This is a genomic window from Streptomyces sp. DI166, from assembly GCF_900091315.1.
Taxonomy (GTDB): Bacteria; Actinomycetota; Actinomycetes; order Streptomycetales; family Streptomycetaceae; genus Streptomyces; species Streptomyces fuscus.
In genome coordinates this window covers 1-57671 of record NZ_FLSP01000042.1, presented here as the reverse complement: position 1 = coordinate 57671, position 57671 = coordinate 1, and the positions used below count along the sequence as shown (strand labels likewise).

The 57671-nt window shown below is 71.1% G+C and carries 43 protein-coding genes and 2 pseudogenes (1 of these 45 running past the window's edge); 28 read left to right on the top strand and 17 right to left on the bottom strand.

All coding sequences use genetic code 11. The features are described from left to right. The 5 genes from narI to GA0115233_RS21165 all read right to left on the bottom strand — a co-directional run. Positions 1-70: the start of a respiratory nitrate reductase subunit gamma gene (narI, locus tag GA0115233_RS21185; RefSeq protein WP_093721844.1), read on the bottom strand. The gene continues 656 nt to the left of window position 1, outside the view; 70 of the gene's 726 nt are visible here — the first part of the coding sequence; it begins with the start codon at positions 68-70; its stop codon lies beyond the left edge, outside the window. Next, positions 67-561, bottom strand: a complete 495-nt coding sequence (gene narJ / locus GA0115233_RS21180; protein WP_093721843.1) for a nitrate reductase molybdenum cofactor assembly chaperone — start codon at positions 559-561, stop codon at positions 67-69. Before narJ ends, narI begins: the two co-directional genes overlap by 4 nt. Continuing rightward, positions 561-2156 (bottom strand): nitrate reductase subunit beta, encoded by a 1596-nt coding sequence (gene narH / locus GA0115233_RS21175; RefSeq protein ID WP_093721842.1) that lies wholly within the window; start codon positions 2154-2156, stop codon positions 561-563. Before narH ends, narJ begins: the two co-directional genes overlap by 1 nt. Continuing rightward, positions 2156-5824 (bottom strand): nitrate reductase subunit alpha, encoded by a 3669-nt coding sequence (locus GA0115233_RS21170; RefSeq protein WP_093721841.1) that lies wholly within the window; start codon positions 5822-5824, stop codon positions 2156-2158. Before GA0115233_RS21170 ends, narH begins: the two co-directional genes overlap by 1 nt. Before the next feature lie 95 nt (positions 5825-5919). Further along, positions 5920-6783: a helix-turn-helix domain-containing protein gene (locus tag GA0115233_RS21165; protein ID WP_093721840.1), complete on the bottom strand. Its 864-nt coding sequence runs from the start codon at positions 6781-6783 to the stop codon at positions 5920-5922. A gap of 232 nt (positions 6784-7015) precedes the next feature. On the opposite strand from GA0115233_RS21165, the gene GA0115233_RS21160 reads away from it, so the two are divergent. Then, positions 7016-7441 carry a hypothetical protein gene (locus GA0115233_RS21160; protein WP_093721839.1) on the top strand — a complete coding sequence of 142 codons (426 nt, stop codon included), beginning with the start codon at positions 7016-7018 and terminating at the stop codon, positions 7439-7441. Here GA0115233_RS21160 and GA0115233_RS21155 read toward each other — a convergent pair. Beyond that, entirely contained in the window at positions 7423-8223 is an 801-nt protein-coding gene (locus tag GA0115233_RS21155; RefSeq protein WP_093721838.1) for a helix-turn-helix domain-containing protein, read from the bottom strand. The genes GA0115233_RS21160 and GA0115233_RS21155 overlap by 19 nt on opposite strands. A gap of 119 nt (positions 8224-8342) precedes the next feature. On the opposite strand from GA0115233_RS21155, the gene GA0115233_RS21150 reads away from it, so the two are divergent. The 4 genes from GA0115233_RS21150 (at position 8343) to GA0115233_RS21135 (ending at position 12145) form a co-directional block, all read left to right on the top strand. Continuing rightward, positions 8343-8648: a 4a-hydroxytetrahydrobiopterin dehydratase gene (locus GA0115233_RS21150; protein WP_093721837.1), complete on the top strand. Its 306-nt coding sequence runs from the start codon at positions 8343-8345 to the stop codon at positions 8646-8648. A gap of 7 nt (positions 8649-8655) precedes the next feature. Next, positions 8656-9393, top strand: a complete 738-nt coding sequence (locus tag GA0115233_RS21145) for a class I SAM-dependent methyltransferase (protein ID WP_093721836.1) — start codon at positions 8656-8658, stop codon at positions 9391-9393. Between the two features lie 129 nt (positions 9394-9522). Continuing rightward, positions 9523-11394, top strand: a complete 1872-nt coding sequence (locus GA0115233_RS21140) for a rhamnogalacturonan lyase (RefSeq protein ID WP_093721835.1) — start codon at positions 9523-9525, stop codon at positions 11392-11394. 82 nt (positions 11395-11476) lie between these two features. Beyond that, positions 11477-12145 carry a hypothetical protein gene (locus GA0115233_RS21135; RefSeq protein WP_093721834.1) on the top strand — a complete coding sequence of 223 codons (669 nt, stop codon included), beginning with the start codon at positions 11477-11479 and terminating at the stop codon, positions 12143-12145. A 42-nt stretch (positions 12146-12187) separates the two neighbouring features. On the opposite strand, the gene GA0115233_RS21130 is transcribed toward GA0115233_RS21135, so the two are convergent. Together GA0115233_RS21130 and GA0115233_RS21125 are read right to left on the bottom strand one after the other, a co-directional pair. Continuing rightward, complete coding sequence (locus GA0115233_RS21130; protein WP_093721833.1) at positions 12188-14854, bottom strand: cellulose binding domain-containing protein; 2667 nt, start codon at positions 14852-14854, stop codon at positions 12188-12190. A 207-nt stretch (positions 14855-15061) separates the two neighbouring features. Then, positions 15062-17980: a glycoside hydrolase family 48 protein gene (locus GA0115233_RS21125; protein WP_093721832.1), complete on the bottom strand. Its 2919-nt coding sequence runs from the start codon at positions 17978-17980 to the stop codon at positions 15062-15064. A 356-nt stretch (positions 17981-18336) separates the two neighbouring features. Here GA0115233_RS21125 and GA0115233_RS21120 point away from each other — a divergent pair, with 356 nt between their 5' ends. From GA0115233_RS21120 to GA0115233_RS21110, 3 genes are all read left to right on the top strand, one after another. Beyond that, positions 18337-20052: a glycoside hydrolase family 6 protein gene (locus tag GA0115233_RS21120; protein WP_093721831.1), complete on the top strand. Its 1716-nt coding sequence runs from the start codon at positions 18337-18339 to the stop codon at positions 20050-20052. Positions 20053-20198: 146 nt separating this feature from the next. Continuing rightward, entirely contained in the window at positions 20199-21086 is an 888-nt protein-coding gene (locus tag GA0115233_RS21115) for a class I SAM-dependent methyltransferase (RefSeq protein WP_093721830.1), read from the top strand. 134 nt (positions 21087-21220) lie between these two features. Further along, a complete protein-coding gene (locus GA0115233_RS21110; protein ID WP_093721829.1) occupies positions 21221-21922 on the top strand; it encodes an SDR family oxidoreductase in 702 nt (233 codons plus the stop codon). Between the two features lie 46 nt (positions 21923-21968). Here GA0115233_RS21110 and GA0115233_RS21105 read toward each other — a convergent pair whose 3' ends face one another. The 3 genes from GA0115233_RS21105 to GA0115233_RS21095 all read right to left on the bottom strand — a co-directional run bounded on the left by GA0115233_RS21105 (position 21969) and on the right by GA0115233_RS21095 (position 25852). Beyond that, positions 21969-22805: an aldo/keto reductase gene (locus GA0115233_RS21105; protein ID WP_093721828.1), complete on the bottom strand. Its 837-nt coding sequence runs from the start codon at positions 22803-22805 to the stop codon at positions 21969-21971. 130 nt (positions 22806-22935) lie between these two features. Beyond that, a complete protein-coding gene (locus GA0115233_RS21100; protein ID WP_093721827.1) occupies positions 22936-24762 on the bottom strand; it encodes an AMP-dependent synthetase/ligase in 1827 nt (608 codons plus the stop codon). Positions 24763-24988: 226 nt separating this feature from the next. Beyond that, the gene (locus GA0115233_RS21095) at positions 24989-25852 is read right to left on the bottom strand and encodes a LysR substrate-binding domain-containing protein (RefSeq protein WP_093721826.1); all 864 of its coding nucleotides are present in this window, start codon (positions 25850-25852) and stop codon (positions 24989-24991) included. Positions 25853-26011: 159 nt separating this feature from the next. Here GA0115233_RS21095 and GA0115233_RS21090 point away from each other — a divergent pair, with 159 nt between their 5' ends. Continuing rightward, a complete protein-coding gene (locus tag GA0115233_RS21090) occupies positions 26012-27019 on the top strand; it encodes a bile acid:sodium symporter family protein (protein WP_176711884.1) in 1008 nt (335 codons plus the stop codon). Here GA0115233_RS21090 and GA0115233_RS21085 read toward each other — a convergent pair. From GA0115233_RS21085 to GA0115233_RS21060, 6 genes are all read right to left on the bottom strand, one after another. Next, positions 26955-28172, bottom strand: a complete 1218-nt coding sequence (locus GA0115233_RS21085) for a DUF4185 domain-containing protein (protein ID WP_093721824.1) — start codon at positions 28170-28172, stop codon at positions 26955-26957. The genes GA0115233_RS21090 and GA0115233_RS21085 overlap by 65 nt on opposite strands. Before the next feature lie 229 nt (positions 28173-28401). Continuing rightward, a complete protein-coding gene (gene fdhD, locus GA0115233_RS21080; RefSeq protein ID WP_093721823.1) occupies positions 28402-29250 on the bottom strand; it encodes a formate dehydrogenase accessory sulfurtransferase FdhD in 849 nt (282 codons plus the stop codon). A 17-nt stretch (positions 29251-29267) separates the two neighbouring features. Beyond that, positions 29268-30128, bottom strand: coding sequence for a 2Fe-2S iron-sulfur cluster-binding protein (locus GA0115233_RS21075; RefSeq protein WP_093721822.1), 861 nt, complete (start codon positions 30126-30128; stop codon positions 29268-29270). Further along, positions 30125-31945, bottom strand: a complete 1821-nt coding sequence (locus GA0115233_RS21070; RefSeq protein ID WP_093721821.1) for an NADH-ubiquinone oxidoreductase-F iron-sulfur binding region domain-containing protein — start codon at positions 31943-31945, stop codon at positions 30125-30127. The genes GA0115233_RS21075 and GA0115233_RS21070 overlap by 4 nt, the downstream gene beginning before the upstream one ends. Before the next feature lie 5 nt (positions 31946-31950). Next, entirely contained in the window at positions 31951-33870 is a 1920-nt protein-coding gene (locus GA0115233_RS21065; protein ID WP_093721820.1) for a molybdopterin oxidoreductase family protein, read from the bottom strand. A gap of 19 nt (positions 33871-33889) precedes the next feature. Beyond that, positions 33890-34861 (bottom strand): 2-dehydropantoate 2-reductase, encoded by a 972-nt coding sequence (locus GA0115233_RS21060; RefSeq protein WP_093721819.1) that lies wholly within the window; start codon positions 34859-34861, stop codon positions 33890-33892. Positions 34862-35077: 216 nt separating this feature from the next. Between GA0115233_RS21060 and GA0115233_RS21055 the strand changes: the two genes are divergently transcribed. The 19 genes and pseudogenes from GA0115233_RS21055 to GA0115233_RS41825 form a co-directional block, all read left to right on the top strand. Then, complete coding sequence (locus tag GA0115233_RS21055) at positions 35078-36424, top strand: L-lactate MFS transporter (RefSeq protein WP_093721818.1); 1347 nt, start codon at positions 35078-35080, stop codon at positions 36422-36424. A 268-nt stretch (positions 36425-36692) separates the two neighbouring features. Continuing rightward, a complete protein-coding gene (locus GA0115233_RS21050; protein ID WP_093721817.1) occupies positions 36693-37631 on the top strand; it encodes a beta-ketoacyl-ACP synthase III in 939 nt (312 codons plus the stop codon). A 120-nt stretch (positions 37632-37751) separates the two neighbouring features. Next, positions 37752-38429 carry a GntR family transcriptional regulator gene (locus GA0115233_RS21045; protein WP_093721816.1) on the top strand — a complete coding sequence of 226 codons (678 nt, stop codon included), beginning with the start codon at positions 37752-37754 and terminating at the stop codon, positions 38427-38429. A gap of 198 nt (positions 38430-38627) precedes the next feature. Then, on the top strand, positions 38628-39809 hold the full coding sequence (locus GA0115233_RS21040) for an ROK family transcriptional regulator (RefSeq protein ID WP_093721815.1): 1182 nt from the start codon (positions 38628-38630) through the stop codon (positions 39807-39809). Between the two features lie 160 nt (positions 39810-39969). Beyond that, the gene (locus GA0115233_RS21035; protein ID WP_093721814.1) at positions 39970-41487 is read left to right on the top strand and encodes a sugar ABC transporter ATP-binding protein; all 1518 of its coding nucleotides are present in this window, start codon (positions 39970-39972) and stop codon (positions 41485-41487) included. After that, on the top strand, positions 41484-42503 hold the full coding sequence (locus tag GA0115233_RS21030; protein ID WP_093721813.1) for an ABC transporter permease: 1020 nt from the start codon (positions 41484-41486) through the stop codon (positions 42501-42503). Before GA0115233_RS21035 ends, GA0115233_RS21030 begins: the two co-directional genes overlap by 4 nt. Positions 42504-42520: 17 nt before the next feature. After that, positions 42521-43558: a substrate-binding domain-containing protein gene (locus tag GA0115233_RS21025; protein WP_093721812.1), complete on the top strand. Its 1038-nt coding sequence runs from the start codon at positions 42521-42523 to the stop codon at positions 43556-43558. Positions 43559-43641: 83 nt separating this feature from the next. Then, positions 43642-44853, top strand: coding sequence for a Gfo/Idh/MocA family protein (locus GA0115233_RS21020; RefSeq protein WP_093721811.1), 1212 nt, complete (start codon positions 43642-43644; stop codon positions 44851-44853). Positions 44854-44866: 13 nt separating this feature from the next. Continuing rightward, positions 44867-45864, top strand: a pseudogene (locus GA0115233_RS21015) (sugar phosphate isomerase/epimerase family protein). Positions 45865-46002: 138 nt separating this feature from the next. Next, positions 46003-48474 (top strand): PQQ-dependent sugar dehydrogenase, encoded by a 2472-nt coding sequence (locus tag GA0115233_RS21010; protein WP_093721851.1) that lies wholly within the window; start codon positions 46003-46005, stop codon positions 48472-48474. A gap of 14 nt (positions 48475-48488) precedes the next feature. Further along, positions 48489-49823, top strand: a complete 1335-nt coding sequence (locus tag GA0115233_RS21005; RefSeq protein WP_093721810.1) for a ThuA domain-containing protein — start codon at positions 48489-48491, stop codon at positions 49821-49823. 94 nt (positions 49824-49917) lie between these two features. Next, positions 49918-51057 carry an inositol-3-phosphate synthase gene (locus tag GA0115233_RS21000; protein ID WP_093721809.1) on the top strand — a complete coding sequence of 380 codons (1140 nt, stop codon included), beginning with the start codon at positions 49918-49920 and terminating at the stop codon, positions 51055-51057. Continuing rightward, positions 51054-52457, top strand: coding sequence for an SCO3242 family prenyltransferase (locus GA0115233_RS20995; protein ID WP_255310287.1), 1404 nt, complete (start codon positions 51054-51056; stop codon positions 52455-52457). Before GA0115233_RS21000 ends, GA0115233_RS20995 begins: the two co-directional genes overlap by 4 nt. Next, complete coding sequence (locus GA0115233_RS20990; RefSeq protein ID WP_093721807.1) at positions 52454-53329, top strand: sugar phosphate isomerase/epimerase family protein; 876 nt, start codon at positions 52454-52456, stop codon at positions 53327-53329. Before GA0115233_RS20995 ends, GA0115233_RS20990 begins: the two co-directional genes overlap by 4 nt. Continuing rightward, entirely contained in the window at positions 53326-54024 is a 699-nt protein-coding gene (locus GA0115233_RS20985; protein WP_093721806.1) for an EboA domain-containing protein, read from the top strand. The genes GA0115233_RS20990 and GA0115233_RS20985 overlap by 4 nt, the downstream gene beginning before the upstream one ends. Further along, the gene (locus tag GA0115233_RS20980) at positions 54024-54872 is read left to right on the top strand and encodes a TatD family hydrolase (RefSeq protein WP_093721805.1); all 849 of its coding nucleotides are present in this window, start codon (positions 54024-54026) and stop codon (positions 54870-54872) included. The genes GA0115233_RS20985 and GA0115233_RS20980 overlap by 1 nt, the downstream gene beginning before the upstream one ends. Positions 54873-54875: 3 nt before the next feature. Next, on the top strand, positions 54876-56033 hold the full coding sequence (gene eboE / locus GA0115233_RS20975; RefSeq protein WP_093721804.1) for a metabolite traffic protein EboE: 1158 nt from the start codon (positions 54876-54878) through the stop codon (positions 56031-56033). After that, positions 56030-57442: a nucleotide pyrophosphatase/phosphodiesterase family protein gene (locus GA0115233_RS20970; RefSeq protein WP_093721803.1), complete on the top strand. Its 1413-nt coding sequence runs from the start codon at positions 56030-56032 to the stop codon at positions 57440-57442. Before eboE ends, GA0115233_RS20970 begins: the two co-directional genes overlap by 4 nt. A gap of 86 nt (positions 57443-57528) precedes the next feature. Continuing rightward, positions 57529-57671 (top strand): annotated as a pseudogene (locus GA0115233_RS41825) (sugar phosphate isomerase/epimerase); the annotation flags it as partial.

The window sequence follows — 57671 nt, the reverse complement described above, 5'->3', positions numbered from 1 at the left end:
GCCAGATCAGCCCGGCGATGAGCAGGGTGAGGGCGACGTACGGCAGGACGCCCCAGAGGAGTGTGGTCATCGGCGTACTCCCGCGCGTGCGGTCGGCAGTGCCGCGCACACCGCGTCCAGGACGCAGGCGTACGGGGTGCCGAAGTCGGTGAGCCGGGAGCGCAGTTGCTCCAGGCCGTCACGGTGCTCGGTGAGCAGGTCGGTGTTGCCGGTGCGGGCGGCGAACTCCAGGACGGCGGGCAGGAAGTCGGGCAGTTCCTCGCCGCTGAACTCCAGTCCGTGCTCGCGGTAGACGTCCTTGAAGCGCACCAGCGACATCCCGCGCCGCCGGGTGTCCCCGTCGCGCCACCAGCTCAGGTACAGGCTGTGCCGGTTCTTGAAGTCGAAGACCTGCACATAGTGCGCGGCCAGCTCCTGCGGGGAGGTGACGGCCGCGTGATCGGTGAACGCCCGTAGCTGCGGGGCGGCTTCGCGCAACAACGGGAGCCGGGCGCGGAAGTCGTCGTCCGGGTAGGTCAGGCAGAGCGCCGCCGCCTGGTACAGCACCGCGTCCGAGGGCATCAGGTCTCCTCCGCGTCGTCCGTGGTCTGCCGTCTGCGCAGCAGATGGAAGTTCTCCACCGACACCAGCGGCAGCAGCTTGCGCCCCGAGTCCTGGCCGAACGGCCCGTCCCCGCCCATGCCGGGGCCGCCCTCGTAGTCCAGGGAGCAGTCCGCCGGGAGCGCCGACTCCTCCAGCCGGCGGGCGTCGCCCACGGCGGCGGTCGGGATCACGTACCGGTCCTCGTACTTGGCGATCGCCAGCAGCCGGTACATCCGCTCGATCTCCTCGGGCGTCATCCCCACGGCCGCCGGGACCGAGAGGTCCGGTTCCTCGCCGAGGTTGAGCGCCCGCATGTGGGAGCGCATCGCGGCGAGCCTCTCCAGCGAGGCCCGCACCGGCGCCACATCCCCGGCGGTGAAGACCTCCGCCAGGTACTCCAGCGGGATGCGCAGGGTGTCGATCGCGCCGAACAGGTTCGCCGCGTCCTCCCCGTCGTGCCCGGTCTCCGACAGCGCGTCCACGACCGGCGACAGCGGCGGGATGTACCAGACCATCGGCATGGTGCGGTACTCCGGGTGCAGCGGGAGTGCCACCCGGTACTTGCTGATCAGGGCGTGCACGGGGGAGCGCCGGGCTGCCTCCAGCCAGTCGTACGGAATCCCCGCGTTCTCCGCCGCCCGCCGCACCTCGGGGTCCTCCGGATCGAGGAAGACGCCCAACTGGGCCTCGTACAGCGCCTTGTCGTCCTTCACGGAGGCCGCCGCCGTCACCTTGTCGGCGTCGTAGAGGATGACCCCGAGGTAGCGCAGGCGTCCCACGCAGGTCTCCGAGCAGACCGTCGGCAGCCCGACCTCGATGCGCGGGTAGCACAGCGTGCACTTCTCGGCCTTGCCGGTGCGGTGGTTGAAGTACACCTTCTTGTACGGGCAGCCCGTCACGCACATCCGCCAGCCCCGGCAGCCGTCCTGGTCGACCAGGACGATGCCGTCCTCCGCCCGCTTGTACATCGCGCCGGACGGACAGGACGCCACGCACGACGGGTTCAGGCAGTGCTCGCAGATCCGCGGCAGGTAGAACATGAAGGTCTGCTCGAACTCGAACCGCACCTTGTCCGCGGCCTGTTGCCGGGTGCGCTCCACCATCGGATCGAGATCGCCGTAGGCCGGGGCGCCCGCGAGGTTGTCGTCCCAGTTCGAGGACCACTCGATCTTCATCGGCTTGCCGTCGAGCTGCGAGACCGGCCGGGCGACGGGGTAGTCGTCACCGAGCGGGGCGTCGGTGAGGTTCTTGTAGTCGTACGTCCAGGGCTCGTAGTAGTCCTTGATCTCCGGCAGCTTGGGATTGGAGAAGATCCCGGCGAGCTTGCGCAGCCGCCCGCCCGCCTTCAGCCTCAGCGCGCCCCGCCGGTTCAGCTCCCAGCCGCCGCGCCAGTGCTCCTGGTCCTCGTAGCGGCGCGGATAGCCCTGTCCGGGGCGGGTCTCGACGTTGTTGAACCATACGTACTCCATGCCCCGCCGGTTGGTCCACGCCTGCTTGCAGGTCACCGAGCAGGTATGGCAGCCGATGCACTTGTCGAGGTTCATCACCATGGCGATCTGGGCCATCGGACGCATCAGTACCGCACCTCCTGGCCGCGACGGCGGATCACGGTCACCTCGTCGCGCTGGTTGCCGGTCGGCCCCAGATAGTTGAACGCCCAGGACAACTGGGCGTAGCCGCCGATCAGATGGGACGGCTTGAGCAGCAGCCGGGTCAGCGAGTTGTGGATGCCGCCGCGCATCCCGGTCGACTCCGCCTTCGGCACGCTGACCGTGCGCTCCTGCGCGTGGTGCATGTACACCGTGCCGACGGGCATCCGGTGCGAGACGATCGCGCGGGCCACGACCACGCCGTTGCGGTTGACCGCCTCGATCCAGTCGTTGTCCGCGACCCCGATCGCCTCCGCGTCCTGCGGGGACATCCAGATGGACTGTCCGCCGCGGGAGAGCGCCAGCATGAACAGGTTGTCCTGGTACTCGGAGTGGATGGACCACTTGTTGTGCGGGGTGAGGTAACGGACCGTCACCTCCTTGCTCCCGTCCGGGCCCAGGCGCGGTTCGCCGAACAGCTTGCCCATGTCCAGCGGCGGCCGGTACACCGGCAGCGCCTCGCCCAGCTCGTGGATCCAGTCGTGGTCGAGGAAGAAGTGCTGGCGCCCGGTGAGGGTGTGCCAGGGCTTGAGATGCTCGGTGTTGAGCGTGAACGCGGTGTAGCGCCGACCGCCCGACTCGGAGCCCGACCACTCCGGCGAGGTGATGACCGGCACGGGCGCCGCCTGGGTGTCGGCGTAGGTGACCCGCTTGCCTTCGTGCTCGGCCGCCAGATGCGCCATCTCCTGGCCCGTACGCGCCTCCAGGGTGTGGAACCCCTGGGTGGCCAGACGGCCGTTGGTGGTGCCGGACAGCGCGAGGATGGTGTTCGCGGCCTTCACCGCCGTGTCCAGGGCGGGCCGCCCGTCGAAGCCGACGCCGTTGAGGTGCCGCAGATGCTCCACCTCCTCGTCCGGCTTGAGCGCGATGCCCTTGGCGGGCAGGCCCAGTCGCTCCACCAGCGGCCCGAGCGCGGCGAACTTCGCGCCGATCTTCGTGTAGTCCCGCTCGACGACCACCAGGTTCGGCATGGTCCTGCCCGGCACGGGGTCGCACTCGCCGCGCTTCCAGTCCCGCACCACCCCGCCGGGCTGGGCGGTCTCGCCCGGGGTGTCGTGCTGGAGCGGAGCCGCCACCAGGTCCTTGCACACCCCGAGATGACCCTCGGCCAGCTCGCTCAGCCGCTCCGCCAGCGCCTTGAAGGTCTCGAAGTCGGTGCGCGCCTGCCACGGCGGGTCCACGGCCGGGGTGAACGAGTGCACATAGGGGTGCATGTCCGTGCTGGACAGGTCGTGCTTCTCGTACCAGGTCGCGGCGGGCAGCACGACGTCGGAGAGCAGCGTGGAGGAGGTCTGCCGGAAGTCCAGCGACAGCAGCAGGTCGAGCTTGCCCTCGGGCGCCTCCTCCCGCCAGGTCACATCGCGGGGGCGCTCTCCGGGCCGCGCCTCCTCCGCGCTCAGCGAGGAGTGGGTGCCCAGCAGATGCCGGGTGAAGTACTCGGCGCCCTTCGCCGACGAGCCCAACAGGTTCGCCCGCCACAGGGTGAGCACGCGCGGCCAGTTCTCCGGTGCGTCCGGGTCCTCGCAGGCGAACTTCAAGGTCCCCGCCCGCAGTTCGGCCACCGCCTTGGCCACCGGGTCCCCGAACGCCTCGCCCAGCTCCAGCGGATTGCGGTCGAAGGTCGGGTACGACGGCATCCACCCCGCGCGCGCCGACAGTGCCAGACAGTCCGCGCCCGTCATCCCTTCGAACCGCCCCTCGCCCAGCGGTGAGGCGAGCACATCGGCGGTGAAGCGGTCGTAGCGCCACTGGTCGGTGTTGAGGTACCAGTACGCGGTGCCGATCATCTGCCGCGGCGGGCGGGACCAGTCGGAGGCCGCCGCCAGGGTGGCCCAGCCGGTGACCGGGCGGCACTTCTCCTGACCGACGTAGTGCGCCCAGCCGCCGCCGTTGCGGCCCTGGCAGCCGGTGAGCTGGAGCAGGGCCAGGAAGGCGCGGTAGATGGTCTCGGAGTGGAACCAGTGGTTCGTGCCGGCGCCCATCAGGATCATGCAGCGCCCCTTGGAGCGTTCCGCGGTCCGCGCGAACTCCCGAGCGATCTTCACGCACTTGGCGGCCGGAACAGAAGTGTGCGCCTCCTGCCAGGCGGGCGTGCCCGGCGCGTCCGCGTCCTCGTAGGAGGCGGGCCAGACGCCCGGCAGTCCGTCCCGGGCCACGCCGTACTGGGCGAGGAGCAGGTCGTACACCGTCGTGACCAGGGGCCCGTCGGCACCGCCGAGCCGGGTCGCCGGGACACCGCGGCGCACCACGTCACCCCGCCCCTCCGCGTCGTCGAAGCGGGGGAGCAGCACCTCGACCCCGGCCGCCGCGCGCTCGCCGTGCATGCTCAACCGGGGCCTGATGTCGCCGAGTTCGAGATTCCAGTCGCCCTTGCCGGACTCCGTCCAGCGGAACCCCAGGGAGCCCTTCGGAACGACCGCGCGGCCGGTCGTCTCGTCCAGCACGACCGTCTTCCACTCGGCGCCCTCACCGCGCTGCCCGAGGTCGGTGGCGCGCAGGAACTTGCCGGGCACGAAGCCGCCGTCGCGCGCGGTGAGGGTCACCAGGAACGGCAGGTCGGTGAACTTGCGTACGTAGTCCGCGAAGAACGGTGTCTCGCGGTCGACGAAGAACTCCTTCAGCACCACATGGCCCATCGCCAGCGCCAGCGCGCCGTCGGTGCCGGGGTGCGGGTGCAGCCACTCGTCGGCGAACTTGGCGTTGTCGGCGTAGTCCGGCGCGACCACCACGACCTTCTGGCCCCGGTAGCGGGCCTCCGCCATCCAGTGCGCGTCCGGGGTGCGGGTGACGGGGACGTTCGAGCCCCACATCATCAGATACGCCGCGTCCCACCAGTCACCCGACTCGGGCACGTCCGTCTGGTCGCCGAAGACCTGCGGGGAGGCGACGGGCAGGTCCGCGTACCAGTCGTAGAAGGAGAGCATCGGGGCGCCGATGAGGGAGTGGAAGCGGGCGCCCGCCGCGTGCGACACCATCGACATCGCGGGGATCGGGGAGAAACCGGCGACACGGTCCGGGCCGTACGTCTTGATCGTGTGCACGTGGGCCGCGGCGACCATCTCGACCGCCTCGTCCCAGTTGGCGCGCACCATGCCGCCCTTGCCGCGGGCCTGCTGGTAGCGGCGCCGCCGCTCGGGGTCGCCCTGGATGTCGGCCCAGGCCAGGACGGGGTCCTTCAGCCGGTTCTTCGCCTCCCGGTACAGCTCCAACAGCACTCCGCGGACGTACGGGTAGCGCACCCGGGTGGGGGAGTAGGTGTACCAGGAGAACGCCGCCCCGCGCGGGCAGCCGCGGGGCTCGTACTCGGGGCTGTCGGGGCCGACGCTCGGATAGTCCGTCTGCTGGGTCTCCCAGGTGATGATGCCGTCCTTGACATACACCTTCCAGCGGCAGGAGCCGGTGCAGTTCACGCCGTGCGTGGAGTTGACGACCTTGTCGTGGCTCCAGCGGTCCCGGTAGAAGGCGTCCGCCTCCCGGCCGCCGACCAGGCCGATGCTGTGCAGATCGGGCGCGGGCTTGCCGGGCCGGAAGAACCGGCCCGCCTTGAGCAGTGCCGCGCCGGGCTCGGTGGGCGGTATCTGGGTGTCGGTCACAAGCGCTCCCTCAGTTGCCCGTCGCCTCAATCTAGGGCGGGGTCAGGGAGCACACCACCCGGCTGCACCATGCGGGTCAGGCGGGCGCAGGGGCCTCAGAAGTCGGCGCGGCGGTCCCGCAGCAGCTTGCGGGCGCGGTCGGCGGAGGCGGCGCCGGTGGACATGTGGTCCAGGACCTCCAGGTGGGCGGCGACCTCCGTGCGCGAGTCCAGATACAGCGCGCCGGTCAGATACTCGGTGAAGACCATGTCCGGAAGCTCGGGCTCGGCGAACCGGAACAGAGTGAAGGGGGCGTACGTCCCCGGGTGCGGGCCGCGGGCGAACTCGGCGATCTGCAGGGTGACCCGGTCCCGCTCGCTGAACTCCAGCAGCCGGTCGAGCTGCTCGCGCATCACCGAGGTGTGGTCGCTCACCGGTCTGCGCAGCACCGTCTCGTCCATGATCACCCACAGGTGGGGCCGGTCCGGCCGGTCCAGCAGCCGCTGCCGCTCCATCCGCAGCGCCACATGGCGCTCGATGCTCTCCGGGCCCATCTGGCCTATCGTCCCGGCCTGGAGCACGGCCCGCGCGTAGTCCTCCGTCTGGAGCAGTCCCGGCACGAAGTGCGGCTCGTAGGAGCGGATCATCCGCGCCGCGCCCTCCAGGCTCACATACAGGCTGAACCAGTCCGGCAGCACATCGTGGTACCGCTGCCACCAGCCCGGCTGGTTCGCCTCCTCGGCCAGCGAGACGAACGCGGCGGCCTCCTCCGCGGGCACCCCGTAGGTGTCGAGCAGCACCTGCACGTACGGGATCTTCAGCGCGACCTCGGCCATCTCCATGCGCCGAACCGTCGCCGACGCCACGCGCAGGACCTTCGCGGCCTCCTCGCGCTTGAGCCCGGCCGCCTCACGCAACTCCTGCAACCGCTTGCCGAGCACCACTTGACCCACGGTCGGCGCAGGCCGCCGCTCACTCACGCCACGCCCTCCCCTACGCGCCGAAGTTCCCGTGCAGTCTGCCATGTTCCGCTTCCGCTCTCACCGGTTCGGGAATGAGGCGCTCGCCACTGCCGCGCCCGGCATTACCCGGGAGGTAATCGACCGCGTACGGCCGTGGGCGCGATGGTGGTGCCCACGGGTTCCGGGCCGGCGCACTCCGGTCCGGAACCCGCCGTCCGCCCACCCCCCTTCCCACGGAGGATGATTCGCCATGTCCGCGACCCAGCTCGCCGCACTCGCCCGCACCTCCGACCCGGCGACGGTGCTGCGCCGCTTCCTCGCCGTCGACGCGGTGGTGACGGGCGCCAACGCCCTCGCGTACCTCGCCGCTTCCGGCCCCCTGAGCGACCTGCTCGGCGTGGACCGGGCCCTGCTGCTCGCCCTCGGCGCACTGCTGGCCGGCTACGCGGCGGGCGTCGGTGTCCTCGCCGCGCGCCGGGTACCCGGGTCCGTCCCCGTCCGCCTCGTCATCGAGACCAACTTCGCCTGGGCGGCGCTCAGCCTGCTCGCCCTCGCGCTGTGGCTGTCGCCCACGACCACGGGCGCGGTGTGGACCGTGCTCCAGGCGCTCACGGTCGCCGGGTTCGGGGCGCTCCAGCACATGGCGCTGAAGGTACGTCAGGGCAGCAGTGTCTGAAGGTACTTGACCGTCGCCGGGTCGGCCGGGAGCAGTGTCTCGATGGCCAGCTCGGCGACGGTGACGTCCATCGGGGTGTTGAAGGTGGAGATGGAGGAGATGAAGGAGAGCGTCCGGCCGTCGTGCTCGACGAGGAGCGGGAGGGCGAAGTAGGGGACCGCCTCGGTGAGTTCGCGGTCGTGGTCCCGCTCCTCCGGGACCGGGTAGGCGGCCACCTCCTCGTACAGCTCGCGCAGGGGCTCCGACCTGCGCAGCGCGATCTGCCGTTCCATCTGCGCCAGCAGGTGCCCGCGCCACTCGCGCAGATTACGGATGCGCGGGGCGAGGCCCTCCGGGTGGAGGGTGAGGCGCATGGCGTTGAGCGGGCGTTGAAGCAGGTGCTCGGGGATGCCGTCGAGCAGCATCAGGATGCCCCGGTTGGCCGCCAGCACGTTGTAGGTGGCATCCACCACGAGCGCCGGGTACGGCTCGTAGCCCTGGATCAGTTGCTCCATGCCCGCGCGGACGGCGCTCATGGAAGGAGCGTCCAGCGGCGTCTCCGGATAGCGAGGGGCGTAACCGGCGGCCAGAAGCAGGGAGTTGCGCTCCCGAACCGGCACGTCCAGATGCTCGGCGAGGCGTAGCACCATCTCCTCGCTGGGCCGGGAACGGCCCGTCTCGATGAAGCTGATGTGCCGGGCGGAGGACCCGGCCCGCAGCGCCAGCTCCAGCTGACTGACCCGGCGCTGCTCCCGCCAGGCCCGCAGCAGCGGGCCGACGCCCCGGTCGGTGGCAGTGGTCATGCCTCCGACGGTAGTCGAAGACGCCTGGCGCGCCCCAGCGCGCCCCTTCTGACCAGGGCTTCCCCGAGCGCTCTGTGGCAGTCTGGGGAGATACCCCACAGCCAGGAAGGAGCGGCTCCATGGCCGTCGAACCGCTGTCGCAGAAGGAGATCGAGGACCGGCTCGCGGAGCTGCCGGGCTGGTCGCTCGACGGGGACAGACTCGCCCGCACCTACCGCCTGTCCTCGCACTTCGCGGCCACCGCGATGGTCGTGCACATCGCGCAGGTCCAGGAGGAACTGGACCACCACTCCGACCTGACCCTCGGCTACAACACGGTCTCCCTGACCGTGCACACGCACAGCGCGGGCGGCGCGGTCACCGCGAAGGACTTCGAGCTGGCCCGGCGGGTGCAGAACCTGGCCCCGGGGCACGGGGCCGAGTGAGGGGCGCGTGCTCGACTACAACAAGGAAGCCGACGTCTACGACTCCTCCCGGGGCGGCGAACCCCGGGCCGCCGCGGCCGCCGAGGCGGTGCTCGGGCTGATACCGGAGGGTGCCCGCAGCCTCCTCGACGCGGCCTGCGGCACCGGCATAGTGACCCGCCGCCTCGCCGCGGCCCGCCCCGCGCTGCGGGTGGTCGGCGCGGACCTGACGTACGGCATGGCCCGGATGGCGGCGGCCCGGTTGCCCGGACAGGTGGTACTGGCGGACAGTCGCCGCCTGCCCTTCCCGGACGCGGCCTTCGACGCGGTGACCAGCATCTGGCTCCTGCACCTCCTGGACGACGACGTGGCACCGGTGATCGCCGAGTGCGCGCGGGTGCTCCGGCCGGGCGGTGTCTACATCACGACGGTCGACAAGGCCGCCTCCCACGACGTCGGCAGCGACATCGACGAGGTCCTGGCCCCACGCCCGCGCCGCGCCGCCCCGGACGAGGAGGCGCTGGTCACGGCCCACGCGGCCGCCCATGGCCTGCGCCCGGCGGGCTCGGCCACCTTCACCGGCGTCGGCCAGGGCCGCAGCCCACACAGCACCGCGGCCGACCTCCGCCGCGGCTGGTTCACCCGCCTGCCCCCGGACGACCCCCTGACAGAACACTTCGCCACGTCCCTGGGCTCCCTCCCGGACCAGAACCGCCGCCGGGCGGACCCGGTGTTCCAGCTACGGGTGTACCGGAAGGGTGACTGACCTCAGAGTTCCACGCCCACGCGTGCGGATGGCCGGGTCTGCTTGCGAACTGCCCTGAGAACACGGCAACTTAACCCCTCCCTGGCGGCGACTTCCGGGAAACCGACCCGCCTCCAGGGAGGTACATCCATGCAGCACCCGCACCGCAGACGCCGCAAAGCCCTTTGGGCCGGGCTGACCGCCGCCGCCGCGCTCGTCGGCGCCGGGCTAGCTCCGCTGCCCGCGGCCGGTGCCGCAGAGGCCGCTGTCGCTCGGCAGGTGGAGGCGCTGGACCGAGGGGTGGTCAGCGTGTACACCGGCGCCGGGAACCTGGTCAGCTGGCGCTGGCTCGGGACCGATCCCGACGACGTGGCGTTCAACCTGTACCGCGCCGGTACGAAGGTCAACTCGTCCCCGATCACCGGGTCCACCAACTACTTCCACTCCGGCGCCCCCGCCCACGCCGACTACACGGTCCGCGCGATCGTGAACGGGGTCGAGCAACAGGACTCCGTGCACGCCGTCCAGTTCCGGTCCGGGTACAAGGACGTGCCCATCACCCCGCCCGCCGGGGGCACCACGCCCGACGGCGTCGCCTACACCTACGAGGCCAACGACGCCTCCGTCGGCGACCTCGACGGCGACGGCGCCCTCGACCTGGTACTGAAGTGGCAGCCCACCAACGCCAAGGACAACTCCCAGTCCGGGTACACCGGGAACACGGTCGTCGACGGCATCAGGCTCGACGGCACCCGGCTCTGGCGGATCGACCTCGGTCGCAACATCCGCTCCGGCGCGCACTACACCCAGTTCCAGGTGTACGACTACGACGGCGACGGCAGGGCCGAGGTCGCCATGAAGACCGCCGACGGCACCGTCGACGGCGGCGGCACGGTCATCGGCAGCGCCTCCGCCGACTACCGCAACTCCAGCGGGTACGTGCTCTCCGGGCCCGAGTACCTGACCATGTTCAACGGGCAGACCGGCCGCGCGATGCAGACCGTCGACTACGTCCCGGCCCGCGGCACGGTCTCCTCCTGGGGCGACTCGTACGGCAACCGCGTGGACCGGTTCCTGGCCGGTACCGCCTACCTCGACGGCAGCCGGCCCTCGCTGATCATGGCCCGCGGCTACTACACCCGTACCGTGATCGCCGCCTGGGACTGGCGCAACGGCTCCTTCACCCGCCGCTGGACCTTCGACACCAACTCCTCCACCAACTCCGGCAAGGGCTACGACGGCCAGGGCTCCCACAGCCTGTCCGTCGGTGACGTCGACAACGACGGCAGGGACGAGATCGTGTACGGCTCGATGGCCGTGGACGACAACGGGTACGGCCTGTGGACCGCGAAGACCGGGCACGGGGACGCCCAGCACCTCGGCGACCTCGACCCGTCCACCCCGGGCCTGGAGTACTACAAGGTCTCCGAGTCCGCCTCCCAGCCCGCCGCCCTGTACCTCAACCCCGAGAACGGGACCGTCCGCTGGAAGCTGGCCGCCTGCTGCGACAACGGACGCGGGGTCGCCGGGGACATTTACGCGGGCAACGACGGCGCCGAGGTCTGGTCGGCCTCGGACACCGGCATCCGCGACGAGGCCGGTGCCACCAAGGGCCGTGAGCCGTCCTCCGTCAACTTCCTGTCCTGGTGGGACGGGGACACGGTCCGGGAACTGCTCGACGGCACCCGGATCGACAAGTACGGCCCCTCCTCCGACACCCGTCTGCTGACCGGCGCCTCGGTGCGCTCCAACAACGGCACCAAGGCGACCCCGTCGCTCTCCGGCGACATCCTCGGCGACTGGCGCGAGGAGGTCGTCTGGCCGACCAGCGACAACAGGGCCCTGCGGATCTACTCCACGCCGTACGAGACCAGCACCAGGATCACCACCCTGCTGCACGACACGATGTACCGCACGGGCCTGGCCTGGCAGAACACGGCGTACAACCAGCCGCCGCACCCCAGCTTCTTCCTCGGCGACGGCATGCCCACCGCCCCGCGACCCGCGGTGTACGCGCGCTGAGCACATTTCGATCACAAGGGATACACATGTCATGACTTCCCGGGGAAGATTCACTTCTCAGCACCATTTCCCTGGGGGGATCATGACTCAGCAGTTCACGCCGCCGCCGATGCCCGGATACGGGCCGCCGGTGCCGCCTCCGCCGCCGAAGGGACCCCGTACGGCCCTGATCGCCACGGCCGCCGCCGTGGCCGGCGCGGTGGTCGCCGCCGCGGTCACCTACGGGGTCACCGGCGGCGGCGACAGCGAGGCCAAGCCCGCGCCCACCGTCACCGTCACCAAGACGGCACCGGCCGCCGGGACCGACGCGGCGGCGGAGGACACGGCCGAGGAGGAAACGGGCGGCGAGGAGGCGGGCAGCGGCGACGCCTACGCCCTCGACGACACCGTCGTCTACGACCACGACGTCGAGGTCAGCCTCTCCGGCTTCAGCCGCGGTGTCTCCAGCGAGTACGCGGCCCCGGAGAACACGCCGTACGTGAAGTTCACCATCAAGGTCGTCAACAACTCCGACTCCGCCGTCGACGCCAACGAGATGACCGTCAGCTGCGCCTACGGCGACGAGGGCCGGGAGGGCGAGTCCGTCTACGACGAGGGACTCGACGGCCTGCCCGACACCAAGATCCTCGCGGGCCGCTCCCTGTCCTTCACCTATGCCTGCGAGCTGCCGAAGAAGGAAACGTTTCTCCAGGTGGAGGTGGCGCCCGACTTCGACTCGGAGGAGTCCGTCTTCGCGGGCGAGGTGAAGTGACTGAGAGGGGCGCGGACCGGCACCGGCCCGCGCCCCGACACCTCAGTTCACCGTGCAGGACCGGTCGCCCAGCTTGAAGGCGGCCGGCCTGCCGTTCGTCCCCGACCAGTCACCGGTGAAGCCGAAGCCGACCGACGAACCGGCCGCCACATGCGCGTTCCAGCCCACGTTCTTCGCCGTCACCGTGGAACCCGACCGGCTGTGCTCGGCGTTCCACATCTGCGACACCGTCTGACCGTTCGGGAACGACCAGCTCAGCGCCCACCCGGACCACGCGCCCGTCCCGGTGTTGCTCAGCCGCACATCCGCCTGGAACCCGCCCTGCCACTGGTTGGTGATCGTGTACGTCACCGCGCAGTCGCCGGTCGGCTCGGGATCAGGATCGGGATCGGGGTCCGGGTCGGTACCGCCGCTGTCGGACGTGTCGCCGTAGATAACGCCCCGCCCGTTCGTGGCGATGTACACCCGCCCGTACACCCGCGGGTCACCCGTGATCGCCGCGCCCGTCCAACCCCACTGGTGGGCGTCGTCGTTGATGCGCGTCCAGCTCTCGCCCTCGTCGGTGGACCGGAAGATACCGCGCACCCCGCCGATCTTCGCGCTGGTGTACAGCGTCTGGTACGACGCCCCCGGCGCCGACTTGCCGAAGCCGATGGTGTCGGCCTGCTCGACGCCGGACAGCTTGCCGAAGCTCGCGCCGCCGTCGGTGGAGTGCCACAGCCCGTACGCGCCGTCACTCGCGCCGCCCGCCAGCCACACCTCGCCCTTCGCGCCCGGCAGCGCCTTGAAGCGGACGCTGTCGCCGCTCGGCAGCCCGGTCGCGGCGGAGGCGGTGAAGCTGGCGCCACCGTCCGTACTGACGTAGAACTTCCCGGACTTGAAGCCGTAGAACACCTTCGGGTCGACCCGGTCGGACTCCACGACCGCGCCCGCCGGGATGCCGGACGACGCCGACCAGGAGGTGCCGAAGCCGGTCGCGTAGTGCACCCCGGCACCCTCCGGGCTCCACACGAAGCGGCTGCCGTCCGCCGCCGCGGCGACCGTGCCGCCGCCGGAGACGCCCGAGGGGTCGGTACCGGCGAACCAGTTGGCGCCGTTGTCCGTCGAGAACGCGATGTGCGGCCCCGAGTCCAGATGGCCCACCCGCACCACGGTGGCGGGGTTGGACTCCGCGAAGTCCAGGCTGGTCGTGGTGGTGAAGTTCGGCTGGGTGTACATCATCGGCGGGACCTCGGCCAGATCCGTGTGCCGGAAGCCGCCGATGTCACCGAGCGCGCTGAGCAGCGGGGCGCCCGACGGGGGAGAGGCGAGGTCGTTGACCGCCGTCTCCTCCAGGCCCCTGACCATCGGCTTGATGGTGAACCGCGTTCCCTCGTCCCAGTTCCCGAGGTTCTCGGTGCCGTAGATCGTCGCGCCCGTGCCGTACATCATCCGGTCCGAGTCGAACGGGTCGATCTCCAGCGCCTCGGTCATCCAGCCGAGTTTCGGGGTCTGTTCCGGCGGCGCCGGGTTGGCGTTCCAGGTCAGCCAGGGGGAGGAGGAGACGTCCATGGTGTAGCGGTTGGCGCGGTTCGGGTACGACGTGTAGTCCCACGCCGTCGTCCAGGTGGCGCCGCTGTCGGTGGACCGGAAGAGCTGCGTGTCCGGCCACCACGAGCTGTACGCCGTCGCCATCACCGTGCCCGGGTGCTGCCGGTCGACGGTCAGACCGCTGAAGCCGTAGTAGGTGTCGGCCTCCGCCACCGGGCTGATGTCCGTCCAGGTGCCGGTCGCCGTCGCGTACCGCCACAACTGCCCCTTGCCGCCGTCGTAGGGGCCGCCCTTGTCGCTGTAGGCCAGATACAGATAGCCGTTCTCCGCGTCGAGGACGCCCTTGTGGGCCAGATATCCGGTGGGCTGACCGGCGAGACGGCTCCAGGTCGCGCCCGCGTCCGTCGAGCGGTACACCGCGTTGTCCTGGTCGGCGACGCCGACGTAGATCGTCCGGGTGGCGCTGCCCGCGCTGCCCGAGGACTCGTCGAAGGTGACCCAGACGATGCCCTGGTTGTCGGAGGCGTAGCCGCTGGAGTCGCTCGGATCCTGCACGTAGGTGCCGACGTTGGGGAAGTTCGTCACCTGTGACCAGCTCGCCCCGGAGTCCGTCGACCGCCACAGGCCCTTGCCGCTCGGCGCGCCCAGGTACAGCACGCTGTTGCGGTTCGGGTCGATCGCCAGGCGCTCGCCCATGCCCCGGCCGGGCATGTTGCCGCCCAGCTTGAACGGCAGCTCGGCCTTCCGCCAGCTCGCGCCCCGGTCGGCGGAGCGCAGCACCGCGCCGTTGCCCGGGTCCCAGCTGTTGGTGTAGGTGCCGACCGCCGCGTACACCCGGTCCGGGTCGACCGGGTCGGTGGCGATACTGGCGACCCCGGTGTGCCCCCAGTCGTCCCAGCCCACCGAGTCCAGCAGCGGCGTCCAGGACTTCGAGGACTCCACCCAGCGGTAGGCGCCGCCGATGTCGGTGCGGGCGTAGGCGAGGTTCTTCTCGGTGCGGTTGAAGACGATGCCGGGGACGAAGCCGCCGCCGTCGATGCGGGCGTTCCTCCAGGTGTAGGTGTCGGCGGCGAGGGACACCCGCGGGGTGTCGGGCTCGGCGGCCAGCGCGGGCGGGGTGCCCGCGAGCAGGCCGGCCGCCAGTGCCAGGACGACTGTGAGGACGCGGGTTCTGCGCACGGTTCTTCGCACGGGGGAGTCCTTTCCGAAGGTGGGGGGACTGCTCGTAGCAAGCACTTCTCGTAGCAAGCGCTTTCTCGATGGTGCGAGATATGCCGGGCGGCCCCCTGTGCGGGAGGGGACCGCCCGGCTGCCCGGCCTCGCCGTCAGGAAGCGAGACCGCGTACGCGGAGCCCTTCGGGCGCCGTGGGGGCGCTCAGCGGGGGGTTATTCGAGGAGCTCCGCGTACGAACCCATGGCCAGGGCGATGTCCGCCTGGGCCCAGAACCGGTGGTACGTGAACGTCGGCACCGCGCCGCCCGCCAGATACGACTCGATCTTCGACCACGCCGGGTCGTCCTCGTAGAAGGAGCGGATCGACTCGAACGTGGACGAGGAGTTGATCGCGTCGCCGTTCGGCATGGTCCCGGTCCAGCCGCTCGGCACGTAGACCGGGTCGTCGAAGCGGTTGTAGTCGGCGCGGTTCTCCGGGACGGCGATACCGAGGTCGTCCTGGTAGTTGTCCCACATGCCGTCCAGCAGCGCCTTCGCCGTCGTCGCCGCCTCGGTGTCGCCGGAGCGGTCGGCGTAGTACGTCAGGGTCTTGGCGTACGCGGCCGCCACACCGACGTCATTGGTGTAGTCGGCGACGGTGACATGCAGACCCGCGTTGGAGCCGGGGCTGCTCGCGTTCCAGGTGTCGGGCTGGCCCGACCACTGGAGCGTCGACGGGAACTGGAAGGTGCCGTCCGGGTTGATCGTGGTGTGCTCCAGCGCCCAGTCGACCCACTTGTCCAGGACCGTCTTGGCGGCGGCGTTCCCGGTCTGCTGGTAGTACTCGGCCACCCGCTCCATCGACCACGCCTGGAAGCCGAACCACTGGTTGGACGGCGGGTCGTGGTAGACGGGCTGCTCGTCGTAGTACATCCCGTAGAAGGTCGACTTGCCGCTCGGCGGGGTCGCGTACCGGCCCGCCCAGCTGTTGGTGGCACCGCCCGCGATCGCGCCCTCGCTGGACTGCAGCCAGCGGTAGAACTCGATCTGCCGGTCCAGGGACTTGGCCCAGTCCGCCTGCCCGGTCGCCGACTTGGGCTTCAGGTCGGCGTAGTTGGCCAGGGCGTACGCGGCCATCGGGTTCTGGTAGCCGCCGTGCGCGTGGCTGGAGCCGATGCGCCAGGCCCAGCCCGCCGAGGTGTCGGTGGCACCGCCCCAGGCGTAGTACCAGGAGAGCAGGTAGTGCGAGGCGTCCTTGCCGGTGCCGGCCGGGCAGGCCGACGGGCCGACGCAGTTGCCCACCTTCTTGAAGTACTTGTCGTACATGGCGTAGCGCAGGTAGTCGCCCATCTTCGCGGCCTTGGCGACGGTCGCGGAGATCTCACTGCCCTTGCCCTGCGCGTCGGCCCACTTGTCGGCCCAGTACGCGGCCTGCACGGCACGGGCGTCGGCGTCCGGGGCGTTGGTGAACTTCCACTGCTTGGCGTAGGAGGAGTCACCGGTGAACAGGTCCAAGTACCCGTTCTTCCCGCCGTACTTGAAGGCGTCGCAGGTCGGCTGCGGCACGGTCTCCCACACCGACTCCTGCGCGCCGCGCTGGAAGGTGTTGATGTACGACGGCCCGGTGTCCGACGGTCCTGCCTCGCACTTGCCGGGCGAGTTGCCGTAGCCGTAGGTGTTGTCCACGTCCTGCAGCCAGTGCATGCCGTAGACGTCGTCCGTGCCGTACGCGCTCTTCAGCTCGGCCGCGATCGGGTCCGGACCGACCGAGGCACCGGAGTCGAGCGGGGCCGGGTACTCGTTCGGGGTGTCCAGCTCGGGCGCGTAGGTGGCTGGCTTGGAGGCGTTGTAGAAGGAGTTGGTCGGCTGGTCGGCGTGGGTGGGGATCATGTACTTCTCCATGATCTCCCAGGCGCCGTTGAACTTGCTCCAGTCGCCCGTGACCTTGCCGTACATGGCCTGCAGCCACAGGAGATAGCTGTACGCCTCCGAGGTGGTCTCGTGGCCGTGGTCCGGCGCCTCCACGATCAGCGTCTCCACCGAGTGGTAGGGGATGCCCTCGGGTGAGAAGTAGCCGTTCGCGGGGTTGGTGATCTTCCCGTACAGCTCCAGGAAGCGGGCGTCGTACTCGCCCGACTCCTCGACCTGGGTGACGGTCACCGTCGCCTTCGCGTGCCCGTTCGCGGTCGACTCGAAGGTCGCCGCGCCGGTCCCGGAGGAGTCGGCGGAGATGGTCACGCGCTGGGCGGTGTTCCAGTTCGACGGCGTGAAGGTGAGCGTGCCGCCGCCGGTTACCGTGAGCCCCGAATTCCCGCTCGCGCGGCTGGTGGTGACGGTCACGTTGGACGAGGGCTGCGTCGACAGTTTGATGTCGTACGTGCCCGTCTTGCCCTGCTGCACGGCAAGTTGGTTGGTCGAGGCCACCACGGCAGGACCGGAGGCGACGGTGATGCCGACCGGCGTGGACTCCGCCGACGCGCCGAGGCTGTCGTACGCCTTCGCCACCAGGGAATGACTGCCCACGGTCAAGCTGGAGACCGAGAGCGCGTAGGGGGCGCTCGTGTCCGTGCCGAGCAGCGTGGTGTCGTCGTAGAACTCGACCTTGGTGATCGTGGCGTCGTCGGCCGCCGCCGCGGTCGCCGCGAGCGGCACCGGGTCGCCCTGCGAGTAGACCGCGCCCGCCTCTGGGCTGGTCAGCACCGTGATCGGGGGCTGATGGGCGCCGACACAGGTGGTGCCGTTCACCTTGAACGAGGTGGGCCCGGTGTTGGTGCCGCTGTAGGTGAACTGCGCTCCGGTGCTGACCGCGGCGCCGGCCGCGATCCGCCCGTTGTAACTCGCGTTGGTGACGGTGATGTTCTGCCCGGACTGCGACCAGGTGCCGTTCCAGCCGTTGCTGAGCCGCTGGTTGCCCGAGTAGGCGTACGTCAGGGTCCAGCCGTCGATCACGTCCGTCCCGCGGTTGGTGATCGTCAGGTCGGCGGTGAAGCCGGAGCCCCAGTCGTTCGTCTTGTAGTCGACGCTGCACTGCAACGGTGCCGCCTGAGCGGGTGTCGTGCCCGTCGCGAGCAGGGTGAGCGGAAGCGCCAGAGCGGCGACGACGGCTGTCCAGGCGCGCCGCACCACTGCCCGTCTCCGGGGTGGGGGATGCATGTGCTGGTTCCTCCTTGCGGCTCGGAGATGTCAAGGCTTGAACCAGTGGGAGCGCTCCCATAGTGGGGAAGGGGGTGCTGGGGGTCAAGGTGCTTGAAGAATCGAAAAGATTCGACGTGTTCATTTCATAGAACTGTGGCAACTCCCCTGTTGCTGAACGTGACTTGGCGCTAACTTTGTTGACACCAGTGGGAGCGGTTCCATCAGTCGGCGCGTCCGCAACGGCCGCGCTGACCAGCACAGGAGTCGCTCATGCGCCACCCCCGCGTTCAGTACTTTTAGCCGTCACCGGGCGGCCTCGGGCAACTCCTTCCCGTATCGAAACCCCCGCATCGACACGAAGGACACCCGCACTCATGAGCCGTACCAGAATCGCGATGCTCGCTGCCCTGGCGCTGGTCGCCGGGGCCTCCGGGACGTCGCTGGCCGCCGCGCCGGACGACATCGGCGCGGCCGCCGTGCCCTGCACCGTCGACTACAGGGTGCAGAACGAGTGGAGCACCGGCTTCACCGCCTCCGTCACCGTCACCAACAACGGTGCCGCGAAGAGCGGTTGGGCGGTGAAGTGGTCCTACGCCGGCAACCAGCAGATCACCAACGGCTGGAACGCCAGGATCAACCAGAGCGGCAGCTCGGTCACCGCGACCAACGAGAGCTACAACGGCACCCTGGGTACCGGCGGTTCGGTCAGCTTCGGCTTCAACGGCACCTACAGCGGCAGCAACGCGATCCCGGCGACCTTCACCCTCGACGGCGTCACCTGCAACGTCGACGACGGCGGCACCGACCCCGGCGGCCCGGGCGAACCGGGTGAGGGCGACCGCGTGGACAATCCGTACTCCGGCGCCAACGTGTACGTGAACCCCGAGTGGTCCGCGAACGCCGCCGCCGAACCGGGCGGCGAGCGCATCGCCGACCAGCCCACCGGAGTGTGGCTGGACCGCACCGCCGCCATCAACGGCGCAGGTGGCCGCATGGGTCTGCGCGAGCACCTCGACGAGGCCCTGGCCCAGAAGGGCGACGGCGAACTCGTCATCCAGCTGGTCATCTACAACCTGCCGGGCCGTGACTGCTCCGCCCTCGCCTCCAACGGCGAACTGGGCCCGACCGAGATCGACCGGTACAAGAGCGAGTACATCGACCCGATCGCCGAGATCCTCTCGGACCCGAAGTACGCCTCCCTGCGTATCGTCACCACCGTCGAGATCGACTCACTGCCCAACCTCGTCACCAACACCGGCAGCCGGGCCACCGCCACACCGGAGTGCGACGTGATGAAGGCCAACGGCAACTACCAGAAGGGCGTGGGCTACGCCCTCAACAAGCTCGGTGACATCCCCAACGTCTACAACTACGTGGACGCCGGCCACCACGGCTGGATCGGCTGGGACGACAACTTCACGCCCACGGCCAACATCATGAAGGAGGCCGCCACCACCGAGGGCGCCACCGTCGACGACGTCCACGGCTTCATCACCAACACGGCCAACTACAGCGCCCTGAAGGAGGAGAACTTCTCCATCAACGACACCGTGGGCGGCAAGTCCGTCCGCGAGTCGAAGTGGGTCGACTGGAACCGTTACGTCGACGAGCTGTCCTTCGCCCAGGCCTTCCGCCAGGAGTTGGTCCGGGTCGGCTTCAACTCCGGCATCGGCATGCTGATCGACACCTCCCGCAACGGCTGGGGCGGCTCCGCCCGGCCCACTGGTCCCGGCGCCTCGACCAGCGTCGACACCTATATCGAAGGCGGCCGTATCGACCGGCGCATCCACATCGGCAACTGGTGCAACCAGTCCGGAGCCGGTCTCGGCGAACGCCCGCAGGCGGCACCGGCCGCCGGGATCGACGCCTACGTCTGGATGAAGCCCCCGGGGGAGTCCGACGGCTCCAGCTCAGAGATCCCGAACGACGAGGGCAAGGGCTTCGACCGTATGTGCGACCCCACCTACACGGGCAACGCCCGCAACGGCAACAACCTCTCCGGCGCCCTGCCGAACGCGCCGATCTCCGGTCAGTGGTTCTCCGCCCAGTTCCGAGAGCTGATGCAGAACGCCTACCCGCCGCTGTCGTAGGCGGCTGATACGCCGGGGCGCCCCGCCGCACCGGGCGCCCCGGCACCTTTGCCGGTCCGGCTCCTTTTGCGGATCCGGCAAGGACATTTGCCTCCCTCCGGTGCGTCGACGCACCCTGTCGGCACCCGGAGGAGAGGCTGAGCACCATGGCGCACGGACCCGCACACCAGCACGCGCACGAGCACAACGACACGGAGATCGACTGGGCCGACATGGCCGAGCACCTCCAGACCCAGGCCGAGCTGTTCACCCCGCTCCATGAGCACGCGCTGGCCTGGCTGGGCGGCAAGCAGACCGAACCGGGTCTGATCGTCGACGCGGGCAGCGGCCCCGGCGTCGTCTCCTGCCAGCTCGCCGAAGCCTTCCCCGGGGCCCGGGTCGTCGCCGTGGACGGCTCCGAGCCGCTGCTCGAACTGGCCCGCGCCAGGGCGGAGCGGCTCGGGGTCGCGGACCGCTTCGCCACGCTGGCCGGCGAACTCCCGGACGTGATGGCGGACCTGGACTACCCCGCCGACCTGATCTGGGCGAGCCACAGCCTCCATCACATCGGCGACCAGCAGGCGGCGATCGCCGCCTACGCCGAGCGCCTGAGCATCGGCGGCACCCTCGCCCTGGTCGAGGGCGGCCTGCCCGTCCGCTTCCTGCCGCGCGACATCGGCATCGGCCGCCCCGGCCTGGAGGCCAGGATCGACGCCGTCCAGGCCGACTGGTTCACCGAGATGCGCGCCTCCCTGCCCGACAGCGTGCCGGTCACCGAGGACTGGCGCACCCTGATGACCAACGCCGGCCTCAAGCCCTCCGGCACCCGCACCTTCCTCCTGGACCTCCCCGCCCCGACCCCCGACCGGGCCCGCGCGGTAGCCGCCGACACCTTCGAACGCGTCCGCGACAAGCTCGCCGACCACCTCGACGCCGAGGACCGCACCACCCTGGACCGCCTCCTCGACCCCAACGACGAGGCCAGCGTCCACCAGCGCCCCGACCTGTACGTCCTGGCGGCCCGAACGGTACACACAGCCGTCCGCACCGGCTGATCCGGCGGGGCAGGCCCCCGCCCCTGCCCTCCGCCGAGTACCGCACCACCTGCGAAGCCGGGACCCCTTGACTTAGAGAGCACTCCAATTGATGGACTCTCACTTCCGTTCACCGGACAACTCAGGGGGTCACCATGACGGCATCACCGGTCGCGCTCATTACCGGCGGCGGCAGTGGTATCGGCGCCGCGGTCGCGCGGCGGTTGCTGGACGCCGGGTACAGGGTGGCCGTCACCGGCCGCGGCGAGGCCAGGCTGAAGGGGTTTGCCGAGGAACTCGGGGAACCCGAGGGGCTGTTGACGATCGTCGGGGACGCTGCTGATCAGGGTCAGATCGAGGCCGCCGTGGACAGCACGCTGAAGGCGTTCGGGCGGATCGACACGGTCGTCGCCAACGCGGGCTTCGCCACCCACGATTCGGTCGCCGAGGGAGACCCGTCCGGCTGGCCGGAGATGATCCTCACCAATGTTCTCGGGCCTGCGCTGCTCATCCGCGCCTCCGTCGACGCCCTGAAGGAGAGCCGGGGCCGGATCGTACTGATCGGCAGCGTCGCCGGGTTCGTGCACACGCCCGGCAACATCTACGGCGCCACCAAGTGGGCGGTGACCGGGCTCGCCGAGAACACCCGCCGTCAGGTGACCGAATGGGGCATCGGCGTCACCCTCGTCGCGCCGGGCCGGGCGGAGACGCCGTTCTGGGACAGCTACGGCAGCCTGCCCCCGGGCCACCTGCTCACCGCCGACCAGGTCGCCGACTCGATCGTCTGGGCGATCCGGCAGCCGGAAGGCGTCGATGTGAACACCGTCGTCGTACGGCCGCTCGGACAGCCGGTGTGACCCGTGCGGGCGGCCCGTCGGCACGGAGCCGCCCGCACGACGCGGGTCAGACCACGTCGAACGTCGCCGGGTTCGGACCGATCCGCCGGTCCTCGTTCAGCGCGCTGATCGCCGCCAGGTCCTCGGTGTCGAGGCTGAAGTCGAAGACGTCGATGTTCTCGCGGATGCGGGACGGGGTGACGGACTTCGGGATGACCACATTGCCGGTCTGCAGGTGCCAGCGCAGCACGATCTGGGCCGGGGTGCGGTTGTGCTTCTGGGCGATCGCCACGATCGCCGGGACCTCCAGCAGGCCCTTGCCCTGGCCGAGCGGCGACCACGCCTCGGTGGCGATGCCGTGCCGGGCGTGGAACTCCCGGGCCGCGTGCTGCTGCAGATGCGGGTGGAGCTCGATCTGGTTGACCGCCGGGACGACCGACGTCTCGCCGATCAGCCGCTCCAGGTGCTCCGGCAGGAAGTTGGACACACCGATCGTCTTGGCCCGGCCGTCGGCGAGCAGCTTCTCGAACGCCTTGTAGCTGTCGACGTACTTGTCCTTGGCCGGCAGCGGCCAGTGGATGAGGTAGAGGTCGACGTACTCCAGGCCCAGCTTGGCCAGCGAGGCGTCGAAGGCGCGCAGGGTGGAGTCGTACCCCTGGTCCGCGTTCCAGAGCTTGGTGGTGACGAAGATGTCCTCACGGGGGATGCCCGAGGCGGCGATGGCCTTGCCGGTGCCCTCCTCGTTTCCGTAGATCGCCGCTGTGTCGATGCTGCGGTACCCGGACTCCAGCGCGGTGCCGACCGCCCGCTCCGCCTCGTCGTCCGGCACCTGCCAGACGCCGAAGCCCAGCTGGGGCATCTCGACGCCGTTGTTGAGCTTGATCAGGGGGACCTTGCTGCTCACGAGCTCTTGATCCTTACGGTTGTCGTCAGGTGATACGCCCCATCGTCAACGATCACGGCCCGTGATGCATTCCTGATCGCAGAATCAGTCCGGAAGGGGTCCGGGAGGCTCACTCCTCCGTCCGGGAGGCTCACGCCTGATACAGCGCCTCGACCTCATTGACGTACGCCTTCTCGATCGCCCGGCGCTTCAGCTTCAGCGACGGCGTGAGCAGCCCGTGCTCCTCGGTGAACGGCTGCGCGAGGATCCGGAAGGTGCGGATCGACTCGGCCTGCGAGACCAGCGTGTTGGCGGCGACCACCGCCCGCCGCACCTCGGACTCCAGATCGGGGTCCCGCACCAGCTCCGCCGGGCTCAGCATCGGCTTGCCCCGCATGCTCAGCCAGTGCTCCACGGCCTCCTGCTCCAGCGTGACCAGGGCGGCGACGTACGGGCGGTCGTTGCCGACCACGATGCACTGCGCGACCAGCGGATGGTCCCGCACCCGCTCCTCCAGCAGCCCCGGCGAGACGCTCTTGCCACCCGAGGTCACCAGGATCTCCTTCTTGCGCCCGGTGATGGTGAGATAGCCGTCCTCGTCCAGCGCGCCGAGGTCACCGGTGGCCAGCCACCCGTCGTGCAACGTCTCGTCGGTGGCCTTGGGGTTGTTCAGATAGCCCTGGAAGACATTGCCGCCGCTCAGCCAGATCTCCCCGTCGTCCGCGATATGGACCGTGACGCCCGGAATCGGCTGCCCGACCGTTCCGTAGCGGGTGCGCTCGGGCGGGTTGGCGGTGGCGGCGGCCGTGGACTCGGTCAGCCCGTACCCCTCGTAGATGTGCACACCCGCGCCCGCGAAGAACAGCCCCAGCCGCCGGTCCATCGCCGAGCCGCCGGACATGGCGTGCCGGATCCTGCCGCCCATCGCGGCGCGCATCTTGCCGTAGACGAGCTTGTCGAAGAGCTGGTGCTGCATCCGCAGCCCCGCCGACGGCCCCGGCCCGATGCCCCAGGCCTTCGCCTCCATCGCGTCCGCGTAGTTCACGGCCACCTCGACGGCCTTCTCGAACGCGCCGCCCTTGCCCTCCTTCTCGGCCTTGCGCCGCGCGGCGTTGAACACCTTCTCGAAGATGTACGGCACCGCCAGGAAGAAGGTGGGCCGGAACGCGGCGAGATCCGGAAGCAGCGCGGCGGCGTTCATCTGCGGCTGATGCCCGAACCGCACCCGCCCCCGGATCGCCGCGACCTGCACCATCCGCCCGAAGACATGCGCCAGCGGCAGGAACAGCAGCGTCGCCGCCTCGTCACCCTTCTTGGAGTGGAACACCGGCTCCCAGCGCTCGATGACCGTGTCCGCCTCGTACATCAGATTGCCGTGCGAGATCACACAGCCCTTGGGACGGCCCGTGGTACCGGACGTGTAGATCACGGTGGCGACGGAATCGGGGGTGACGGCCTGCCGGTGCCGGTGCACCACCTCGTCGTCGAGGTGCGCGCCCGCGTCGTACAGCTCCTGCACACAGCCCGCGTCGAGCTGCCACAGCTCCCGCAGGTGCGGCAGCCGGTCGATGACGGTGGCGATCGTCATCGCGTGGTCCTCGTGCTCCACGATCGCCGCGGTCACCTCGGCGTCGTACAGCATCCAGAAACACTGCTCGGCCGACGACGTCGGATAGATCGGCACCACCTGGGCGCCGACGGTCCACAGCGCGAAGTCGAACAGCGTCCACTCGTACCGCGTACGCGACATCACCGCGACCCGGTCACCGAACCGCACCCCCCGCGCGAGCAGCCCCTTGGCCAGGGCCAGCACCTCGTCACGGAACTCCGCGGAGGTCACGTCCCGCCACTGCCCGGCCTCGTCCTTGCGGCCCAGCGCCACATGCGCCGGGTCCTCCTCGGCATGCCGGAACACCACGTCGGCCAGTCCGCCCACCGGCGGTGCCAACGCCAACGGAGGGTTGGTGAACTCGCGCAAACCCGCTCCCGCTCCCCGTTGTGTGTACGACCTTGTACGACGCCAGCGCTGGCCGTGAAAGCTACCCCACGGTCAGACCGGGCGGGAGGGGGCGGAAAACCGGCCAAAGCCGCGACGCGGCCCCGTCTGCCAGGGAAAATGCACGCACAAGGGGAAGGGTCGGACAGAAACCTGACGGTTGAGTAAGGTTCGGTGCCTTGATCTCCACCAAATCTGTACGACCCGCTCAACGCCGGTGCAGCCGCTCCCCGCCCGCCAGAATCGCCGCGGCCAGCGCGTCCGCCGCCCCCTTCGCCGCCGTCCGCCGCGCGCCGTGCACCAGCACGAAGTCCACCCGCCCCAGCTCCGGCAGCCCTGCCCGCTCGGGCATCCGCACCAGCCCCGGCGGAATCAGCCCCCGGGTGTGCGCCATCACACCCAGCCCCGCCCGAGCCGCCGCGATCAAGCCATTCAGACTCCCGCTGGTGCACACGATGCGCCACTCCCGCCCCTGCCGCTCCAGCGCCTCCAGCGCCCGGGCCCGGGTGATCCCCGGCGGCGGATACACGATGAGCGGCACCGGCCGGTCCACCTCCAGCCGCAGCCGCTCCGCCCCGATCCACACCAGCCGGTCGCTCCACACCGGCTCACCCCGCGGATCCTCGGGCCGCCGCTTGGCCAGCACCAGATCGAGCTTCCCGGCGGCCAACTGCTCGTGCAGCGCCCCCGACAGCTCCACGGTCAGCTCCAGGTCGACCTCGGGATGCTCGTACCGAAAGCCCTCCAGGATCTCCGGCAGCCGGGTCAGTACGAAGTCCTCCGAGGCCCCGAACCGCAGCCGCCCCCGCAGCCGGGTCCCCGTGAAGAACGCCGCCGCCTGCTCGTGCACCTCCAGGATCCGCCGCGCGAACCCCAGCATCGCCTCGCCGTCCTCGGTCAGCTCCACGGAGTGCGTGTCCCGCGCGAACAGCTGCCGCCCCGTCGCGTCCTCCAGCCGCCGCACATGCTGGCTGACCGTCGACTGCCGCAACCCCAGCCGCCGCGCCGCCTGCGTGAAGCTCAGCGTCTGGGCGACGGCCAGGAAGGTCCGCAGATGAGAGGGCTCGTACACACCCCCAGGCTATCGCCGTACGCGATAGCAGTCAGAGCGGTATACGGGATTCCCGATCAACGTGCGACGGAGGACGATGGAGAGGGCACGCCCGTGCCCCGGAACCGCCCGCAAGTGAAGTAGTGGAGCACAGTGAAACGCCTGCGCTGGCCGCGTCGCATGCCGATCGACCCGTACCTGCTGCTCCTGCTCGGGACGGTGGGCCTCGCGGCACTGATCCCGGCCCGCGGCACGGGCGCCGACGTGGCCTCCGGCGCTTCCACAGCGGCCATCGCCCTGCTGTTCTTCCTCTACGGAGCCCGCCTCTCCACCCGCGAGGCCCTGGACGGCCTGCGCCACTGGCGCCTGCACATCACCATCCTGGCCTGCACCTTCCTCGTCTTCCCCCTGCTCGGTCTGGCCGCCCGGGTCACGGTCCCCGCAGTCCTCACGGACCCCCTCTACCAGGGCCTGCTGTTCCTCACCCTGGTGCCCTCGACCGTCCAGTCCTCGATCGCCTTCACCTCCATCGCCCGCGGCAACGTGCCCGCGGCCATCTGCGCGGGCTCCTTCTCGTCCCTGGTCGGCATCGTCGCCACCCCGCTCCTCGCGGCAAGCCTGCTGGGGAGCACCGGCGGTGGCTTCTCCGGCGACACCCTGCTGAAGATCGTGCTGCAACTGCTGGTCCCGTTCCTGGCCGGCCAGCTTCTGCGCCCCTGGATCGGCACCTTCGTCCAGCGCCACAAGAAGATCCTGAGCCTCGTCGACCGGGGCTCCATACTCCTGGTCGTCTACACGGCCTTCAGCGAGGGCATGGTCGCGGGCGTCTGGAGCCGGGTCAGCCCGGCACGGCTGGCCGCACTGCTGGGCGTGGAAGCCGTCCTCCTGGCGGCGATGCTCGCTCTGACCTGGTACGGAGCCAAGGCCCTGCGCTTCGACCGCGAGGACCGGATCGCCATCCAGTTCGCCGGCTCCAAGAAGTCCCTGGCCGCGGGCCTCCCCATGGCCGGAGTCCTCTTCGGCGCCCAGGCCTCCCTCGCCGTCCTCCCGCTGATGCTCTTCCACCAGATGCAGCTCATGGTCTGCGCGGTCATCGCCAAGCGCCGCGCCCGCGACCCCGAGGTCACCGCACAGGACCCAGCCGCAGCGTCACGAATCGCGGTCGGTACAGGGACACGTTCCGGCTGAGCTGCGCCGCGGCGCCGTTCGTCTCCAGCCAGTTCACGTCGTAGCTGAGCACCAGCCGCCCGCCCCCGCTCAGCTCCGGATGCACCTGCGGGTTGTACGCGGCCACGTTCCCGTCGGGCAGATCGGGCCGGAAGTCCTTGGTGGGCCCGTGCCAGGGCCCTGTCGGCGAACAGGCCCAGTAGGAGGTCACGGTCGTGAGCCCTTCCCCACCGCCGGCCATGCTGAACAGCACATACGTGCCCCCGTCCCGCACAACGGAAAAGGCACTCCCCACCCCCCTCCGCCCCCCGTCCCCGAGCACGGTCCGAGGCCGAACCCCAGCCGCCCACTCCTCCCCGTCCCAGTACTCCCAGGCCGCGGGATCGGCCAGCCCGCCCTCCGGCACCCGCGCGACATAGGCCCGCGAGACCGGCCGCGACACCGCCTGCCGATCATCGCCACCGAACACATACGTCCAGCCGCTCTCCTCCACCAGCGTCGTCCCGAACAGCACACGCCGCGACGGATCGGCGACAAGCCGCTGGTCGAACACCGTCACCGTCGATTCCACGCGCAGATCCGGCAACGACAGCGTGGCGACCTCGGTGGCGGTAGGCACCCCGTAGATCCACGGAGCCTGCCCAGCCGCCCGCACCCACAACACCACCCGCAGCACTTGCTCCTCCGCCCCCGGCCGCCGGGGCTCCACCCGAGCGGCGACGGGCCAGCGCCACTGTCCGGGCGCCGGATCGGCGAACAGAGGAGCGGGCAGCGTGCTCTCCAGCCGCCCGTCCCGCATCACCACCGCCGAGTTGCGCACCATCGGCGCGGAGGTGTCACGCCAGGCGTAGGACTCGCCGAACGGATTGGGCGGCCCGTACACCTGCCCCAAGTACGTGTCCGAGAACAACCACAGCACCCGCCCGTCCGGCAACCGCACCGAGTGGGTGCCGTCACCCCCGGTCCAGTCGTCGGCACGGGAGGCGTCATCGCCGTACCGGGAGAACTCGGAGTTCAACGACGAGTGGGCACCCCAGGACCGAACGGTACGGCCGGAACAGTCATCGCCTCCGCCACGGTCTGCGGGCAGCCGGGTGAGCAGGACAGCCCCAAGCCCCAGGACCACCAGAAAACTGACCCAGGCCCACCGTCCAGCAACACCGATACGGGGCATGCCGACGCACGCTATCGAACGCCGGCCTGCCAACCAAGGGCGCCTGAACCCCGGCCACCGGCCGGGAGGGAACCGGAGGCATGAGGCGCCCCGCAGGCGACCGACCCAACATCACTGAGGCGGCGTGTAAACAACACAGGCCCCCTCAGACAAAAAACAGCCCGACCCCGGTGACGCAGGGGGCGCTCCCCGCCCCCGGGGCCCAGCCGTCGCGCCGCGAGGAGAACCCTCAGCCCCGTCCCGCCGCTGCCGGAAGGGCAACCCGGTCCTCACCCGCGTACACGTTCATGGAGCTGCCCCGCAGGAACCCCACCAGGGTCAGCCCGGCCTCCGCGGCCAGGTCCACGGCCAGCGACGACGGCGCCGACACGGCCGCCAGTACCGGAATTCCCGCCATCACCGCCTTCTGCACGAGCTCGAAGGACGCCCGCCCGGAGACCAGCAGCACCGTCCGTGACAGGGGCAGGTCCCCGTTCTGCAGGGCCCGTCCCACCAGCTTGTCGACCGCGTTGTGCCGCCCCACGTCCTCCCGTATGTCGAGCAGCTCCCCGTCCTCGGAGAACAGGGCGGCCGCGTGCAGTCCACCGGTCCGGTCGAAGACCCGCTGCGCGGCCCGCAGCCGGTCCGGCAGGCTCGCCAGCACCTCGGCGTCCACGCGCACCGGGGGAGTGTCGGCGATGGGCCACCGCGCGGTGGTCCGTACCGCGTCAAGGCTGGCCTTGCCGCACAACCCGCACGAAGACGTCGTGTAGACGTTCCGCTCAAGAGTGATGTCCGGAATGACGACACCACCCGAGGTCTGCACATCGACCACGTTGTACGTGTTGGACCCGTCCGCCGTGGCCCCCGCGCAGTAGACGATGTTCCGCAGATCCCCCTGCTCGGCCAGCACCCCCTCGCTGACCAGGAACCCGGCCGCCAGCGCGAAGTCGTCGCCCGGCGTCCGCATCGTGATCGCGAGGGGCTTGCCGTTCAGCCGGATCTCCAGGGGCTCCTCGGCGACGAGGGTGTCCGGTCGGCTGGAGACCGCGCCGTCCCGGATGCGCAGCACCTTGCGTCGTTCGGTGACTCGTCCCATGTCCCGATCAGCCCCGATCAGTTCCGGTTCTGGACGTGCTGGTAGCCGAAGCGACCCTTGATGCACAGATTGCCGTGGGTCACCGGGTTGTCGTGCGGCGAGGTGACCTTCACGATCTCATTGTCCTGCACGTGGAGAGTGAGGTTGCAGCCCACTCCGCAGTACGCGCACACCGTGGTCGTCTCGGTCTGCCGGTCCTCGTCCCAGGTGCCGGCGGCGCGCATGTCGAACTCGGACTTGAAGGAGAGGGCCCCGGTCGGGCAGACCTCGATGCAGTTGCCGCAGTACACACACGCCGACTCGGTCAGCGGAGCGTCGTGCTCCACGGCGATCCGCGCATCGAACCCCCGCCCGGCGACCGAGATCGCGAAGCTGTTCTGCCACTGGTCCCCGCACGCGTCGACGCACTTGTAGCAGAGGATGCACTTGCCGTAGTCCCGGACATAAAGATCGTTGTCAACCCTCGGTGCCTCGTTCACCCGCCCCGCATCGGCCCCGAACCGCCCCGGCTCGGCCCCGTACTCCTTGATCCACTCGCGCACCCTGGGGGTGGTCGACAAGTCGACCGACGAGGCGAGCAGTTCCAGGACGATCTTCCGGCTGTGCCGCACCCGCTCGGTCCCGGTGCGCACCTCCATGCCGCCCTCGGCCTTCCGGGAGCAGGCGGGAACCAGGGTGCGGGACCCCTCGACCTCCACGACACACACCCGGCAGGCGTTCCTGGGCCGCAGCGTGTCCCCCTCGCACAGGGTCGGGACGTCCGTCCCCGCGGCCCGGCAGGCGTCGAGGATCGTGGAGCCCTCGGGAGCCCGCACCGGCTCCCCGTCGATGGTGAACTCCAGCAGACGGCGGGGAATCCCCAGCGCGGTAGTGGTCATTCGTAGGCCCCCAGTCGGTCGATGGCGGATTCCACGGCGTTCCAGGCGGTCTGTCCCAGACCGCAGATCGAGGCGTCGCGCATCGCGCGCCCCACCTCCCTCAGCAGGGCGATGTCATCGGCCGCCGCAGCTGCCCCCCTGCCCTCGCCCAGTCGCCGCAGCGCCTCTTCCTGCCGTACGGTCCCGACCCGGCAGGGCACGCACTGCCCGCACGACTCGTCGCGGAAGAACTCGGCGATGCGCAACAGCAGCCGGGGCAGTGGCACAGTGCTGTCGAAAGCCATCACCACTCCGGACCCGACCGTTGCCCCGGCCGCCCGCGTTCCCTCGAACGTCAGGGGGATGTCGAGCTCGTCGGCCCGTACGAACCCCCCTGCCGCGCCCCCCAGCAGCACCGCCCGCAGCCCGTCCCGCACCCCGGCCTCCCGGAGCACGTCCCCGAGCGTCACCCCGAAGGGGAACTCGTAGACGCCTGGCCGCTCCACACTTCCCGACACGCAGTAGAGCTTGGGCCCGGTCGACGCCTCCGTTCCGACGGCCGCGTACGCCTGCGCCCCGCCCGTCAGGATCGGCAGTACGTTGACGAGCGTCTCGACGTTGTTCTCCACGGTCGGCTTGCCGAACAGCCCTTTCTCCACCGGGAACGGCGGCTTGGAGCGGGGCTCGCCCCGGTAGCCCTCGATGGAGTTGAACAGGGCGGTCTCCTCGCCGCAGATGTACGCGCCCGCGCCCCGCCGGATCTCGATGTCGAAGGCGTAGCCCTGGCCGAGGACGTCGGGCCCGAGCAGTCCGCGCGCGCGTGCCTGGGTGAGGGCGTGCTCCATGCGGGCCAGGGCGCGCGGGTACTCGCCGCGCAGGTACAGGTAGCCGTGGTGCGCGCCGGTCGCGTACCCGGCGATGGTCATCGCCTCGACCAGGGAGTACGGGTCGCCCTCCATGATCACGCGGTCCTTGAAGGTGCCGGGTTCGGATTCGTCGGCGTTGCAGACGAGATAGTGGGGGTGGTCGGGCTGGGACGCCGTGGCCTGCCATTTGCGGCCGGTGGGGAAGGCGGCGCCACCGCGCCCGACCAGACCGGAGTCGGTCACCTCGCGGATGACGGCGGCCGGGCCCAGGTCGAAGGCGCGGCGCAGGGCGCGGTAGCCGCCGTGGGCGCGGTAGTCGTCCAGGCTTTCCGGGTCCACCACTCCCACCCGGGCCAGCAGGGTGAGCCCGGGGTTCCCGGCCTGGGGCACCGCTGTCGCCGGGGGCGGTTCCTCGGGGGCCGAGTCCGGGGCGGTCGCGGCCAGTACGGTGTCGCGCACGGTGGCCGGTGCCGAGACGGCCGTGCGTACGGGGTCGCCCGCCCGGACGGTGAGGGCGGCCGGGGCGCGTTCGCACAGGCCGAGGCAGGGGCTGCGCTCAAGGTGGATGCCGGGGCCGAGACGCGCCTCGATCCCCGCGCACAGGTCGGCCGCGCCCGCCGCGGTGCAGGCGAGGTCGGTGCAGACGTGCAGGACGGTCGAGGGGCGGGGCCGGACGGAGAACATGGCGTAGAAGGTGGCGACGCCGTACGCCTCCGCCGGGGGCACGGTCAGGCGTCTGCACAGGTAGTCGAGGGCGCCGGCGCTGATCCAGCCGATGCGGTCGTTGATGGCGTGCAGCCCCGGCAGCAGCAGGTCCCTGCGGTCGCGGGCGGCCCGGCCGCCGCGCGCCCACCTGAGGTCGGCGTCGCTGCGGTCGGCGCCCTCCCAGGACGACTCGGGCGGGCCCAACAGGGCGTCCACGGCGGCCCGTTCGTCGTCCGTGGGTTTGCTGTCGCCGAAGTGCAGGTCCACTTGCGTCACCTCACGATGGTCGCGACGGGCAGCTTGTCGATCCGGATCGCCGACGCCTTGAACTCCGCCGTCCCGGCGATCGGGCAGTTGGCCTCGATGGTCAGGGAGTTGGTGTCCACCTCGTCGGGGAAGTGCATGGTCATGAAGGCGAGGCCGGGGCGCAGCGCGGTGTCGATCCACACCGGTGCGACCACCGATCCGCGCCGCGAGGTCACCTGGACCCGTTCGCCGACGACGACGCCGTACCGCTCGGCGTCCTCGGGGCACAGCTCGATGAACTCGCCGCGCCGGAGCGGCGAGGCGAAACTGCCGCTCTGCACCCCGGTGTTGTAGGAGTCGAGGCGGCGTCCGGTGGTGAGCCGGATGGGGAAGCGCTCGTCGGTGAGGTCGACCGGCGGATCGTGCCGGACCAGTCCGAAGGGTGCGAGACGTCCCCGCCGCGCCGGGTCCGGGTCCCACAACCTGCCGTGCAGATAGGGCGGTTCGAGCTCGTCCGTGCTCGGGCAGGGCCACTGGATGCCCTGGTGCCGCTCCAGGCGGGGGTAGGTCATTCCGTAGTGGTCCGGCGAGACCGACCGCAGCTCGTTCCACACCGCTTCGGCGTCGGCGTACTTCCACTCGTGGCCGAGCCGTGCGGCCAGTTCGCAGATGATGTCGATGTCCTCGCGCGCCTCGCCGGGCGGGGCGACGGCGCGCCGGACCCGCTGGACGCGCCGTTCGCTGTTGGTGGTGGTGCCCTCGGTCTCGGCCCATCCGGCGGTGGCGGGCAGGACGACATCGGCCAGCTCTGCCGTTCTGGTGAGGAAGATGTCCTGGACGACGAGGAAGTCGAGCGCCTTCAGCCGCCGCACCGCCTGTTCGCTGTCGGCCTCGGACTGGGCGGGGTTCTCCCCGATGCAGTAGACGGCCCTGAGCGTCCCCTCCTCCATCGCCTCGAACATCTCGGTGAGGTTGAGGCCGTAGTGGGGCTGGATGACGGTGTCCCAGGCGGACTCGAACTTGTGCCGCACGCCCGCGTCGAGGATGTCCTGGAAGCCGGGGAGGCGGTTGGGGATGGCGCCCATGTCGCCGCCGCCCTGCACGTTGTTCTGCCCGCGCAGGGGCTGAAGTCCGCTGCCGTAGCGGCCGACATGGCCGGTGAGCAGGGAGAGGTTGATCAGCGCGCGGACGTTGTCGGTGCCGTTGTGGTGCTCGGTGATGCCGAGGGTCCAGCACAGCTGGGCGCGCTCGGCGCGGGCGTAGGCGTGCGCCAACTCCCCGATGGCGGCGGCGGGTACGCCCGTCACCTTCTCGGCCAGGGACAGGGTCCACGGTTCGACGAGGGCCTTGTACTCCTCGAATCCGCTGGTCGCCCGCTCGACGAACGCCTCGTTGACCAGACCCGCGTGGATGATCTCGCGGCCGACGGCGTGTGCCATGGGGATGTCGGTGCCGACGTTCAGGCCGAGCCAGCTCTCCGCCCATTCGGCGGTGGAGGTGCGGCGCGGGTCGACGGCGTACATGCGGGCGCCGTTCCTGATCCCCTTCAGGACGTGCTGGAAGAAGATCGGGTGCGCGAAGCGGGCGTTGGAGCCCCACATCACGATGACGTCGGTGTGCTCGATCTCCTCGTAGGACGAGGTCCCGCCGCCGGAGCCGAAGGCCGCCGACAGCCCGGCGACGCTCGGCGCGTGGCAGGTCCGGTTGCAGGAGTCGACGTTGTTGGTGCCCATCACGACCCGGGCGAACTTCTGCGCCACGTAGTTCATCTCGTTGGTGGCGCGGGCGCAGGAGAACATGCCGAACTTGCCCCGGTTGCGGGCGATGCCGCGCGCCGCCCGGTCCAGGGCCTCCTGCCAGCTCGCCTGCCGGAAGGGCTCGTCGCGGGAGTCGCGCACCAGCGGGTGGGTGAGCCGGGTGTAGTTCCTGGGGCCACGTTTCCTCATGCGGCGCTCCTCAGTGACGTCATGCGGCGCTCCTCAGCGCGAGCAGGTCCGAGATGGCGTGCACGGTGCGCAGGGTGGGCACCTGGACGCCGGTGATCTCCGCGAGTTCGACGACGGCCGCGAGCAGGACGTCGAGTTCGAGGGGTTTGCCGCGCTCCAGGTCCTGGAGCGTGGAGGTGCGGTGGTCGCCGACCTTCTCGGCGCCGGCCATCCGGCGTTCGATGGAGACGCCGACCTCGCAGCCGAGGGCGCCTGCGACGGCGAGCGTCTCGGTCATCATCGTCTCGATCACCCGGCGGGTGCCGCCGTGCAGGCACATCTGCCGCATGGTGGCGCGGGCCAGCGCGCTGATCGGGTTGAAGCTGATGTTGCCGAGCAGCTTGACCCAGATGTCGCAGCGCAGGTCGGGCTCGACCGGGCACTTCAGGCCGCCGGCGACCATCGCCTCGCTGAAGTCCAGGCAGCGTTTGGAGACGGTGCGGTCGGGCTCGCCGACGGAGAACCGGGTGCCTTCCAGGTGCTGTACGACGCCCGGTTCCCGCAGTTCGGTCGCCGCGTAGACGACGCAGCCGACGGCCCGCTCGGGGGCGAGCACCGCGCTGACCGCGCCGCCGGGATCGACGCTCTCCAGGCGGTGGCCGTCGTGGGGGCCGCCGTGCCGGTGGAAGTACCACCAGGGGATGCCGTTCTGGGCGGCGATCACGGCGGTGGAGTCGTGCAGGAGCGGCTCGATCAGCGGCCCGCACGCCGCGTACGAGTTGGCCTTCAGGCCCAGGAACACATAGTCGACGGGGCCGACTTCGGCCGGGTCGTCGGTGGCGTGGGCCCGGGAGGTGAAGTCTCCGCGCGGGCTGAGCACCCGTACGCCGTGCTGCCTCATGGCCGCCAGATGCGGTCCACGGGCGATGAGATGCACATCGGCGCCGGCGCGGTGGAGCGCGGCACCGACGTAGGCGCCGATCGCACCGGCGCCGAGGACTGCGACTTTCATACGGGGGAGCTCCGTTCGGTCGAGGGTACCGAGGAACTGCCGAAACTCTGTCGACGAAATATTGTCTACAGTATGCGTGTTGGAGCGGCAAGGGTTCGGACAGGGTGCGCTGTACGGGGGGTTGTCGACCGCTCGTCGCGCGTCGCATACCGCTCACCGCATACGGTCGACCTGTTGCCTTCTCAACTACCGGCTCACTTCCTACCGTTCGGCCTCATGAGTCCCCCCATCGCCCCTCCCGGCTGGAGCCGCTGGCTCGTTCCCCCCGCCGCCCTGTCCGTCCACCTCTCCATCGGGCAGGCGTACGCCTGGTCCGTGTTCAAGCCGCCCCTGGAATCCGCGCTCGGCCTGAGCGGTACGCAGAGCGCGCTGCCCTTCCAGCTCGCCATCGTGATGCTGGGGCTGTCCGCGGCGTTCGGCGGCACGCTCGTCGAACGCCGCGGCCCGCGCTGGGCGATGACGGTCGCCCTGTGCTGCTTCTCCTCCGGTTTCCTGCTCTCCGCCCTCGGCGCCGCGACCGAGCAGTACTGGCTGATCGTGCTCGGCTACGGATTCGTCGGCGGGATCGGCCTCGGCATCGGCTACATCTCCCCGGTCTCCACACTGATCAAGTGGTTCCCGGACCGCCCCGGCATGGCCACCGGCATCGCCATCATGGGCTTCGGCGGCGGCGCGCTGATCGCCTCGCCGTGGTCGGCGCGCATGCTGGAGTCCTTCGGCGCCGACTCCTCCGGGATCGCCGCCGCCTTCCTGGTGCACGGACTGGCGTACGCGGTGTTCATGGCGCTGGGTGTGCTGCTGGTGCGGGTGCCCCAGGCCGAGCCGGTGGCACGGGACGACCGGGCCGCGTCGGCCCCCACCCGCCCGCAGGTGACGGCGGGGCAGGCGATCCGCACACCCCAGTTCTGGCTGCTGTGGATCGTGCTCTGCACGAACGTGACCGCCGGCATCGGCATCCTGGAGAAGGCCGCCCCCATGATCATGGACTTCTTCGCCGAGACGGAGACAACGGTGTCGGCGACCGCGGCCGCCGGTTTCGTCGCCCTGCTGTCGGCCGCCAACATGGCCGGCCGCATCGGCTGGTCCACCACCTCGGACCTGATCGGACGCAAGAACATCTACCGCGTCTACCTGGGCGTCGGCGCACTGATGTACGCCTGCATCGCCCTGTTCGGCGACTCCTCCAAGCCGCTGTTCGTGCTGTGCGCGCTGGTGATCCTCTCCTTCTACGGCGGCGGCTTCGCCACGATCCCCGCCTATCTGAAGGACCTCTTCGGCACCCATCAGGTCGGCGCCATCCACGGCAGGCTGCTCACCGCCTGGTCCACGGCCGGCGTCCTCGGACCGCTGATCGTCAACTGGATCGCCGACCGGCAGGAGGAGGCCGGGAGGACCGGCGCCTCGCTGTACGGGCTCTCCTTCGTCATCATGATCGGCCTGCTGGCCGTCGGCTTCGTCGCCAACGAACTGGTCCGCCCCGTGCACCCCCGCCACCACATCCCCGCACCCCGAGCCCGGCAGGAGGCCGCCGATGTCGAACGACAGCAGTCAGAGTCCGCCTGACCGGCGCGCACTGATCGCCTTCGCCTGGCTGTGGGTCGGGGCGCCGCTCGGGTACGGACTGTACGAACTGGTGCGTAAGGCGACACAGCTGTTCACCGGGTGACCGGGGGCGGCAGGCTGTTCGACGCATGTTCGGATGTCCGGGTGTCTGACGGAAGCCGACAACCCGGGCGCCGGTTTCCTGTGGCATCACCTGCCGCCGTACCGGTGAGTCACTGATCAGACTGGTGGATCCCGCTACCCAAGGCAACGAGGGGGAACCACCCGAATGAACGGCTCGCGCATCGCCGCGGTCGGCCACTACCAGCCGGCCAAGGTACTCACCAACGAGGACCTGGCCGGCCTGGTCGACACCAGTGACGAGTGGATCAGGTCCCGGGTGGGCATTCGCACACGCCACATCGCCGGACCCGACGAGCCCGTGGACGAGCTGGCGGGCCACGCGGCGGCCAAGGCGCTGGCGGCGGCGGGGTACGCGCCCGGTGACATCGACCTGGTGCTGGTGGCCACCTCCACCGCCGTCGACCGCTCCCCGAACATGGCCGCGCGGGTCGCCGCCCGGCTCGGCATCCCCTCGCCCGCCGCGATGGACGTCAACGTGGTGTGCGCCGGGTTCACCCACGCGCTGGCCACGGCCGACCACGCCGTGCGCGCGGGTGCCGCCACCCGCGCCCTGGTGATCGGCGCCGACAAGATGTCCGACGTGACGGACTGGACCGACCGCACGACCTGTGTGCTCGTCGGCGACGGCGCGGGGGCCGCCGTGGTCGAGGCCGCCGAGACGCCCGGCATCGGTCCGGTGCTGTGGGGGTCGGTGCCGGAGATGGGGAACGCCGTGCGGATCGAGGGAGTGCCGTCGCGGTTCGCGCAGGAGGGGCAGAGCGTGTACCGCTGGGCCACCACGCGGCTGCCCGCCATCGCGCGCAGCGCCTGCGAGCGCTCGGGACTCACCCCGGCCGACCTCGCCGCGGTCGTGCTGCACCAGGCGAACCTGCGGATCATCGAACCGCTCGCGGAGAAGATCGGCGCGGTCAACGCCGTGGTGGCCCGGGACGTCACCGACTCCGGGAACACCTCGGCGGCGAGCATCCCGCTGGCGTTCTCCAAGCTCGTGGAGCGGGGCAAGATCTCCAGCGGGGACCCGGTGCTGCTGTTCGGGTTCGGCGGGAACCTGTCCTACGCCGGACAGGTCGTGCGCTGTCCCTGAACCGCCGCCGAGCGCGGTGTGACGAGGCCAACTCCCCCTTTCACTGGCCCCGGTGCGCCGTAGACTGTAGACGAAAGACAATCCCTGGATGTGGTCGGACGGCTCTGGAGGGGGACCGCGATGTTGTCGACAGGACTTCCGCAGGGGACGGTGCCGAAGCTGGAACGGCCGGGGCCGCTCAGGGACCGTGTCTACGAGGCGCTCCTGGAACTCATCACGACCCGTGCCCTGCGCCCCGGCCAGCATCTGGTCGAGAGCGAACTCGCCGGGCACCTCGGGGTGTCACGGCAGCCGGTGCGCGAGGCGCTGCAACGGCTGAACACCGAGGGGTGGGTCGATCTGCGGCCCGCCCAGGGCGCGTTCGTCCACGAGCCGACGGAGGAGGAGGCCGACCAGCTCCTCACCGTACGGACCCTGCTGGAGGCCGAGGCCGCCCGGCTCGCCGCCGCCAACGCCGGGACGGACGGGATCGCGGCGCTTGAGGAGCTGTGCGCGGAGGGCGAGCGCGCGGTGGAGGCGGACGACGTGGACGGCGCGGTGGCCATGAACGCCCGCTTCCACGCCAAGATCATGGAACTGGCGGGCAATACCGTGCTGGCCGAGCTCGCCGCCCAGGTCGACCGGCGGGTGCGCTGGTACTACACGCCCATCGCCCGCGTACGGGGCAAGCAGTCCTGGATCGAGCACCGCCGCCTCATCGCGGCGATCACCGACCGCGACGAGCGGCGGGCGACGGAACTGATGCGCGAGCACACGGAGCACACGCGGACCTCGTACCACGCGAGTCAGCAGGGCTGAGTCCGCGAGGCACCCCAGTACTCCGGTGGGCGCAACTCGCCCATTGACCACAAAACCCCTCGCCTTTGTCCTGTCAGTGGAAAAAGTCGAAGGGAATTCGTGCACAGATTCTTCCCAGCCACCGCGCCCGCTGCTACGTTCCCCTCGAAAGCCAGGCGACCGGTGGCCGATTGAGGCGGGGAGGGGCTCGTGAGACGGATGACGGCGCGACCCGCCAACGCCCATCAGGCCCGGCTGCTGAAGCTGTTGCGTGACGGGGGGCCCAACTCCCGGGCGCAACTGGGCGATCAGGTCGATCTGTCACGGTCCAAGCTGGCCGTGGAGGTGGACCGGCTGCTGGAGACGGGTCTGGTGGTGGCCGACGGACTCGCCGCCTCGCGCGGGGGCCGCCGTTCCCACAACATCAGGCTCAACCCGGGACTCCGCTTTCTCGGTGTGGACATCGGCGCGACCTCGGTCGACGTCGCCGTCACCAACGCGGAACTGGAGATCCTCGGACACCTCAACCACCCGATGGACGTGCGCGAGGGCCCGGTCGCGGTCTTCGAGCAGGTCCTCGCCATGGCCGCCAAACTGCGGGCGACCGGGCTCGCGGAGGGCTACGACGGCGCCGGTATCGGCGTCCCCGGGCCCGTCCGCTTCCCCGAGGGCGTCCCGGTGGCACCGCCGATCATGCCCGGCTGGGACGGCTTCCCCGTGCGGGAGGCGCTCAGTCAGGAACTCGGCTGCCCGGTCATGGTCGACAACGACGTGAACCTGATGGCGATGGGGGAGCAGCACGCGGGCGTGGCACGCTCCGTGGGCGACTTCCTCTGCGTCAAGATCGGCACCGGTATCGGCTGCGGCATCGTGGTCGACGGCCATGTCCACCGCGGTACGACGGGCAGCGCCGGCGACATCGGGCACATCCAGGCGGTTCCCGACGGCAGGCCCTGCGCCTGCGGCAACCGGGGCTGCCTGGAGGCCCACTTCAGCGGCGCGGCGCTCGCCCGGGACGCCGAGGAGGCGGCCCAGCAGGGCCGTTCGGCGGAACTGGCCGCGCGGTTGGAGGCGAACGGCTCGCTCAGCGCCGTCGACGTCGCCGCCGCGGCAGCCGCGGGCGATGCCACCAGCCTCGACCTGATCCGGGAGGGCGGCACCCGCACCGGCCAGGTCATCGCCGGACTCGTCAGCTTCTTCAACCCCGGCCTGGTGGTGATCGGCGGCGGGGTGACCGGCCTCGGCCACACCCTGCTCGCCGCGATCCGCACCCAGGTCTACCGCCAGTCGCTGCCGCTGGCGACCGGCAACCTGCCCATCGTGCTGGGCGAGTTGGGCCCCACCGCCGGAGTCATCGGCGCGGCCCGGCTGATCAGCGACCACCTGTTCTCACCCGCGTAACCGCACGAGCCCGCACCGCAGAGCCCGTACCTCACGGCCCGCACCACGGCACACCTGTACGGGGCCCGGCCCGACCGGTCCCTGACACGAGTCACCCGAGCACATCCCTCTGCTTCGCCCTGCCCTGACACCGGTCCCGCACGTCCGCCAAGGGGAGCTCATGGCACCAGAACCACCGCTGCTCAGCATGTCCGGCATCACCAAGTCCTTCCCCGGTGTCCGGGCCCTCGACGGAGTCGACCTCGATGTCCAGGCCGGGGAGGTGCACTGTCTGCTCGGCCAGAACGGCGCCGGGAAGTCCACCCTGATCAAGGTCCTGGCCGGTGCCCACCAGCCCGACACCGGCACCATCCGCTGGCGCGGCGAGGACGTCACCCTGCGCTCCCCGATCGCGGCCATGCGCCTGGGCATCGCCACCATCTACCAGGAACTCGACCTGGTCGAGCACCTGTCGGTGGCCGAGAACGTCCACCTCGGACACGAACCCACCACCGCCGGATTCGTCGTGAGGCGCAAGACCGCACGCGAGTCAACTGCCAGGCTGCTCAAACGACTTGGTCATCCCGAGATCGATCCAGGCCGGTTGGTCGGTCAGTTGTCGGCGGCGCAGCAGCAGATCGTCTCGATGGCGCGGGCGCTCTCTCACGACGTACGGCTGATCGTGATGGACGAGCCGTCGGCGGCCCTCGACCCGGACGAGGTCGACAACCTGTTCCGGATCGTCGGTGACCTGACCGCCGACGGGGTCGCCGTCGTCTACATCTCGCACCGACTGGAGGAGATCCGGCGCATCGGCGACCGGGTGACCGTGCTCAAGGACGGCCGGGCGGTCGCGGGGGGACTGCCCGCGAAGTCCACGCCCACCCGCGACGTCGTCGCCCTGATGACGGGCCGCAACGTCGAGTACGTCTTCCCCGAGCGGCCCGTCGGGGACGCGGCCGGCGCACCGGTCCTCCAGGTCAAGGGGCTCTCCCGGCAAGGGGAGTTCGAGCCGCTGGACCTGGAGGTGCGGGCCGGGGAGATCGTCGGGCTGGCCGGACTGGTCGGCTCGGGGCGCTCCGAGATCCTGGAGACGATCTACGGTGCGCGCAAACCGACGACCGGCCAAGTCCTCGTCGACGGCAAGGAGTTGCGCCCCGGAAGCGTCCGCGCCGCCGTTCGCGCCGGGCTCGGGCTCGCGCCCGAGGAACGCAAGGCGCAGGCCCTGCTCATGCTGGAGTCCGTCACCCGCAATGTCTCGGTCTCCTCCATGTCCCGCTTCGCCCGCGCCGGCTGGATCGACCGCTCCGCCGAACTCGGCGCCGCCCGCGCCGCCACCCGCGAGCTGTCACTGCGGCCCGACAACCCCGCCGTGCCCGTGCGCACCCTGTCCGGCGGCAACCAGCAGAAGGCCGTCCTCGCCCGCTGGCTGCTGCGCGGCTGCCGGGTGCTGCTGCTGGACGAACCCACCCGCGGCGTCGACGTGGGCGCCCGCGCCGAGCTGTACGCGGTGGTGCGGCGCCTGGCCGACGAGGGCCTGGCCGTGCTGCTCGTCTCCAGCGAGGTGCCCGAGGTGCTGGGCCTCGCCGACCGCGTCCTGGTGCTGCGCGAGGGGCGCGTCGTGCACACCGCGCCCGCCCGCGCGCTCGACGAACACCGTGTCCTCGACCTCGTCATGGAAGGAAGCCCGGCGTCATGACGCAGCACGCGTCCCCACCGAGGGACGGCACCGGCAAGACCGCACCCGTGGCCGAACTCCCCGCCTGGCGGGGCATGATGGCCCGCGCCGACGTACGCACCCTGTCCCTGCTCGGCGTGCTCGCCGCGCTGATCGTCATCGGCGGCATCACCAAGCCGGACGAGTTCCTGGACACCCGCAACCTCCAGCTCGTCCTCACCCAGGCGTCCGTCATCGGCGTCGTCACCGTCGGCATGACCTTCGTCATCACCTCCGGCGGTATCGACCTGTCCGTCGGCGCGATCGTCGCCCTGTCCTCGGTGTGGGCGACCACGGTCGCCACGCAGGAGTACGGCTTCGGCGGCGTGCTGTTCACGGCGGTCCTGGTCGGTGTCGGCTGCGGACTGGTCAACGGACTGCTGATCGCGTACGGCGGGATGGTGCCGTTCATCGCCACCCTCGCCATGCTCGCCTCGGCGCGCGGACTGGCCCTGCAGATCACCGACGGCAAGACGCAGATCGTCACCATCCCCAGCATCCTCGACCTCGGCGAACGCGACGCCTACGTGCTCGGCGTCCCGCCGCTGGTGATGGTCTTCGCCGTCGTCACCGTCATCGGCTGGCTGCTGCTGAACCGCACCACCTTCGGCCGCCGCACCGTCGCCGTCGGCGGCAACGCCGAGGCCGCCCGGCTGGCCGGCATCGATGTCCGCCGCCAGCGCCTGTACTTGTACCTGCTGTCCGGGCTGTGCTGCGGCATCGCCGCCTTCCTGCTGATCATCCTGTCCGGCTCGGGTCAGAACACCAACGGCAACCTCTACGAACTCGACGCCATCGCCGCCGCGATCATCGGCGGCACCCTGCTCAGCGGCGGCCGGGGCACCATCACCGGCTCCGTGCTCGGCGTCCTGATCTTCACCACGATCACCAACATCTTCGCCCTGAACAACCTGCAGAGCGACGTCCAGCAGATCGCCAAGGGCGCGATCATCGTCGCCGCCGTGCTGGTCCAGCGCCGTACCGCGAGCACGACCTGAGGAAAGGGTTCACCGCCATGCCAGAGTTCACCAGTCGCAGAGGGCTGCTGTTCGGTTCCGCCGCCATCGGGGCGGGAGCCCTGATCGCGGGATGCACGAGCAACGAGTCCGACGACGAACCGGCCGCCAACGACCAGCCGGCCGCCGACGACAAGCCCGGCAAGCCCGTCACCATCGGCTTCGCCGGACCCCAGGCCGACCACGGCTGGCTCAACGCCATCAACGACAACGCCAAGAACCGGGCGAAGAAATACTCCGACGTCACCCTGGAGATCACCGAGGGCTCCAACGACACCGCCGCCCAGATCGGCCAGATCGAGACCCTGATCAACAAGAAGGTCGACGTCCTGGTGATCCTGCCCGCCGACGGCAAGGCCCTCACCCAGGTCGGCCTGAAGGCGATGCGCGCGGGCATCCCCGTGATCAACCTCGACCGCATCTTCAACTCCCCGCAGGCCTACCGCTGCTGGATCGGCGGCGACAACTACGGCATGGGCCTGAACGCCGGTCACTACATCGGCGAGAAGCTCAAGGACAAGTCCGACGCCCGCGTCATCGAACTCGCGGGCCTGGACAACCTGGAGCTCACCCAGCAGCGCACCAAGGGCTTCGACGACGCCCTGAAGAACTACCCCAACATCAAGAAGGTCGCCCGCCAGGCCGCCGAGTTCACCGTCGAGTCCGGGCAGGCCAAGATGGCCCAACTGCTCCAGGCCCAGTCCAAGTTCGACGCGCTGTGGAACCACGACGACGACCAGGGCGTGGGCGCGCTGCGCGCCATCGAGCAGGCCGGACGCGACGACTTCCTGATGGTCGGCGGCGCGGGCGCCCTGTCCGCCTTCCAGGCCATCAAGCAGGACGACGGCGTGCTCAAGGCGACCGTCCTCTACCCGCCGACCATGGCCGCCTCCGCGATCGACCTCGCCCGCGCGCTCGGCCAGGGCAAGGGCGTCGGCGGACTCGCCGAGTTCGAGATCCCGGCCTCGCTGACCCTGTACTCCGCCGTCGTCGACAAGGAGAACGTCGACCAGTACATGCCCACCGGCTTCAAGTGAGCCGTGCCGACCCCAGGGCCCCGGCGCCACCGGAGGGCCCTGGGGGAGCCACCCCCCGACGACCGCACGAGGAGGACATCCGCATGGCACAGCCGCAGCAGTCAGAAGGTGCCGAGCCCGAGAAGCCGCCGCTGCGGGTCGGCATGGTGGGCTACGCCTTCATGGGCGCCGCCCACTCCCAGGGCTGGCGCACCGTGGGGCGCGTCTTCGACCTGCCCCGGCGCCCGGTGCTGGCCGCGATCTGCGGACGGGACGGGGCCGCGGTGCGCGCGGCGGCCGACCGGCACGGCTGGGCGGCGGCCGAGACCGACTGGCGTGCGCTGATCGCCCGGGACGACGTCGACCTCGTCGACATCTGCACCCCCGGCGACAGCCACGCCGAGATCGCCGTCGCGGCCCTCGCCGCCGGAAAACACGTCCTGTGCGAGAAGCCGCTCGCCAACTCGGTCGAGGAGGCCGAGGACATGGTGCGCGCCGCCGAAACCGCGCAGGAGCGCGGCCAGTTGGCTATGGTCGGCTTCAACTACCGCCGGGTGCCCGCGACCGCGCTGGCCCGGCGGATGGTCGCCGAGGGCCGCATCGGCAGGCTGCGGCACGTGCGCGTCACCTACCTCCAGGACTGGCTGGTCGACCCGCAGTTCCCGCTCACCTGGCGGCTGCGCCGGGAACACGCGGGCTCCGGCTCGCTCGGCGACCTCGGCGCCCACATCGTCGACCTCGCCCAGTACGTGGCCGGGGAGCAACTCGCCGGGGTCTCCGCCCTCACCGAGACCTTCGTCCGCGAACGCCCGCTGCCCGGCGGCGCCGTCCAGGGGCTGTCCGCCGTCTCGGCCGACGGCGGCACAGGGCGGGTCACCGTGGACGACGCGGCCCTGTTCACCGCGCGCTTCCCCTCCGGTGCCATCGCCTCCTTCGAGGCGACCCGCTACGCCACCGGCCGCAAGAACGCGCTGCGCCTCGAACTCAACGGCGAGAACGGCTCGTTGGCCTTCGACCTGGAACGGCTCAACGAACTCTCGTACCACGACGGCACCGAGCCCGGAGCGCACGCGGGCTTCCGCCGCATCCTCGTCACCGAACCCGACCATCCCTACCTGGACGCCTGGTGGCCGCCGGGCCACGGCCTCGGCTACGAGCACACCTTCGTCCACCAGGCCCGCGACCTCGTGCACGCCATCCACGAGGGACGGCAGCCCGAACCGTCCTTCGCCGACGGACTCCAGGTCCAGCGCGTCCTCGCCGCGGTGGAGGAGAGCGCCGAGAAGAACTCCGTCTACACCCCCATAGCGGTCTGAGGAGGCCCCGGTCATGCCGCGCACCTTCACACTCTTCACCGGACAGTGGGCCGACCTCCCGCTCGAAGAGGTCTGCCGCCTCGCCCGGGACTTCGGCTACGACGGACTCGAACTCGCCTGCTGGGGCGACCACTTCGAGGTCGACAAGGCCCTCGCCGACCCCTCCTACCTGCCCTCCCGGCACGCCCTGCTCGACAAGTACGGGCTGAAGTGCTGGGCGATCTCCAACCACCTCGTCGGCCAGGCCGTCTGCGACGCCATCATCGACGAACGCCACCGGGCGATCCTGCCCGACGACATCTGGGGCGACGGCGACCCCGAGGGCGTGCGCCGCCGGGCGGCGGCCCGCATGGCGGACACCGCGCGCGCCGCGGCCGCCTTCGGCGTGAACACCGTCATCGGTTTCACCGGCTCCGCGATCTGGCACCTGGTCGCGATGTTCCCCCCGCCCCCGAGTCGATGATCGAACGCGGATACGAGGACTTCGCCGAGCGCTGGAACCCGATCCTGGACGTCTTCGACGCCGAGGGCGTCCGCTTCGCCCACGAGGTCCACCCCAGCGAGATCGCCTACGACTACTGGACCACCCGGCGCGCCCTGGACGCGGTCGGCAACCGGCCCGCGTTCGGCCTGAACTTCGACCCTTCCCACTTCGTGTGGCAGGACCTCGACCCGGTCGGCTTCCTCTGGGACTTCCGGGACCGCATCTACCACGTCGACTGCAAGGAGGCCCGCAAGCGCCTCGACGGCCGCAACGGCCGCCTAGGCTCCCACCTGCCCTGGGGCGACCCTCGGCGCGGCTGGGACTTCGTCTCCGCGGGCCACGGTGACGTGCCCTGGGAGGACGTCTTCCGGATGCTGCGCTCCATCGACTACCGGGGCCCCGTCTCCGTGGAGTGGGAGGACGCCGGCATGGACCGGCTCCAGGGCGCCCCCGAGGCGCTGGCCCGGCTCAAGGCGTACGACTTCGACCCGCCGTCGGCCTCCTTCGACGCGGCCTTCGGCAACTGACCCCCCCACAGCAGTCTCCGGGGTGACGGCGCACCCCGGCGCAAGCACCGCATGCAACCAGCCCCACTCTGGAGGCACTTCGTGCAAGCGAAAGACCGCACCACCGACCCTGCCGACAACCACAGAAGACGCCCCGCTCTGCGCAAGGCGGTCGCGCTGCGCAAGGCGGTCGTGCTGCGCAAGGCGGTCGCCCTGCTCAGCGGCGCGCTGCTGGCGGGCGCGTTGCTCACCCTGGCCCCGCAGGCCGTCGCCGAGGCCCCGGCGGACGGTGCCGCCGCCGTCGCGGCGGAGGACTTCCAGCAGGTCACCCTCGCCAAGGGCGAGCCGGAGGTCGGCGAGCCGATGTCGCTCGCCGTCCTCCCGGACCGCTCCGTCCTGCACACCTCCCGCGACGGCGAACTGCGCCTGACCGACCCCGCGGGCAACACCACGCTCGCGGGCAGGCTCGACGTCTACGCCCATGACGAGGAGGGTCTGCAAGGCATCGGCGTGGACCCGGGCTTCGCCGAGAACCGCTTCATCTACCTCTACTACGCACCCCCGTTGGACACCCCTGCGGGTGACGCCCCGGAGACTGGCACGGCAGCCGACTTCGCCCCCTTCGACGGCGTCAACCGGCTCTCCCGGTTCGTGCTGAAGGAGGACGGCACCCTCGACACCGCCAGCGAGAAGAAGATCCTCGACGTGCCCGCCTCGCGCGGCATCTGCTGCCATGTCGGCGGCGACATCGACTTCGACGCGGACGGCAACCTGTACCTGTCGACCGGCGACGACACCAACCCCTTCCAGTCCGACGGCTTCACCCCCATCGACGAACGCGCCGACCGCAACCCCGCCTTCGACGCCCGGCGCACCTCCGGCAACACCAACGACCTGCGCGGCAAGATCCTCCGCATCAAGGTCAACGCGGACGGCTCGTACTCCGTCCCCGAGGGCAACCTCTTCGCCCCCGGCACCGAGAGGACACGGCCCGAGATCTACGCGATGGGCTTCCGCAACCCCTTCCGGTTCAGCGTCGACAAGGCGACGGGCATCCTCTACGTCGGCGACTACGGCCCCGACGCCGGCGCCGCCAACCCGTCCCGGGGGCCGGCGGGCCAGGTCGAGTTCGCCCGTGTCACCGGCCCCGGCAACTTCGGCTGGCCGTACTGCACCGGCGACAACGATGCCTACGTCGACTACGACTTCGCCACCAAGCAGTCCGGCGCCGCCTTCGACTGCGCCGCCCCGAAGAACACCTCGCCCCACAACACCGGGCTCACCGACCTGCCCCCGGCGCAGGCCGCCTGGATCCCGTACGACGGCGGGTCCGTGCCCGAGTTCGGCACCGGCTCCGAATCCCCGATGGGCGGACCCGTCTACCACTACGACGCGGCCCTCGACTCGCCGGTGAAGTTCCCCGAGGCCTACGACGGCGACTTCTTCGCCGGTGAGTTCGGCCGCCGCTGGATCAAGCGGATCACCAGCGACGCCGACGGCACCGTGCGGTCCATCAACGACGTGCCCTGGACCGGCACCCAGGTGATGGACATGGCCTTCGGCCCCGACGGCGCCCTCTACGTCCTCGACTACGGCCTGTCCTGGTTCGGCGGTGACGAGAACTCCGCCCTGTACCGCATCGAGTACGCCGCCGACGGGCACTCCCCGGTCGCGCAGGCCTCGGCCGACCGCACCTCCGGACAGGCCCCGCTGCGGGTGCGGTTCTCCTCCGAGGGCAGCACCGACCAGGACGGCGACACCCTCACCTACCACTGGGACTTCGGCGACGGCGCCACCTCCACCAGCGCCGCCCCCACCCACCGCTACCGCACCAACGGCACCTACACCGCGACCCTGACGGTCAAGGACCCCTCCGGGCGCACCGGAAGCGCGAGCGTGCAGGTCGTGGTCGGCAACACCGCACCCAAGGTGACACTCGAACTGCCCCAGGACGGGCAGCTGTTCAGCTTCGGTGACGCCATCCCGTTCAAGGTCCGGGTCAGCGACCCCGAGGACCGCAGGATCGACTGCTCGAAGGTGAAGGTCACCTTCGTCCTCGGCCACGACAGCCACGGCCACCCCGTCACCTCGGCCAACGGCTGCACCGGCACCATCCAGACCAGCGCCGACGGCGGCCACGACGAGGACGCCAACATCTTCGGCGTCCTGGACGCCGAGTACACCGACGGCGGAGGCGGCGGCCAGGCCCCGCTGACCACCCACGACCAGGCCCAGTTGCAGCCCAGGCACCGGCAGGCCGAGCACTTCGGCAACAGCCTGGGCGTCTCCCTCATCACCAAGACCGGCGCCCACGGCGGCCGCACCGTCGGCGACATCCACAACGGCGACTGGATCTCCTTCACGCCGTACGCCCTCGGGAACGCCAAGTCGCTGACGGCACGCGTCTCCTCCGGCGGCGCGGGCGGCACGCTGGAGATCCGTGCGGGCAGCTCCTCCGGCACCCTGCTCGGCTCGGTGGCCGTGCCCGTGACCGGCGGCTGGGAGAACTTCCAGGACGTCACCGCCCAGTTGAGCCGCGCGCCGCGCGGCACGACCACGCTCTACCTCGTCTTCAAGGGCGGCTCGGGCGCGCTGTTCGACGTCGACGACTTCACCTTCACCACCGGCTGAGGAGGCGGTACATCATGCGACGGACCGGCCAACTGGCCACTGTGATCACCGGCGCGGCCCTGCTCCTCGGCTGCATGTCGGGACCGGCCGCCTCCGAACCCGACGTCGGGGAACGGGTGCTGGTCTTCTCCAGGACGGCGGGCTTCCGCCACGACTCCATCCCCGACGGCGTACAGGCGCTGAAGGACCTCGGAGCCTCGGCCGGCATCACGGTCGACGCCACCGAGGACGCCCGCGCCTTCACCCACGCCAACCTGCGCCGCTACGACGCCGTGGTGTTCCTGTCCACCACGGGCGACGTGCTCAACTCCGCCCAACAACGGGCGTTCGAGCGGTATGTGCGCCAGGGCGGCGGCTTCCTGGGCGTCCACGCCGCCGCCGACACCGAGTACGACTGGGCGTTCTACGGGCAGACCGTCGGCGCCTACTTCCAGTCGCACCCGGCGATCCAGCAGGCCACGGTGCAGGTCGAGGACGGTGCCCACGCGGCGACCTCGCACCTGCCGACGGCCTGGAACCGGATGGACGAGTGGTACAACTACCGCTCCAACCCGCGCGACCGGGTCCGGGTGCTCGCCTCCCTGGACGAGTCCTCGTACTCCGGCGGCACCATGAACGGCGACCATCCCATCGCCTGGTGCCACACCAGTCAGGGCGGGCGGGCCTTCTACACCGGCGGCGGCCACACCAAGGAGTCCTACGCCGACCTCGCCTTCCGGCAGCACCTGCTGGGCGGGCTGCGCTGGACCACCGGTGCCGTACAGGCCGACTGCCGCCCGGAGAACGGCTACCGGCCGCTCTTCGACGGCACCGCCGAGTCGCTGTCCGGCTGGCGGCAGGCGGGCCCCGGCTCCTTCCAGCTGGAGGCCGACGGCAGCCTCACCACCACGGGCGGCATGGGCATGCTCTGGTACGCCGACCAGGGCCTCGGGTCCTACTCCCTGAAGCTCGACTGGAGGATGGCCGGGGACGACAACTCCGGTGTGTTCGTGGGCTTCCCGCCCTCCGACGACCCGTGGTCGGCGGTGAACAACGGCTACGAGGTCCAGATCGACGCCACGGACGCCCCCGAGCGGACCACCGGAGCCGTCTACGGCTTCCGGTCCGCCGACCTGGCCCGGCGGGACGCCGCGCTGAACCCGCCGGGGGAGTGGAACACGTACGAGATCCGGGTGGAGGGCGAGCGGCTGCGCGTCTGGCTCAACGGCGTGCAGATCAACGACTTCACGAACACCGATCCGGCCCGGAGCCTGCGCGACGGACACATCGGCATCCAGAACCACGGAGCCGGCGACCAGGTGTCCTTCCGGAACATCCGCATCAAGGAACTGCCCACCAGGGGCAACTGAGCGGCGGCGGGCGGGAGACGCCGGACTCCCGCCCGCCGTCTTCCCCCCTTCCCGGGGGAGTACCGGGGTTTCCCGCACGACAAGGAGGCTGCCCATGTCCGTGTCCCCTTCTGGAACCCGAACCGGAGTGTGGCTGGTCGGGGCCCGCGGCTCCGTCGCCACGACCGTGGTGGCGGGCTGCGCCGCGATCTCCGCGGGCCTGCACCCGCCCACGGGCATGGTCACCGAAACCCCGGCCTTCACCGACTGCCAACTGCCACCGCTGCCGAACCTGGTCTTCGGCGGCCACGACACCCTCGACTGCCCACTGCCCAAGCGCGCCGAGGAACTCGCCGCGGGCGGCGTCCTGCCGCACGGCCTGCCCGCCGCCGTCCAGTCCGAACTGGCCGCCGGCGAACGGGAGATCAGGCCTGGCGGCCCCCTCCCCGGCGACACCCGGGACGAAGCCGCACTGATCAGCGCCTTCGCCGACGACATCCAGGACTTCGTACGACGGCTCGGCCTGGCCCGCGCGGTCGTGGTGAACGTCGCCTCCACCGAGCCCGCCGCCACCGGCCGGGCGCTCCCGCCCAGCAGCCTGTATGCGGCAGCCGCCCTGCGCGCGGGCTGCCCGTACGTCAACTTCACCCCCTCCACCGGCCTGCACCACCCCGAACTGGCCTCCCTCGCCACCGACTCCGGCCTGCCCTACGCGGGCCGCGACGGCAAGACCGGGCAGACCCTGCTCCGGGCCGCCCTGGCGCCGATGTTCACCCAGCGCGCCCTCGCCGTGCGCGCCTGGTCCGGCACCAACCTCCTCGGCGGCGGTGACGGCGCCGCCCTTGCCGACCCGGCGGCCGCCGCCGCGAAGAACGCGGGCAAGGAACGCGTCCTCGCCGAGACCCTGGCCACCCCTCCCGAGGGCGAGGTCCACATCGACGACGTGCCCGCCCTCGGCGACTGGAAGACCGCCTGGGACCACATCGCCTTCGACGGCTTCCTCGGCACCCGCATGGTCCTGCAGACCATCTGGCAGGGTTGCGACTCCGCCCTGGCCGCCCCTCTGGTCCTCGACCTCGCCCGGCTCACGGCCCGGGCGCACGAGCGGGGCCTCACGGGACCGCTCGGCGAACTCGGCTTCTACTTCAAGGACCCGGTGGGGGACGGACCGGCAGCGCTGTCGGAGCAGTACGCCGAACTGCTGCGGTTCGCTGACGTGCTGTGCGAGGGCGAGGGCGAGGGGACGGGATGGTGAGCGCGCGCACCGGAGCCGGGGCCGGAGCGGGTGCGGGTGCGGGTGCGGGATCGGGATCGGGATCGGGATCTGGATCGGGATCGGGCGTATGGGCCGGTGCCTGGGTCTGGGTCGAACTCCTGCGCCTGCCCGCTCTGTTCACCGTCCCCGGTGACGCCCTGGCAGGCGCCGCTGCCACCTCCGTACCCCACAACTCCCGCACCCTGCTCGCCATCGGCTCCTCCCTGTGCCTGTACGAGGCCGGCATGGCCCTCAACGACTGGGCCGACCGCGAGGAGGACGCCGCCGAACGCCCCCACCGCCCCCTGCCCTCCGGCCGCGTCCGCCCCGCCGCCGCCCTCACCGCGGCCTGCGCGCTCACCGCGGGCGGCCTCGCACTGGCCGCCCGCGCCGGTCGCCCCGCCCTCGCGGTGGCCGCCCCCTCCGCCGCCACGGTCTGGGCCTACGACCTGCGCCTCAAGCACACCCCCGCCGGTCCCGCCGCCATGGGAGCGGCCCGCGCCCTCGACCTCCTCCTCGGCGCCGCGGCCACCTCCGGCCGCATCCGCCCGGCCCTGCCGTCCGCCGCCCTCCTGGGCACCCACACCCTGACGGTCACCTCGGTCTCCCGCCACGAGACGAGGGGCGGCTCGGCCAAAGCTCCCCTCGCGGCCCTGGCCGTCACCGCCGCGCTGAGCGCCTTGATCACGCGGAGCGGCGCGGGGGCACGGGGAGCCCGTGGCGCGGGCGCGATTCCCGACGGCGCGAGCGGCGCGGACCAGGCGGGCCGCACGGGCGGTCGCCGTAGCGGGGGTACCGCTGGTGCTGAGAGGGCCGCCCGCGGTGGCGGACGGAACGGCTCGGGCGGTAGCCGTACCGGGGGCACGGCCGGTGCTGAGACGGTCCCCGGCGGTGGCGGACGGAGCGGCTCGGGCTCGGGCGTCGGCAGGGGCGGTCGCTGTACCGGGGACCCTGCCGGTGTTGAGAGGGCCCTCGGTGGCGGACGGCGTGCCTCGGGCACGGGCGTCGGCGCGGGCGACAGCGACATCCGAGGCTCCGTCGGCGGGCGGGCTCGCCCGGAGTCACGGGGCGCGGAGCGCAGGGGCGTCGGCGCGGCGGGCACCGGTCCGGCGCGGGCGGCCTCCGTCGGCCCTCTCGCCGCCCTCCGCCGAGCCTCCGCCCCCACCCTCCCCCAAGCCCTGGCCGCCGCCTACGCCGCCACCACCGCCCGCCCCCACTTCCACGCCGCCCTGAACCCCTCACCCCCGCTCACCCAACGCGCCGTCGGCGCCGGTATCCGGGCCACCGTGCCGCTCCAGGCCGCGCTCGCCGCCCGCTCCGGTGCCGCGGCCACCGCACTGTTCGTCGCGGCTCTCGCCCCGCTGGGCCGCCGGTTCGCGAGAAAGGTGAGCATCACATGACCACCGCACCGGGCACCCTCCGCTTCGGCTACGGCACGAACGGCCTCGCCGACCTGCGTCTGGACGACGCCCTCGGCCTGCTCGCCGACCTCGGCTACGACGGGGTCGGACTGACCCTCGACCACATGCACCTCGACCCGCTGGCCCCGGCCCCGGAACTCGCCGCCCGGGTCCGTCACGTCGCCCGGCGCCTGGACGCGCTCGGACTCCGCGTCACGGTCGAGACCGGCGCCCGCTATGTCCTCGACCCGCGCCGCAAGCACGGCCCCTCCCTCCTCGACCCCGACGCCGAGGACCGCGGCCGCCGGGTCGACCTGCTGCTGCGTGCCGTACGCATCGCCGCCGACCTCGGCGCCCACGCCGTGCACTGCTTCAGCGGTATCACCCCCGACGGCACCGACCCGGACACCGCCTGGAAGCGCCTGGCCGAGGCACTCACCCCTGTCCTCGACGCGGCCTCCGCCGCCCGTGTCCCGCTGGCCGTCGAACCCGAACCCGGCCATCTGCTCGCCACCCTCGCCGACTTCCACCACCTCCGTCACACCCTCGGCGACCACCCGCACCTCGGACTCACCCTGGACATCGGCCACTGCCAGTGCCTCGAACCCCTCCCGCCCGCCGACTGCGTACGCGCCGCCGCTCCCTGGCTGCGCCACGTCCAGATCGAGGACATGCGGCGCGGCGTCCACGAACACCTCCCCTTCGGCGAGGGCGAGATCGACTTCCCGCCCGTCCTCGCGGCCCTGGCCGACACCGGCTACCGGGGCCTGACCGTCGTGGAACTGCCCCGCCACTCCCACGCCGGCCCCGACCACGCCGCGCGCTCCCTGCCCTTCCTCCGCTCCGCCGCCCCCGAAGGGAGCACCCGATGACACCGCTCCACCCCGACACGGACTCCCCGACGGCCGGACCCCTGCTCACCACCCCCAGCGCCCTTCGCGCCCGCCTCGCGGCCCGCCTCACCGACGCCGCCCGCAGCTGGCTCGACCGGGCCCTGGACGAGGCCGCCGCCCACCCCGGCACCCACGGGCCCATCTCCGTCTGGGAGCTGCGCCTGGCCGAGGCCGGACGCAGATGCGGCCCCGAGCACGCCGACGCCGCCCGCGTCCTCATCCTGCACGCCGCCCGCGCCGACACCGAGGCGGTCACCCGGGTCTACCGCCAGGGCACCGGCCCCGAACGCCGCGCCGTCCTGCACGCCCTGCCCCACCTCGTGCCCGGCCCGGACGCCCTCCCGCTCGTCGAGGACGCCCTGCGCGCCAACGACACCGGCCTTGTCGCCGCCGCCGTCGGCCCCTACGCCGCCCGGCACCTCGACGCCCACCAGTGGCGGCACGCCGTACTGAAGTGCCTGTTCACCGGCGTGCCCGTCACCGCGGTCGCGGACCTGGCGCGCCGGGCCCGCGGCGACGCCGAACTCGCCCGCATGCTCGGCGACTACGCCGCCGAACGCACCGCCGCGGGCCGTCCCGTGCCCGAGGACCTGTACCGCGTCCTCGCCCTGACCGAAGCCGGCTCCCCACCTCCGCCGCCCGGTGCGGCCGACCCCCACGGCAAGGAGTCCTGATGCGCATCTTCGACCCCCACATCCACATGACGTCCAGGACCACCGACGACTACGAGGCCATGTACGCGGCCGGTGTCCGCGCCGTCGTCGAACCCTCCTTCTGGCTCGGCCAGCCGCGCACCTCGCCGGCCACCTTCTTCGACTACTTCGACTCCCTCCTCGGCTGGGAACCCTTCCGCGCCGCCCAGTACGGCATCGCCCACCACTGCGCCCTCGCCCTCAACCCCAAGGAGGCCAACGACCCGCGCTGTCGGCCCGTCCTCGACGAACTGCCCCGCTATCTCGTCAAGGACCAGGTGGTGGCCGTCGGTGAGATCGGCTACGACTCGATGACCCCGGCCGAGGACACCGCGCTCGCCGCCCAGCTCCAGCTCGCCGCCGACCACGACCTGCCCGCCCTGGTGCACACCCCGCACCGCGACAAGGCCGCCGGACTGCGCCGCACCCTCGACGTCGTGCGCGAGTCCACACTGCCCCCGGAACGCGTCCTGGTCGACCACCTCAACGAGACCACCGTCAAGGAGGCCAAGGACAGCGGTTGCTGGCTCGGCTTCTCCGTCTATCCCGACACCAAGATGGACGAGGAGCGGATGGTCGCCATCCTGCGCGCCTACGGCCCCGAGCAGGTGCTGGTGAACTCCGCCGCCGACTGGGGGCGCAGCGACCCCCTCAAGACCCGCGGGGTCGGCGACCTGATGCTGGCCGAAGGGTTCACCGAGGACGAGGTCGAGCGGGTGCTGTGGCACAACCCCGTCGCCTTCTACGGGCTCAGCGGCCGGCTCAACCTCGACGTCGGCGGCACCGACGCCACCCACGAGGGCAACTCCATCCTGCGCGGCGGGGCGTGAGCCATGCGCTTCCGCCACCCCGACGGCACCACCGTCCACCTCGCCTACTGCACCAACGTCCACCCCGCAGAGACCCTCGACGGCGTCCTCGCCCAGCTCCGCGAGCACTGCGAACCCGTCCGCCGCCGTCTCGGCCGGGACCGCCTCGGCATCGGCCTGTGGCTCGCCAAGGACGCCGCACGCGCCCTCGGCAGCGACCCGGCCGCGCTGCGCGGACTGCGCTGCGAACTCGACCGCCGCGGACTCGAAGTCGTCACCCTCAACGGCTTCCCCTATGAGGGCTTCGGCTCCGAGGAGGTCAAGTACCGCGTCTACCGGCCGGACTGGACCGACCCCGAGCGCCTCGACCACACCACCGCCCTCGCCCGGCTGCTCGCCGGACTGCTCCCCGACGACATCGACGAGGGCAGCGTCTCCACCCTCCCGCTCGCCTGGCGCACCCGGCCCACCGAGGCCGCCCACACCGCGCTGCGCACCCTCGGCGAACGCCTCGACGCACTGCACGAACTCACCGGCCGCTCCATCCGCGTCGGCCTGGAACCCGAACCCGGCTGTGTCGTCGAGACCACCGCCGACGCCATCGCCCCGCTCACCGCGATCGGCCACCCGCGCATCGGCATCTGCGTCGACACCTGCCACCTCGCCACCTCCTTCGAAGATCCGCACACCGCCCTGGCCGCCCTCGGCGCCACCGGTGTCCCCGTCGTCAAGTCCCAGCTCTCCGCGGCCCTGCACGCCGAGCAGCCGCACCTGCCCGCCGTCCGCACCGCCCTCGCCGCCTTCGACGAGCCCCGCTTCCTGCACCAGACCCGCACCCGCACCCCGTCCGGCCTTCGCGGCACCGACGACCTCGGGGAGGCCCTCGCCGGCCGGGCCCTGCCCGACACCGCGCCCTGGCGCGCCCACTTCCACGTCCCCCTGCACGCGGCCCCCGCCGCGCCCCTCACCTCCACACTCCCCGTCCTCATAACCGCCCTGAGCCGTCTCGTCGGCGGCCCGCAGCCGCTCACCCGCCACCTGGAGGTCGAGACCTACACCTGGCAGGCCCTCCCACCCGAACTGCGCCCCGCCACCCGGGGCCGGCTCGCCGACGGCATCGCCGCCGAACTCGCCCTCGCCCGCGACCTGCTGACGGACCTCGGCCTGAAGGAGCTCCCATGACCCCGGGCACCGCACCGACCGGCTCCGGCACCGACGGCCCGACCCCGCTCCTCGTCCTGGACGTCGTCGGCCTCACCCCCCGTCTCCTCGACCACATGCCCCACCTCAAGGCGCTCGGCCGCTCCGGCTCCCGAGCCGCGCTCGGCACCGTGCTGCCCGCCGTCACCTGCGCCGCCCAGTCCACCTTCCTCACCGGCACCCACCCGTCCGAGCACGGCATCGTCGGCAACGGCTGGTACTTCCGCGAACTCGGCGACGTCCTGCTGTGGCGCCAGCACAACGGCCTCGTCTCCGGCGACAAACTGTGGGACGCCGCCCGCCGCGCCCACCCCGGCTACACCGTCGCCAACATCTGCTGGTGGTACGCCATGGGCGCCGACACCGACTACACCGTCACCCCCCGTCCGATCTACTACGCCGACGGCCGCAAGGAACCCGACTGCTACACCCGCCCCGCCGCCCTGCACGACGAACTCACCGACGAACTGGGCACCTTCCCCCTCTTCCACTTCTGGGGACCCGGCGCCGACCTGGTCTCCAGCCAGTGGATCATCGACGCCACCCGCCACATCAACCGCACCCGCCACCCCGACCTGACCCTGTGCTACCTCCCTCATCTCGACTACGACCTGCAGCGCTTCGGCCCCGACGACCCGCGCTCCCTCCAGGCGGCCACCGACCTCGACACGGCCCTCGCCTCGCTCCTCGACGACGCCCGCGCCGAGGGCCGCACCGTCGTCGCGCTGTCCGAGTACGGCATCACCCGCGTGACCCGCCCCGTGGACATCAACCGCGCCCTGCGCCGGGCCGGTCTGCTGGAGGTGCACACCCAGGACGGCATGGAGTACCTCGACGCGATGGCCTCCCGTGCCTTCGCCGTCGCCGACCACCAGATCGCCCATGTGTACGTGCGCCGCCCCGAGGACCTCGACGCGACCCGCGCCGCGCTGGACGGACTGCCCGGGCTCGGCCAACTCCTCGACGACGAGGGCAAGAAGGCGCACCATCTCGACCATCCGCGCTCCGGCGAACTCGTCGCCGTCGCCGAGCCGGACGCCTGGTTCACGTACTACTACTGGCTCGACGACGCCCGCGCGCCCGACTTCGCGCGCCTGGTCGAGATCCACCGCAAACCCGGCTACGACCCGGTCGAGCTGTTCATGGACCCGCTCGACCCCTACGTCAAGGTCAAGGCCGCGACCGCCCTGGCGCGCAAGAAACTCGGCATGCGCTACCGCATGGCGGTGGTGCCCCTGGACCCCTCACCTATTCGCGGCAGCCACGGCCGCCTTCCGGAGAGCGACGACGACGGTCCGCTCCTCATCTGCTCCACCCCCCGCGCTGTCGGTGACCGCCTCGCGGCCACCGATGTGAAGTCACTGCTGCTCCAACTGGCCGGTCTGGGCTGAGGGACAACCCCTCACCCGCGACTTCGACCGGTCCCCAGTGAAGCACTCACCACTGACAACGCCCCGTGATCAGGAGGAGTTCCCGCATGAGCCGCACCCATCGCACCGACCCCGAGCTCACCCACCGCCTCAGCAGACGCGGCATGCTGGGCGTGGCCGCCGGAGCCACCGCGGCCGCCCTGCTGGGCGCCGCGGCCACCCCGGCCGACGGCCGCGCCGCCGCCGCACC

Bases quoted from the DNA above. Each gene is read 5' to 3' on its own strand.
- narJ (WP_093721843.1), bottom strand. From the start codon at position 561: ATGCCCTCGGACGCGGTGCTGTACCAGGCGGCGGCGCTCTGCCTGACC.
- narH (WP_093721842.1), bottom strand. From the start codon at position 2,156: ATGCGTCCGATGGCCCAGATCGCCATGGTGATGAACCTCGACAAGTGC.
- GA0115233_RS21160 (WP_093721839.1), top strand. From the start codon at position 7,016: ATGTCCGCGACCCAGCTCGCCGCACTCGCCCGCACCTCCGACCCGGCG.
- GA0115233_RS21155 (WP_093721838.1), bottom strand. From the start codon at position 8,223: ATGACCACTGCCACCGACCGGGGCGTCGGCCCGCTGCTGCGGGCCTGG.
- GA0115233_RS21150 (WP_093721837.1), top strand. From the start codon at position 8,343: ATGGCCGTCGAACCGCTGTCGCAGAAGGAGATCGAGGACCGGCTCGCG.
- GA0115233_RS21140 (WP_093721835.1), top strand. From the start codon at position 9,523: ATGCAGCACCCGCACCGCAGACGCCGCAAAGCCCTTTGGGCCGGGCTG.
- GA0115233_RS21135 (WP_093721834.1), top strand. From the start codon at position 11,477: ATGACTCAGCAGTTCACGCCGCCGCCGATGCCCGGATACGGGCCGCCG.
- GA0115233_RS21125 (WP_093721832.1), bottom strand. From the start codon at position 17,980: ATGCATCCCCCACCCCGGAGACGGGCAGTGGTGCGGCGCGCCTGGACA.
- GA0115233_RS21120 (WP_093721831.1), top strand. From the start codon at position 18,337: ATGAGCCGTACCAGAATCGCGATGCTCGCTGCCCTGGCGCTGGTCGCC.
- GA0115233_RS21115 (WP_093721830.1), top strand. From the start codon at position 20,199: ATGGCGCACGGACCCGCACACCAGCACGCGCACGAGCACAACGACACG.
- GA0115233_RS21110 (WP_093721829.1), top strand. From the start codon at position 21,221: ATGACGGCATCACCGGTCGCGCTCATTACCGGCGGCGGCAGTGGTATC.
- GA0115233_RS21090 (WP_176711884.1), top strand. From the start codon at position 26,012: ATGCCGATCGACCCGTACCTGCTGCTCCTGCTCGGGACGGTGGGCCTC.
- GA0115233_RS21085 (WP_093721824.1), bottom strand. From the start codon at position 28,172: ATGCCCCGTATCGGTGTTGCTGGACGGTGGGCCTGGGTCAGTTTTCTG.
- fdhD (WP_093721823.1), bottom strand. From the start codon at position 29,250: ATGGGACGAGTCACCGAACGACGCAAGGTGCTGCGCATCCGGGACGGC.
- GA0115233_RS21075 (WP_093721822.1), bottom strand. From the start codon at position 30,128: ATGACCACTACCGCGCTGGGGATTCCCCGCCGTCTGCTGGAGTTCACC.
- GA0115233_RS21065 (WP_093721820.1), bottom strand. From the start codon at position 33,870: ATGAGGAAACGTGGCCCCAGGAACTACACCCGGCTCACCCACCCGCTG.
- GA0115233_RS21060 (WP_093721819.1), bottom strand. From the start codon at position 34,861: ATGAAAGTCGCAGTCCTCGGCGCCGGTGCGATCGGCGCCTACGTCGGT.
- GA0115233_RS21055 (WP_093721818.1), top strand. From the start codon at position 35,078: ATGAGTCCCCCCATCGCCCCTCCCGGCTGGAGCCGCTGGCTCGTTCCC.
- GA0115233_RS21050 (WP_093721817.1), top strand. From the start codon at position 36,693: ATGAACGGCTCGCGCATCGCCGCGGTCGGCCACTACCAGCCGGCCAAG.
- GA0115233_RS21045 (WP_093721816.1), top strand. From the start codon at position 37,752: ATGTTGTCGACAGGACTTCCGCAGGGGACGGTGCCGAAGCTGGAACGG.
- GA0115233_RS21040 (WP_093721815.1), top strand. From the start codon at position 38,628: ATGACGGCGCGACCCGCCAACGCCCATCAGGCCCGGCTGCTGAAGCTG.
- GA0115233_RS21035 (WP_093721814.1), top strand. From the start codon at position 39,970: ATGGCACCAGAACCACCGCTGCTCAGCATGTCCGGCATCACCAAGTCC.
- GA0115233_RS21030 (WP_093721813.1), top strand. From the start codon at position 41,484: ATGACGCAGCACGCGTCCCCACCGAGGGACGGCACCGGCAAGACCGCA.
- GA0115233_RS21025 (WP_093721812.1), top strand. From the start codon at position 42,521: ATGCCAGAGTTCACCAGTCGCAGAGGGCTGCTGTTCGGTTCCGCCGCC.
- GA0115233_RS21020 (WP_093721811.1), top strand. From the start codon at position 43,642: ATGGCACAGCCGCAGCAGTCAGAAGGTGCCGAGCCCGAGAAGCCGCCG.
- GA0115233_RS21005 (WP_093721810.1), top strand. From the start codon at position 48,489: ATGCGACGGACCGGCCAACTGGCCACTGTGATCACCGGCGCGGCCCTG.
- GA0115233_RS21000 (WP_093721809.1), top strand. From the start codon at position 49,918: ATGTCCGTGTCCCCTTCTGGAACCCGAACCGGAGTGTGGCTGGTCGGG.
- GA0115233_RS20990 (WP_093721807.1), top strand. From the start codon at position 52,454: ATGACCACCGCACCGGGCACCCTCCGCTTCGGCTACGGCACGAACGGC.
- GA0115233_RS20985 (WP_093721806.1), top strand. From the start codon at position 53,326: ATGACACCGCTCCACCCCGACACGGACTCCCCGACGGCCGGACCCCTG.
- GA0115233_RS20980 (WP_093721805.1), top strand. From the start codon at position 54,024: ATGCGCATCTTCGACCCCCACATCCACATGACGTCCAGGACCACCGAC.
- eboE (WP_093721804.1), top strand. From the start codon at position 54,876: ATGCGCTTCCGCCACCCCGACGGCACCACCGTCCACCTCGCCTACTGC.
- GA0115233_RS20970 (WP_093721803.1), top strand. From the start codon at position 56,030: ATGACCCCGGGCACCGCACCGACCGGCTCCGGCACCGACGGCCCGACC.